The sequence below is a fragment of the Dermacoccus sp. BD5 genome (genome assembly GCF_044878485.1).
Taxonomy (GTDB): Bacteria; Actinomycetota; Actinomycetes; order Actinomycetales; family Dermatophilaceae; genus Dermacoccus; species Dermacoccus nishinomiyaensis.
The window spans coordinates 170,168-227,838 of the sequence record NZ_JANJER010000002.1 but is presented as its reverse complement, the minus strand read 5'-3'; the positions used below and the strand labels follow the sequence as shown (position 1 = coordinate 227,838).

Annotated in this window: 45 protein-coding genes and 2 pseudogenes (2 of these 47 running past the window's edge); 27 read left to right on the top strand and 20 right to left on the bottom strand. The window is 68.8% G+C overall.

From position 1 onward, the window contains the following. From NQ706_RS02665 to NQ706_RS02640, 6 genes and pseudogenes are all read right to left on the bottom strand, one after another. A protein-coding gene (locus NQ706_RS02665) for a glycosyltransferase (RefSeq protein ID WP_167539853.1) crosses the window boundary here: on the bottom strand, positions 1 to 135 show its 5' portion. Its footprint begins 561 nt before the window's first position; only the first 135 of its 696 coding nucleotides appear in the window; the start codon lies at positions 133 to 135; its stop codon lies off the left edge, out of view. A gap of 33 nt (positions 136 to 168) precedes the next feature. Beyond that, a pseudogene (locus NQ706_RS02660) lies at positions 169 to 480 on the bottom strand (glycosyltransferase); the annotation flags it as partial. Further along, positions 468 to 1,937, bottom strand: a complete 1,470-nt coding sequence (locus tag NQ706_RS02655; protein WP_404360384.1) for a glycosyltransferase — start codon at positions 1,935 to 1,937, stop codon at positions 468 to 470. The gene NQ706_RS02655 and the pseudogene NQ706_RS02660, both read right to left, overlap by 13 nt. A gap of 45 nt (positions 1,938 to 1,982) precedes the next feature. Next, positions 1,983 to 2,438, bottom strand: a pseudogene (locus NQ706_RS02650) (glycosyltransferase family 4 protein); the annotation flags it as partial. A 53-nt stretch (positions 2,439 to 2,491) separates the two neighbouring features. After that, entirely contained in the window at positions 2,492 to 4,774 is a 2,283-nt protein-coding gene (locus NQ706_RS02645) for an N-acetylneuraminate synthase family protein (protein WP_038569045.1), read from the bottom strand. 178 nt (positions 4,775 to 4,952) lie between these two features. Further along, entirely contained in the window at positions 4,953 to 5,645 is a 693-nt protein-coding gene (locus tag NQ706_RS02640) for a cytidylyltransferase domain-containing protein (RefSeq protein WP_038569044.1), read from the bottom strand. A 112-nt stretch (positions 5,646 to 5,757) separates the two neighbouring features. Between NQ706_RS02640 and NQ706_RS02635 the strand changes: the two genes are divergently transcribed. Then, positions 5,758 to 6,708 (top strand): glycosyltransferase family 2 protein, encoded by a 951-nt coding sequence (locus tag NQ706_RS02635; RefSeq protein WP_051806053.1) that lies wholly within the window; start codon positions 5,758 to 5,760, stop codon positions 6,706 to 6,708. On the opposite strand, the gene NQ706_RS02630 is transcribed toward NQ706_RS02635, so the two are convergent. Then, positions 6,663 to 7,709 carry a hypothetical protein gene (locus tag NQ706_RS02630; protein WP_051806051.1) on the bottom strand — a complete coding sequence of 349 codons (1,047 nt, stop codon included), beginning with the start codon at positions 7,707 to 7,709 and terminating at the stop codon, positions 6,663 to 6,665. The two genes, NQ706_RS02635 and NQ706_RS02630, sit on opposite strands and share 46 nt — an antisense overlap. A 90-nt stretch (positions 7,710 to 7,799) precedes the next feature. Between NQ706_RS02630 and NQ706_RS02625 the strand changes: the two genes are divergently transcribed. Together NQ706_RS02625 and NQ706_RS02620 are read left to right on the top strand one after the other, a co-directional pair. Further along, positions 7,800 to 8,840, top strand: a complete 1,041-nt coding sequence (locus tag NQ706_RS02625; protein WP_038569042.1) for a hypothetical protein — start codon at positions 7,800 to 7,802, stop codon at positions 8,838 to 8,840. A 2-nt stretch (positions 8,841 to 8,842) separates the two neighbouring features. Further along, complete coding sequence (locus tag NQ706_RS02620; RefSeq protein ID WP_081873709.1) at positions 8,843 to 10,030, top strand: glycosyltransferase; 1,188 nt, start codon at positions 8,843 to 8,845, stop codon at positions 10,028 to 10,030. 6 nt (positions 10,031 to 10,036) lie between these two features. Here NQ706_RS02620 and NQ706_RS02615 read toward each other — a convergent pair whose 3' ends face one another. Both NQ706_RS02615 and NQ706_RS02610 read right to left on the bottom strand, forming a co-directional pair. Continuing rightward, positions 10,037 to 11,713, bottom strand: a complete 1,677-nt coding sequence (locus NQ706_RS02615; protein WP_051806049.1) for a polysaccharide biosynthesis tyrosine autokinase — start codon at positions 11,711 to 11,713, stop codon at positions 10,037 to 10,039. Between the two features lie 146 nt (positions 11,714 to 11,859). Then, positions 11,860 to 12,663 carry a DeoR/GlpR family DNA-binding transcription regulator gene (locus NQ706_RS02610; protein WP_038569040.1) on the bottom strand — a complete coding sequence of 268 codons (804 nt, stop codon included), beginning with the start codon at positions 12,661 to 12,663 and terminating at the stop codon, positions 11,860 to 11,862. A gap of 245 nt (positions 12,664 to 12,908) precedes the next feature. On the opposite strand from NQ706_RS02610, the gene trpS reads away from it, so the two are divergent. The 7 genes from trpS to NQ706_RS02575 all read left to right on the top strand — a co-directional run bounded on the left by trpS (position 12,909) and on the right by NQ706_RS02575 (position 21,124). Further along, positions 12,909 to 13,952 carry a tryptophan--tRNA ligase gene (gene trpS / locus NQ706_RS02605; protein WP_038571344.1) on the top strand — a complete coding sequence of 348 codons (1,044 nt, stop codon included), beginning with the start codon at positions 12,909 to 12,911 and terminating at the stop codon, positions 13,950 to 13,952. Positions 13,953 to 13,964: 12 nt separating this feature from the next. Beyond that, positions 13,965 to 14,477 carry a 2'-5' RNA ligase family protein gene (locus NQ706_RS02600; RefSeq protein WP_006944501.1) on the top strand — a complete coding sequence of 171 codons (513 nt, stop codon included), beginning with the start codon at positions 13,965 to 13,967 and terminating at the stop codon, positions 14,475 to 14,477. A gap of 107 nt (positions 14,478 to 14,584) precedes the next feature. Next, positions 14,585 to 15,316 (top strand): succinate dehydrogenase cytochrome b subunit, encoded by a 732-nt coding sequence (locus tag NQ706_RS02595; RefSeq protein WP_338032953.1) that lies wholly within the window; start codon positions 14,585 to 14,587, stop codon positions 15,314 to 15,316. Positions 15,317 to 15,486: 170 nt separating this feature from the next. Beyond that, the gene (locus NQ706_RS02590) at positions 15,487 to 17,421 is read left to right on the top strand and encodes a fumarate reductase/succinate dehydrogenase flavoprotein subunit (protein WP_235182049.1); all 1,935 of its coding nucleotides are present in this window, start codon (positions 15,487 to 15,489) and stop codon (positions 17,419 to 17,421) included. Then, a complete protein-coding gene (locus NQ706_RS02585; RefSeq protein WP_038569034.1) occupies positions 17,418 to 18,158 on the top strand; it encodes a succinate dehydrogenase/fumarate reductase iron-sulfur subunit in 741 nt (246 codons plus the stop codon). The genes NQ706_RS02590 and NQ706_RS02585 overlap by 4 nt, the downstream gene beginning before the upstream one ends. A gap of 475 nt (positions 18,159 to 18,633) precedes the next feature. Further along, the gene (locus NQ706_RS02580; protein WP_167539852.1) at positions 18,634 to 20,490 is read left to right on the top strand and encodes a glycosyltransferase; all 1,857 of its coding nucleotides are present in this window, start codon (positions 18,634 to 18,636) and stop codon (positions 20,488 to 20,490) included. Between the two features lie 259 nt (positions 20,491 to 20,749). Then, positions 20,750 to 21,124, top strand: a complete 375-nt coding sequence (locus NQ706_RS02575; RefSeq protein WP_167539851.1) for a CatB-related O-acetyltransferase — start codon at positions 20,750 to 20,752, stop codon at positions 21,122 to 21,124. A gap of 37 nt (positions 21,125 to 21,161) precedes the next feature. Here NQ706_RS02575 and NQ706_RS02570 read toward each other — a convergent pair whose 3' ends face one another. Continuing rightward, positions 21,162 to 22,304, bottom strand: a complete 1,143-nt coding sequence (locus NQ706_RS02570; RefSeq protein ID WP_038569030.1) for a glycosyltransferase family 1 protein — start codon at positions 22,302 to 22,304, stop codon at positions 21,162 to 21,164. A gap of 141 nt (positions 22,305 to 22,445) precedes the next feature. On the opposite strand from NQ706_RS02570, the gene NQ706_RS02565 reads away from it, so the two are divergent. The 12 genes from NQ706_RS02565 (at position 22,446) to NQ706_RS02510 (ending at position 36,306) form a co-directional block, all read left to right on the top strand. Continuing rightward, entirely contained in the window at positions 22,446 to 23,552 is a 1,107-nt protein-coding gene (locus NQ706_RS02565; RefSeq protein ID WP_038569028.1) for a mannose-1-phosphate guanylyltransferase, read from the top strand. 100 nt (positions 23,553 to 23,652) lie between these two features. After that, a complete protein-coding gene (locus NQ706_RS02560; RefSeq protein ID WP_051806046.1) occupies positions 23,653 to 24,765 on the top strand; it encodes a quinone-dependent dihydroorotate dehydrogenase in 1,113 nt (370 codons plus the stop codon). Positions 24,766 to 24,848: 83 nt separating this feature from the next. Beyond that, positions 24,849 to 26,447, top strand: a complete 1,599-nt coding sequence (locus NQ706_RS02555; protein ID WP_038569026.1) for a methylmalonyl-CoA mutase — start codon at positions 24,849 to 24,851, stop codon at positions 26,445 to 26,447. Positions 26,448 to 26,567: 120 nt separating this feature from the next. Further along, entirely contained in the window at positions 26,568 to 27,122 is a 555-nt protein-coding gene (locus NQ706_RS02550; RefSeq protein ID WP_235181937.1) for a ribonuclease domain-containing protein, read from the top strand. Further along, positions 27,119 to 27,535, top strand: coding sequence for a barstar family protein (locus tag NQ706_RS02545; protein WP_051806042.1), 417 nt, complete (start codon positions 27,119 to 27,121; stop codon positions 27,533 to 27,535). The genes NQ706_RS02550 and NQ706_RS02545 overlap by 4 nt, the downstream gene beginning before the upstream one ends. Positions 27,536 to 27,822: 287 nt before the next feature. Further along, the gene (locus tag NQ706_RS02540; protein WP_038569024.1) at positions 27,823 to 28,866 is read left to right on the top strand and encodes a BMP family protein; all 1,044 of its coding nucleotides are present in this window, start codon (positions 27,823 to 27,825) and stop codon (positions 28,864 to 28,866) included. A gap of 67 nt (positions 28,867 to 28,933) precedes the next feature. Then, positions 28,934 to 30,604 carry an ABC transporter ATP-binding protein gene (locus NQ706_RS02535; protein ID WP_051806040.1) on the top strand — a complete coding sequence of 557 codons (1,671 nt, stop codon included), beginning with the start codon at positions 28,934 to 28,936 and terminating at the stop codon, positions 30,602 to 30,604. Further along, positions 30,601 to 31,695, top strand: a complete 1,095-nt coding sequence (locus tag NQ706_RS02530) for an ABC transporter permease (protein WP_038569022.1) — start codon at positions 30,601 to 30,603, stop codon at positions 31,693 to 31,695. The genes NQ706_RS02535 and NQ706_RS02530 overlap by 4 nt, the downstream gene beginning before the upstream one ends. Next, the gene (locus tag NQ706_RS02525; RefSeq protein ID WP_006947380.1) at positions 31,692 to 32,936 is read left to right on the top strand and encodes an ABC transporter permease; all 1,245 of its coding nucleotides are present in this window, start codon (positions 31,692 to 31,694) and stop codon (positions 32,934 to 32,936) included. Before NQ706_RS02530 ends, NQ706_RS02525 begins: the two co-directional genes overlap by 4 nt. Then, positions 32,933 to 33,541: a cytidine deaminase gene (locus tag NQ706_RS02520; RefSeq protein WP_062257018.1), complete on the top strand. Its 609-nt coding sequence runs from the start codon at positions 32,933 to 32,935 to the stop codon at positions 33,539 to 33,541. The genes NQ706_RS02525 and NQ706_RS02520 overlap by 4 nt, the downstream gene beginning before the upstream one ends. Further along, positions 33,538 to 34,851 (top strand): thymidine phosphorylase, encoded by a 1,314-nt coding sequence (locus NQ706_RS02515; RefSeq protein ID WP_038569020.1) that lies wholly within the window; start codon positions 33,538 to 33,540, stop codon positions 34,849 to 34,851. The genes NQ706_RS02520 and NQ706_RS02515 overlap by 4 nt, the downstream gene beginning before the upstream one ends. Positions 34,852 to 35,112: 261 nt before the next feature. Next, complete coding sequence (locus NQ706_RS02510) at positions 35,113 to 36,306, top strand: adenosine deaminase (protein ID WP_050786631.1); 1,194 nt, start codon at positions 35,113 to 35,115, stop codon at positions 36,304 to 36,306. Positions 36,307 to 36,388: 82 nt separating this feature from the next. Here NQ706_RS02510 and NQ706_RS02505 read toward each other — a convergent pair whose 3' ends face one another. Genes NQ706_RS02505 through NQ706_RS02495 form a run of 3 tightly spaced genes read right to left on the bottom strand, consistent with a single transcriptional unit; the run spans position 36,389 to position 39,733 of the window. Further along, the gene (locus tag NQ706_RS02505; protein WP_235181936.1) at positions 36,389 to 37,120 is read right to left on the bottom strand and encodes a uridine kinase; all 732 of its coding nucleotides are present in this window, start codon (positions 37,118 to 37,120) and stop codon (positions 36,389 to 36,391) included. Beyond that, positions 37,117 to 38,850, bottom strand: a complete 1,734-nt coding sequence (locus NQ706_RS02500) for a phospho-sugar mutase (protein WP_038569018.1) — start codon at positions 38,848 to 38,850, stop codon at positions 37,117 to 37,119. The genes NQ706_RS02505 and NQ706_RS02500 overlap by 4 nt, the downstream gene beginning before the upstream one ends. 46 nt (positions 38,851 to 38,896) lie before the next feature. After that, a complete protein-coding gene (locus tag NQ706_RS02495; protein ID WP_038569015.1) occupies positions 38,897 to 39,733 on the bottom strand; it encodes a purine-nucleoside phosphorylase in 837 nt (278 codons plus the stop codon). A gap of 175 nt (positions 39,734 to 39,908) precedes the next feature. Here NQ706_RS02495 and NQ706_RS02490 point away from each other — a divergent pair, with 175 nt between their 5' ends. Continuing rightward, the gene (locus NQ706_RS02490) at positions 39,909 to 41,315 is read left to right on the top strand and encodes an NAD(P)H-quinone dehydrogenase (RefSeq protein WP_006947339.1); all 1,407 of its coding nucleotides are present in this window, start codon (positions 39,909 to 39,911) and stop codon (positions 41,313 to 41,315) included. A gap of 16 nt (positions 41,316 to 41,331) precedes the next feature. Then, positions 41,332 to 41,973: a TetR/AcrR family transcriptional regulator gene (locus tag NQ706_RS02485; RefSeq protein WP_051806038.1), complete on the top strand. Its 642-nt coding sequence runs from the start codon at positions 41,332 to 41,334 to the stop codon at positions 41,971 to 41,973. A 114-nt stretch (positions 41,974 to 42,087) separates the two neighbouring features. Here NQ706_RS02485 and NQ706_RS02480 read toward each other — a convergent pair whose 3' ends face one another. Continuing rightward, positions 42,088 to 43,878: a biotin carboxylase N-terminal domain-containing protein gene (locus NQ706_RS02480; protein ID WP_038569013.1), complete on the bottom strand. Its 1,791-nt coding sequence runs from the start codon at positions 43,876 to 43,878 to the stop codon at positions 42,088 to 42,090. Positions 43,879 to 44,009: 131 nt separating this feature from the next. Between NQ706_RS02480 and NQ706_RS02475 the strand changes: the two genes are divergently transcribed. Together NQ706_RS02475 and NQ706_RS02470 are read left to right on the top strand one after the other, a co-directional pair. Beyond that, complete coding sequence (locus NQ706_RS02475) at positions 44,010 to 44,867, top strand: aldo/keto reductase (RefSeq protein ID WP_038569011.1); 858 nt, start codon at positions 44,010 to 44,012, stop codon at positions 44,865 to 44,867. Positions 44,868 to 45,058: 191 nt separating this feature from the next. Beyond that, the gene (locus NQ706_RS02470) at positions 45,059 to 46,234 is read left to right on the top strand and encodes a serine/threonine-protein kinase (protein ID WP_051806035.1); all 1,176 of its coding nucleotides are present in this window, start codon (positions 45,059 to 45,061) and stop codon (positions 46,232 to 46,234) included. Positions 46,235 to 46,321: 87 nt separating this feature from the next. Here NQ706_RS02470 and NQ706_RS02465 read toward each other — a convergent pair whose 3' ends face one another. The 6 genes from NQ706_RS02465 to NQ706_RS02440 form a co-directional block, all read right to left on the bottom strand. Further along, a complete protein-coding gene (locus NQ706_RS02465) occupies positions 46,322 to 47,623 on the bottom strand; it encodes a hypothetical protein (RefSeq protein WP_038569009.1) in 1,302 nt (433 codons plus the stop codon). 196 nt (positions 47,624 to 47,819) lie between these two features. After that, a complete protein-coding gene (locus tag NQ706_RS02460) occupies positions 47,820 to 48,503 on the bottom strand; it encodes a nucleoside triphosphate pyrophosphatase (RefSeq protein ID WP_038569007.1) in 684 nt (227 codons plus the stop codon). A 42-nt stretch (positions 48,504 to 48,545) separates the two neighbouring features. Next, the gene (locus tag NQ706_RS02455; RefSeq protein WP_038569005.1) at positions 48,546 to 50,426 is read right to left on the bottom strand and encodes a Na+/H+ antiporter; all 1,881 of its coding nucleotides are present in this window, start codon (positions 50,424 to 50,426) and stop codon (positions 48,546 to 48,548) included. A gap of 77 nt (positions 50,427 to 50,503) precedes the next feature. Continuing rightward, positions 50,504 to 52,168 carry an L-lactate permease gene (locus NQ706_RS02450; protein WP_038569003.1) on the bottom strand — a complete coding sequence of 555 codons (1,665 nt, stop codon included), beginning with the start codon at positions 52,166 to 52,168 and terminating at the stop codon, positions 50,504 to 50,506. Between the two features lie 231 nt (positions 52,169 to 52,399). Continuing rightward, positions 52,400 to 54,811: a GNAT family N-acetyltransferase gene (locus tag NQ706_RS02445; protein WP_051806034.1), complete on the bottom strand. Its 2,412-nt coding sequence runs from the start codon at positions 54,809 to 54,811 to the stop codon at positions 52,400 to 52,402. Positions 54,812 to 55,063: 252 nt separating this feature from the next. After that, positions 55,064 to 56,752, bottom strand: a complete 1,689-nt coding sequence (locus tag NQ706_RS02440) for a DUF885 domain-containing protein (protein WP_038569001.1) — start codon at positions 56,750 to 56,752, stop codon at positions 55,064 to 55,066. A 50-nt stretch (positions 56,753 to 56,802) separates the two neighbouring features. On the opposite strand from NQ706_RS02440, the gene NQ706_RS02435 reads away from it, so the two are divergent. After that, on the top strand, positions 56,803 to 57,671 hold the 5' portion of the coding sequence (locus tag NQ706_RS02435; RefSeq protein WP_235181935.1) for an MOSC domain-containing protein. 34 nt of this gene lie beyond the right edge of the window; 869 of the gene's 903 nt are visible here — the first part of the coding sequence; its start codon is at positions 56,803 to 56,805; the stop codon falls past the right edge of the window.

The window sequence follows — 57,671 nt, the reverse complement described above, 5'->3', positions numbered from 1 at the left end:
TCGGCGGACCGAACTGTCCCTGGTGCTGGGCGGCTCATCCACCCAGTTCTCCAACACCCGGGTGCGGGGAATTCTGCGGCCCATGAACTCGGAGGGGACCAGGGTCACCATGGAGCCGACTCGTGCGATCGTCATCAGGACACGTTGGACTCCGTGGGGCTCCTGGTGAAGATGAACGATGCGGCGTCTGTGACCGGCCGTGGCCACGGCGGGCCGCAGCCCGTTGCACCACAGGATGCCCGTGCGCTCACGGGCATCCCACCGTCGGAGACCGCGCATGTACCCGGCTGTCGAGTCCCCGGGGAGGGCGACGGTGCTGAACCCCAGAGCAGCGGCTTCACGGGCGACCTCACAAGGCTGCTCCGGCGCGATGATTGTGACCTCATGACCCAGGCTCCGGGCCGCCTGCGCGATCGCCAAGAGCATGACCTCCCCGCCGCCGACCGCACCTTGGTTGGCGCAGAGATTCAGATGGAGCACGGTTCCTCCGGCGGCCGATACCAGGGAGCGCGCACGGCGATCTGCCCGGCCAGATTGCCGGTGATCCAGCCTGTTCGGCCTGCGAGGGCAAAACGCTCTTCCGCGCTGAGCCCAGGCGCCCTGGCCCAGGCCAGGGGCAGCTTCGCCGTCTCCGTGACCGCCCACAGGAACGACATACCGCGCACCGGGCGGCCCAGCAGCTGACTGCGGCGCCACAGACCCACTTGGGCGCGGCTGTAGCGATACCCCTGCGTCATCGCGTCGGAGGTGCCGGCGCGGAGCCGGTAATGAACCGTGGCGTAGGGGTCCACGACGATCGTGCGGCCCGATTCCAACAACCGCCAGGAGAAGTCGACGTCTTCACTGCCGCCCAGCATGGCTTCGTTCATGCCGCCAAGCTCGAGGTACGTGCTCCGGCGGATCCCGATGTTGGAGCCGAAGACGAACACCTCGTAGCCCAGATAGGAGAACGGGCCCTGCTCGTACGGATGCGGCACCTGGTCGAGCCCATCAGCGACCGCCTTGGCACGGCACACGAACTCCGAATTGATGACGTCGAGACGCATCATGCCGGTGGCGAGGACGTCGGTCTGAGACACCACCCGATGCAGCGTCGCCACCCACCGCTCGCCCACGACGTCGTCCGCATCGGACATCGCGATGACGTCACCGCGCGCGGCCTTCACCCCCACGTTGCGAGCGTGGCACTGGCCCTGAACGTCATTGGCCGACACCACGCGGATGTCGAGCGCGCCGCGGTAGCGTTCCACGATCCGCGCCAGCCTCGCAGAGCCTTCGTTGTCGGCGACGACGACCTCGAAGGGCGGCGCGTCCACCTGCGCGACGAGGGCGTCGAGCTGCTCGCCGAGCGTGGCGTGATTCTTGTAGTACGCGGTGACGACGCTCACCGCCGGCTTGGCAGCGCGCACCGGCGTGGCCAGCTCACGGCCGAGATCAGCGGAGGCGAGTCCTAGTTCTGCATACACGTCGAGGACGGCGTCGACCATCTCGCTCACGGTCGGGATGTCATCGGGTAGGTGCGGGCGCTTCGACACGTCGAGACCCTGCTCGATCACAGCATCCGCCATGGCCGACTCGTCGCTCAAGGGTGCGAGGCATCGAGGTGGCAGGATCTCTGGGTTGCCCCCGATGTCGCTGGCCACCACACCGAGACCGGAGTTCACCGCGTCAAGCAGCGTGTACGAGAGATTGTCGGCCCTCGACGGCTGGACGAGAACGTCGTGCGACGCGAGCGCTTCGCGAGCATCGACGAACCCAGCGAAATTGGTTGCGTCGTCGACTCCGAGCTCACGCGCCACAGCGCGTAGTCGATCGGCCTCAGGACCCATGCCCGCGATCGTCAGTGTGGCCCCCGGCTGCTGGGCGCGAACCTGACGGAAGATGCGCAGCGTTGCATCGATGTTCTTCTCGGCATCGAGTCGGGCCAGGGAGAGCAACCGCAACCCGGGGGAGCGAGGAGGCGCCGTCGTCCGATCCACACCGTTCTTGATGACGGTGATCGGCGCGCTCGGACGCCAGTACCTCTCCATGTCGCGCTTCGTGGATTCACTGACGGCGATGAGCCGCGCGGCGCGACGCGTCCGGGCGTGGTGCGCGGACTGCCGTGACCACGCCTTCGCCTTGCTCGAGTGGAAGACTCTCGGGTCTTCGGGGATGTGATGTTCGGTGGAGACGAGGGTGACAGGAAGACCGACAGCCGCCATCGTGGCGAGGAAGTCCGCTTTCGCGAGGTGCGAGTGCACGATGTGCGGGTCCATCCGCCTGATGATTCCGCGCAGATCCGCCACAGCCCTGTGGGCGGGTTGGTCGACATCGAGGGTGAGAATGGGGACGTCGAGGCCACGGAGCTCATCCAGCAGGGGGCCTTCGGGCGCCGCGACGACGAGTCGCCATCCGGGCAGACCGTGGCGCGCGACATCCAGGATGTGTCGCGCCACGCCTGCAAGATTGGAGACGGGGGAGACCCACAGGGCGACAGGGGCAGGGGTGTTCACAGCCAGGCCTCCAACCGATCCAGGGCGGTCCAGAAGCCCTCGCCATTGTTGACATGGCCCTGCCAGATCTCCGGGATGAACGGAACGCCGGGGGCGAGACGGTCCAACTGCGCTGCCGTGGCGGGCCAGTCGATCTCGCCGTCGCCGATCTGCGGGCCCTCGCCGTCGACACCCTCGGCGTCGACGACGTGCAGGTGATCACTGAGCGGCGCGAGCTTCTCGACGTACTCGCTGAACGGCTTCTTCGTGAAGTTCGCCGCGAGCTTCGAGTGCGACAGGTCGAACGTCAGGCGGCGGCCGAACTGCTCGCAGAACCACACCGTGTCGTCGACGTCCATGAACAGGTTGTGGTGCTGCTGGCCGCCCATGAGCCACGGGTACGGCGGAAGGGTCTGCGCGGTCAGGCGCGCGTCGGTGTCGTCGATGAGTTCGAGAGCCTTCGCGATGCGCTCGTACTTGACGGTGCGCTGTGCGGGCGTGTCGAAGGCGTCCATCGTGAAGCCGCCCATCGTGCAGATGACGATCGGGGGTTCGCCGTTGCCGTCGAACCAGCGACCGAGGTCGCGCGTGATCTCGACGACCTTCTGCACCTCATGGATCGAACGCTCCCACGTCGCCTCGTCGTCGCTCGCGAGGTTGATGATGAAGTCACCGGCGTACAGGTCGGGGCAGTGGACGGTGTGGAACATGCCGTCGAACTTCTTGCTGCCGAACGCTGCGTCGATCTGCTCCATCGACATCTCCACGTCCTTGTAGGACAGGTGGAACTCGAGGAAGTCGGGGTTGGTCAGCGTCTCGCCGGCGCCGAGCAGCTTGCGCGCGTCGTGGTAGCGCACCGGCAGCCCCCAGGGGCGCTTGAACTCGTAGGCGCGGCCGTGCGCGACGGCGTCCGTCAGGTCGGTTGCGTAGAAGAAATCACCCGACTCGATCGGACGACGCATCGTGCGTCCGACGAGCGCCTCGAGCCGGTTCGGCTGCAACCCGCGGCCGGGCGACTTGATCGTCACGTCGGCGCGCGTCAGCTTCGCGCCGGCGGCGATGTCACGCGTCGCGACGAGGGACTTCGCCAGGTTGGCGCGGTTCATCAACTCGCCGGTGGAGACGGCGCGCGTCTCGCCGTTGCCGAGCGCCGACTCGACCTCGCGGATCTTCGTCACCATCTCGGCGAACTCCTCGGGCAGCAGCGAGACCTGGTGGTCGTTGCCCTCGAGCGTCTTGTCGATGGTGAAGTGCTTCTCGACGACGTGCGCGCCGCGCGCCACCGCGGCGATCGGCACGTGATAGCCACGCTCGTGGCCCGAGTAGCCGACCGGGCACTCGCCGAGCTCGGCGAGTCGATCCATGTACTTGAGGTTGATGTCCTTGAACGGCGCCGGGTACGTCGACTGCACCTGCAGCAGGACGAACTCACCGCCCGCCTGACGCATGACGTCGACGCTCGCGACGATCTCGTCCTCCGTCGACATGCCCGTCGAGACGAGCATCGGCAGGTGCTCGGCCGCGCAGGCGCGCAGGAGGTCGTGGTTCGTCATGTCGGCGCTCGCGATCTTGAGCGCGGGCACCCCGTAGTCGGCGAGGACCCTGAGCGACGCTTCGTCCCACGGCGTGCAGAACGCGTCGATGTCGACGCTCTTGCAGTAGTCGAGGATCTCGATCATCTGCTCGTTCGTGAAGGAGTACTTGGCGAGCAGGTTCATCGTGTACTGCGCGCCGAGATCCTCGCCGGCGCTGGAGGCGAAGTCGCCCTGACGGTACAGGCCCGTCAGATCGCGCAGCTGGAACTTGACGGCGTCCGCACCGGACTTCTTGGCGAGGTCGACGAGCTGCTTCGCGAGCTCCATGTCCCCCTGGTGGTTGTTGCCGATCTCGGCGATGACGAGGCAGCGGTTGCCCTCACCGATCGCGTGGCGCCCAATGCGGATCTCGCTGCCGAGCGCGTTGCGCGCAACCGCACGCACGTGCCCGCGCTCGTCGACGAGCGGGATGACGCGCACGCCGTCACGGAACGCCTGGGAGATCGTCGACGTCTCGGTGCCGTACGCCAGCTTGACCGGGGACGTGTGCGCCGCCGCCATGACGGACGTGCTCAGGTCGGCGCTCGGGTGCGCCGTCACCCAGCGGCGGAAGTCGCCGTCGGACAGGGCGCCCTGCAGGATGCCGTGCGAGTCGACGCAGAAGACGATGCCCGCCTTGTTGTCACTGATCTTGTTGAGCGCCGCGAGGATCGTGTCATCGCTGAACACGACGTAGGGAGCGATCTCCCTGGCGATGGTGGTCATGAATCTCCTGAACTCGTTCGGCGCATGCGCCGCGGTGTCGCGGCCGTCGTGCTGCGGTCTGCGCACCCCCGTGCGGACCGGGACAGGCCATGGCAACCAACCCGATGCGCCTCATCATAACCGTCTCGACGCCGCCTCGCCGGGGTCCGGACCGCCGATCATTACCGCGCGGTATCGCTCACGCGTCGCGTTCGCCCATCCGGCGCCACAGGCTCTCGGCGAGGGTGAAGTCGTGCTCGGCGTCGATGTCGATGCCCTCGAGCGGATCCATGACGAACAACTCGATCGAGCCGCCGAGACGATTGTGGTGGCGCTCGTAGATCTCGGTGCGGGTGAGGTACAGCGACCCCGTCTCGCGATAGCGCAGCTGCTCGGGAAGCAGATCCTGACGGCGGGGGCGCGCCTCGTACGGGTAGAGGGCCTCGACGTGCGGCACGCGTCGCCACATGAAGATCTCGGCCGGCACGACGCCCACCATCGAGTCGGCGCCCGTGACGGCGAACTCGTCGAGGCAGCGCGCGAGGGTGCCGGGCAGCCGCAGGGGAGAGGTGGCCTGCAGGAACATCACCTGATCCGGCCGGCCGACCTCGGCGGTGATGACCTCGATGGCGTGCTCGATGACGGGCTCCGACGCCGTCGTGTCACCCGCCAACTCGTCGGGACGCTCGATGACCTGCGCGCCGGCACCGCGGGCCACATCGGCGATCTCTTCGTCCTCGGTCGAGACGTACGGCGTAAGCCCCCGGGTCGCGAGCACCTGTTCGATCGACCACACGATGAGAGGTTTTCCCTCGAGCAGCTTCAGGTTCTTGCGGGGGATGCCCTTCGACCCGCCGCGTGCGGGGATGATGGCCGGAGTGGGGTTCGCCATGACCCCCAGCCTAGGCGAGAGCACAGCCCGCGCGTCGTGCCTGGCTATCCTGGACCGTCGGCCGACGCCGCAGGGCGTCCGAGGCGGGGCGTACTGAGCGGGGTGGGGTCTGATGACGGCGCAGGTCAGTGTGGTGATCGCGTGCTACGACGCGAACGACACGCTGGGGCTTCAGCTCGAGGCCCTCGCCCATCAAGAAGGAGCGCCGGCCTTCGAGGTGCTCGTCGTGGACAACAATTCGCCCGAAGCTCCCGATGCGGTGGTGAACGGCTGGTCGGACGTGCTCGACATCCGTGTGGTGCGCGCGAGCGAACACCAGGGTGTGGCCTACGCCCGCAACGTCGGAGTGAGTCGCTCGGCCGCCGACCGCATCATCTTCTGTGATGCGGACGACTGCGCGGGGCCCCGATTCGTCCAGGCCGCCGCGAGTGCGCTGGAGGCGGCGCCCTTCGTCACCGGGGGAGTGCACACCGTGAATGGGAGATCCTTTATCTCGGGCCGCCCAGCCGTATGGAAAGAGCTGTCGCGCCTCAGCGCGACGCCCGGACCGCGGGACGTCGTCCGTGACGCCTACCCGGTCTTCATGGGAGGAGCCTCCGCCGTCGAACGCGCGGCGTTCATGGAGGTCGGCGGCTTCGACCAGGGGTATGTGCCGGGCGCGGAGGACAACGATCTCGGGCTGCGTGTTCTGGCCCAGGGTTTCACGCTCCTGCGGGTGCCGGACATGACCTTGGCGGAGCGGCCCCGCGCCAACGCCACCGGGGCCTTCCGACGCTCCTTCGACGGGGGGCGGATGCACATGCGGCTGTGCGCAGGACACGACCTGTGGTCGGTCTCTCCTCACCTGCACGACCCCGAGTGGTGGAGAGATCTCCTGCGGTTGCCCGGAGCACTCGTCACGACCGCGATCCGCGACCGCTCCGCGTCCGGACGCCGGGGGCTCGCGAGCCGCGCCGGGCTTCGTCTCGGCCAGTTCGTCGGTTTCGTCGAGTACCGAATCGTCGGCCGTCCCGTCGGTCAGGACCGAGGACTCGGGCTGTCGGACGCGCCGACGAGCCAGTAGATCTCCTCGGTCGGAAGCTCGTTCGGGTCCAGCAGGCGACCGTCTGTGTCGAGGACGGGGAGCTGAGAGACATAGCACGCCAGGCGCTCGTGCTTGCGGAACACGTCGACGGGCATCACCACCCGGTCCGCCTCGAAGCCGCGGCCGTGTCGCAGCCGCGCCATCTCGTCATCACCACGGGCATGCCAGAGATAGGGGAAGTCCTCGTAGAACGCGATGCGTACCCCGGGATGGCGGACTGCGACGTCGAGCGCGAGATCACGCAGGACGACATGGTCGGGGTTGGCGGCCAGCCCGCCATCCATCGCCTTCGCCCGCCGGTGGAGATACTCCGCGTGCAGGACGCGTTGCACACCGCTGCGCAGGATCCGCCTCCCGCCGGCGCCCAGGCGGGCGACCGCATGGGAGGCGCCCGCGACGGCGGCGGGTTGCGCGTCGCGGGGCGGGGGATTGACGCCGGTCGAGTCGCCCAGGTCCTCGTGGACGCCCTCATGCGACGCTGTGGCAAGGGGCCTCTTTCCCTTGAGCCCGTTCAGCAGGCGGCGACCACGTTCGAGCGTGCTCGTCCATGGGGCGGGCGGCATGTGGCGGCCGGCGCACACCGGCGCGACGACGAGGCCGTGCGGATGCTGATCCATCCACGCCTGCAGGGCCCCCTCGATGTCGACGAGCTCCAGGCGACGCTGTTCGCGGGAGGCGTAGGCGCCTTCGAGGTACCCGAGCCGCCGGTTGCTCGCAGTGACGCCGGCGAATGCGGCGTCATCCTCGATCCGGCGCGCACGCACAGTCGCGTCCGAGTCCGAGAACCCACAACTCAGGTCCCACGACGTCGTCTGTGGCGGGCGCGGCGCACCCGTGAAGACCGTCCACACCTCGCACGGGTGATCGAGCACCACCGACGAGGCGCTGAGCATGGCATCGTCCATGTGCGGCGACAGGACCAGCACGTCGCGTTCCGCGATCAGGGCGGCCAGGGAGTCAGGTGCGGACGAATCGTTCACGTGGCCATCCTCTCGCATCGCCCACGCACGCCATGGGGGTGAGGTACGCCAGAATGGCCCTGATCCGTTCGGACGACGAGGGGGAGCAGGATGACGAAGACCGTGCCGGGTCTGATGCCCGACCTGGCCGCATGGCAGCAGTGGGCTGATCGCCGGCGGCGGGGTGTCGAGGCGGTCCGTCGCGCCAAGGGCCGGTTCCGGCCGGTGGCGGAGCCTCGTGCCTGGCTGTGGCTGCCGCGCAACGCCGCCACCACCCTCGTCGTCATCGACAAGGGGACGCCGAGCTGCCGGGTGGCGATCGTCGAGCCGCTGCGCCACCTGGATCTCGCTCGAACGGCGGTGCTCGCCCCACGCGACCTCGACATCGATCCGCTCGAGGGTCTCGGCGGCGCGTGGGAAGCGCGGCCCTATGACGGACCGGCCGACCTGCCGGCCACGATCGGCTCCGTGCTCACACTTGGGGCCTACCTCCACTGGAGCGAGGGTGCCGTGCGCTGGGCGCAAGCACGCGACGTCACCGTGCATCTCGTCCAGCACGGTCTGCTCACCCCTTGGTCGCCGCCCGCCCCGGCCGGAGCGCATGTGCTCGCCTGGTGCGACAGTGACGCCGAATACTGGACGCGCGGACGACCCGACGTCACGGCCCAGGTCGTCGGATCTCAGATGTTGTGGGCAGCATCCCACGAAGGCCGGCCACGGATCACGACAGATCGACCCGTCATGCTCGGGCAGCTGCACGGAACGGAGCTGACGCGGCGTGAGACGCTGACGACCTATCTCCATGCGTGCGCCCAGGGCGAGATGCTCTATCGACCGCACCCGAACGAGAAGGACGCCGTCTCGCGAACCCTTCACGCAGTCATGCGGCGGCGAGGCGTCGAGTTCGCGTCGACCAGCACCGCCTTGACCGAGCTCACGCAGCCCGTCGTCTCCATCTTCTCGACAGGCACACTCGAAGCCGCGATGCGGGGCTTGCCCGCCTGGGTCACGGCCACCGATCCACCCCCATGGGTGCGCGACTTCTGGCGCCGCTACGGCCTCGCCGAGTGGGGCGGCGAACCGACCCCGCCTTGGCGCACGCCCGACGAAGAACCCGCCGCCACGCTTGCGCGCGCGATCCGAGGAGCCTGACGATGACCGACGCGCCACCGAACGATGTCGTGCCGCAGGAGTCCGCGGCAGGCCCGGGTCCCGCCCAGCTGTATCAGTTGGCGACCGAGGCGAGCCGCCCCCGCGTCGCCATCGCACATGACTACCTCACGCAACGAGGAGGGGCCGAACGCGTGGTCCTGGCCATTAGCCGCGCGTTCCCCGACGCGCCGATCCACACGACGCTCTACAACCCGTCGACCACGTTCCCGGAGTTCGCCGACAAGAACATCGTCGTCTCCCCCCTCAACCGAATCGGGGTGCTGCGCCGATACCACCGGCTCGCCCTGCCCCTGCTCCCATGGGCCTCGAACCGCATGACGATCGACGCCGACGTGGTCCTGGCATCGTCGAGCGGGTGGGCTCACGGATTTCCCACGACGGGCCACAAGATCGTCTACTGTCACTCGCCCGCCCGATGGCTCTACGCCGCAGACGAGTATCTCGGCGCGGGCGGCCGCCGCAGCGTCAAGGGCGCGGCTCTCGAGGTGCTCAAGCGACCGTTGCTGGCGTGGGACGTGAAGGCTGCCGCCACGGCGGACGCCTACGTCGCCAACGCCAACGTCATCGCCACACGGATCAAGCGAGCGTACGGCTACGACGTCGCCGTCCTCCCGCCGCCGTTCGGCGTGGACGAGACAGGTCGTCGAGCCCCCATCGCCGCCGTTGCGCACTGGGGTCAGACACCGTACTTCCTCGTGGTGTCACGCCTCATGCCGTACAAGAACGTCGACGCCGTCATCGAAGCGATGCGTGGGCGCTCCGAGCGCTTGCTCGTGGTAGGCGCAGGGCCGATGGCTGAGCCTCTGCGGGCGAGCCGCCCCGACAACGTCGAGATCGTCTCCGACATCAGCGACGACGAGCTGCGCTGGGCCTACGCCCATGCTGCAGCCCTCGTCGCGGCGTCCTACGAGGACTTCGGCCTCACACCTCTCGAGGGCAATGCCTTCGGCAAACCCGTCGTCGCGTTGCGCGCCGGGGGGTACCTCGACACCGTCGTAGAGGGAGTCAACGGCGTGTTCATCGAACGGCCCGCTCCCGCCGACATCAACCGAGGAATGGACGCCGTGCGCTCCCAGCCGTGGGACCCGGACGCCATTCGTGCCCATGCCGAAGCGTTCGGCGAGCACAACTTCATCCGGAGGTTGACGGAGCTGGTCGAAGAGCGCTGAGCCGGCTCAGGCGTCGTCGTTCGCGCGGAACCGACGAGCACGGCGGCTCGGAGGCGCACCGTCGGAGCCTGACGTCGCAGGTGTGGCCTGGCGGGGGGCGCGCTCAACGTTCGCAGAGGCGCTCGGCGCCTGCGACGACTCTCCCCGCATCGGGTCGTGCCTCGTCGTGTCGAGAGGGACCCCGGCGTTGCCTCGGTCCACCTGGGGGCCCGCTGCGGGCGTCGATTCGGGTGCGTGAAGAGTGATGTCGGCGAGCTCGTGCGCCGGGGTCAGTGCGGACGCCTCGTCCGACTCGTCCGTGTGTCCGTATCCGTACCCGTAGCCGTATCCATAACCGGCTGTGGCGTAGTTGCCGGCGCCGTAGCCGTAGACCGTGGAACCCATGGATCGCGGCGGGGTCATGTTCAGGATCGAGCCGAAGTAGTGGGCTCCCACCTGATCCAGGATCTTGGTGCACAGAGCGATCTGCTCCTTGTGCGTGGTGCCGTGGTGGTAGACGACGGCCGCACCGCTGGCCGCCACCGACAGCAGACCGGCGTCCGTGACCGGGAGCAGTGGTGGCGCGTCGAGCACCACGAAGTACTCCTCCTCCAGGGCATCAATGACGGCACTCATCCGGCGCGAGCCCAGAAGTTCTGAGGGGTTCGGCGGGATGCGTCCGGACGTGATGATCGACAAGTTCTTGTGGTCGCCGGGCTGGATCGCCTGACGTAGCGAGGCCTGGCCCGTCAACACCTCCGTGAGACCCACGGCGTTGTCCACGTCGAATGTCTCGTGGATCACGGGGCGGCGGAGGTCGGTGTCCACGAGGACGACGTGCTGGCCGGCGGCAGCCAGCACGCGCGCCAGGTTGGACGCGACCGTGGACTTTCCCTCGCTCTGGACGGCCGAGGTGATCACGAGGGATCGGGGTGGCTGCTCAGCCGAGACATACCGCAGATTCGTCCGCAGCATTCGGAAGGCCTCAGACGTGCTGCCGAGCGCCCCCAGGCCTCCCCGACTCTTGGTCTGCAGGTTCTTGGCCTTCGGAATGACTCCCAGGGTGCCCACGCCGGTGACCTTCTCCAGGTCGCTGGTGTGACGAATGCGCGAGTCGAGCTGCTTGCGCAGCACGACCAGGACCGTCCCCGCGACCAGGCCCAGAAAGGCGCCGATGAGAAGGTTGACGGGCCACTTGGGTGACGTCTGCGACGCCGGCAGGCCCGCTCGTGAGAGGGGATAAGCGTCGTACACCGTCGACTTGGCGCCATTGAGGGTCTCGATGTGCTTGATCTCCTGCGAGAGAGCCGCGGGTGCCAGGTTGGCTGCTTGCTGCGCCTTGGCGGCTGAACTCGAGGATGCGGTCAGCGACAGATTCGAGGTGCCCTCAGATCCAGCGCCTGCGAGCACGAAGTCACCAGGCGAGAGGGCCCCCTTGGACAGGGCGACGACGCGGTCGGCGACACCCGATCCTGAGGCCAGCTGGGCGTACGCACCGGAACGCTGGTTGGCCAGTTGCTGGTTGACCATGGCGGCACTCGCATCATTGGAGGCGCCGGCCATGATCTGGGCCGTCGAGGTGGCCTGATACTCGACTGGCCTGGTCAGGGTGTAGCCAGCGGCTACGACGATGCCGAGCAACATGCTGAGCAGCAGCAGTTTGAGGTTCGTCCGAATGATACGAACCAGGTCCAGAATGGTCACGGGTGCTCCTGTCGTCGCCCACGTTGTGCCCCCGTGGCGACGTATCACTGGTGAGAAGGGTCGGGGTCAGTCTAGGACGGCCGTCTGAATGCGGGTGCTTCAAGGCCCGGTTGCGTGTCTCACGTTTGCGCTCGAGGGGGTGGGGGTCACCCGTCGGCCTGATCGCCTGGGGTGTCATCACGCTTGGCCACGATGAGCTGGCCGACCTTGTCGCTCACGAGGCGTCGTGCCTCGACGTCGAGCTGAGCGTCGGTGACGAGCACGTCGACGCGTTCGAGGGGAGCGATGGTCGACAGCCCGACGACGCCCCACTTCGTGTGGTCGGCGACGACGATGACCTTGCGAGCGGCAGCGATGAGAAGACGGTTCGTCTCGGCCTCGAGCAGGTTCGGCGTCGTGAGGCCCGCGTCGAGGTCGATGCCGTGGATCCCGAGGATGAGCGTGTCGACGTGGACGTCGGCCAGCATGCGGTTCGCGACCGGTCCGGCGAGGGCATCGGACGGCGTGCGGACGCCGCCGGTCAGCACGATGTTCTGATCCTCACGCACCGGGTCGTAGAGCAGTTCTGCGACGCGGGGGGAGTTGGTCACGACGGTGAGTCGCTTGACCGGCCGCAACTCTACGGCGACCGCGTACGCGGTCGTGCCGGCGCTCACGGCGATGGTCTGGCCGTGGCCGATGAGGCTCGCGGCAGTACGGGCGATCTCCGACTTCTGCACGGGGTTCATCGCCGACTTCACCCAGAAGCCAGGCTCGTCGATGGGGTGATCCCCGACGGCCGTCGCGCCGCCGTGCACCTTGAGTACGAGACCCTTGCCGGCGAGGAACTCGATGTCACGACGGATCGTCATGTCGGAGACACCGAGCCGTTCGACGAGGTCGCTGACGCGCACCCCACCGTCGTCCTCGATGCCGCGCAGGATCGCTTCCTGACGCTGTCGTGCGAGCATCCACCCTCCCGATGGTCCGGGGCGCAGCGCGCCCCGCTCGTGCTCGACCGCGGCTCGGAGCGTTCGGTCGATTCAACAGAAACCAACATAGACGCAAGTGCGAACCTGTGCGTCGATGCCCGCCCCTCAGGCGGGCGTGAGCCCGCGCCGCAGCCGGCCGGCGTCACCCCTCGAGCCGCCGCGGTGGAGGGTACGTCGACGATCCGAACGCGCGCGGACGCGCCGGCGGTGTCAGAATGGGGCACATGTCCGACAACACCTCACCCCTCGTGGCGGGCCAGACCCGCCCGCACATCCTGTCCGGAATGCAGCCGACGTCCGACTCGCTGCATCTCGGCAACTACCTCGGTGCGCAGATCAACTGGGTGAGGATGCAGGAGGGGTTCACGCCGTACTTCTGCGTCGTCGACCTGCACGCTCTCACCGTCAGCCCCGACCCGGCGCTGCTGCGTGAACGCTCCTACGCGACGGCTGCGCAATACCTCGCGGGCGGCGTCGACCCGGCGCGCTCGGCCGTCTTCGTCCAGAGCCACGTGCGTGAGCACGCCGAACTGGCGTGGGTGCTCAACTGCATCACCGGTTTCGGCGAGGCCGGGCGCATGACGCAGTTCAAGGACAAGGCCGGCAAGCGCGGCAACGACAACACGAGCGTCGGGCTGTTCACCTACCCGATCCTCATGGCCGCGGACATCCTGCTCTACGACGCGCAGTACGTGCCGGTGGGGGAGGACCAGCGTCAGCACCTCGAGCTGACCCGCAACCTCGCGCAGCGCTTCAACTCCCGTTTCGGCGAGACGTTCGTCGTGCCCGAGCCGTACATCCCGGAGGGCACGGCGAGGGTGATGTCGCTGCAGGATCCGACGAAGAAGATGAGCAAGTCGGACGAGAACGCGAACGCCTCGATCAACATGCTCGACGAGACGAAGAAGAACACGAAGAAGATCAAGTCGGCCGTCACCGACCTCGACAACCTCGTCGCCTTCGACGTCGAGAACAAGCCGGGCATCGCGAACCTGCTGCGCATCCACTCGGCCATCTCGGGCGAGTCGATCGAAACCCTCGTCGAACGTTTCGCCGGGGAGAACCGGTACGGCGCGCTCAAGACCGAGGTGGCCGAGGTGGTCGCCTCCGTCCAGGGCCCCTTCCGTGAGCGCTACCTCGAATTCATGGCTGACCGCGGCGAGCTCGACCGCATCCTCGCCGACGGTGCGGCCCGCGCGCGCGAGATCGCCGCGCCGACGCTCGCCCGCGCCTACGACGCCGTCGGCCTGGTGCCGGCGACGCGCTGAGCGGGACGGATCGTGCGCACCGTCGGCGTCAGCATCGCCGTCCCCGAGCCGTACTTCTCGCAGCTGCGCGAGATGCGTCGCGCCGCGGGCGACCCCCAGGCTGACGCGGTGCCGCCGCACGTCACGCTCATGCCGCCGACGGAGGTGGCGGACGGGCTGATCCCCGCGTTCACCACTCACCTGCACGACGTGGCGCGCGACTTCGCGCCCTTCGACATGATCCTGCGCGGCACCGGCACGTTCCGGCCCACCTCTCCGGTCGTCTTCGTCCAGCTCGCGCAGGGCGTCGACTCGTGTGAGCAGCTGGAATCGGCGGTGCGCAGCGGACCCATCGGCCGCGACCTCGAGTTCCGCTACCACCCTCACGTGACGATCGCCCACCACGTCGACGACGGCGCCTTGACGCATGCCTTCGAGGTGAACAAGCACTACGAGGCGGCGTTCACGGTGAGCGAGTTCCACCTCTACTTCCAGGAGGATGACGGCGTGTGGTCTCCCGTCGAGGCGTTCCCGCTCCAGGGCTGAGACGCCTGCCACCACCCACTACCCTCCCAGCGTCCACTTAGGTAGCCCTAAGGCTTGTGTGTTATGTCACGATTTGCTTGCGGGGGGAACACCTGGCCGCGGGAGCCGTGCTCCGACGGCGTAAAGTGCCTTCCGTGGCAACGAATACTCTCCCCGCGAAGCGGACTGGCAAGGCTGGGAGCACCCTCTTCCTGAAGACGCTGATGGCGGGCTCAGGACTCTTCTTTGTGCTCTTCGTTCTTGGGCATATGTACGGCAACCTGAAGCTCCTGTGGGGCGAGGAGTCGTTCAACACCTATGCCCATCACCTGCGCACGATCGGCGAGCCCATGCTCCCGCATCGTGGGCTCCTGTACATCATCGAGGTCCTCCTCGTCCTCGCGCTCATCGCGCACGTCTACTCGGCGCTCAAGCTGTGGCAGCGCGCAGGCGCGGCTCGTTCGCAGCGGTACGCCGTGAAGAAGACCCAGGTGGGTCTCGGTGGTCACGCCACCAAGGCGATGCGTTGGGGCGGGCTGTTCCTCCTGCTGTTCGTCATCTTCCACCTGATCCAGTTCACGCTGCCGAAGGTGAACTTCAACGGTGACCAGACGGACAACCCGTACTGGCTCGTGCACGACAGCTTCCGTCTGTGGTGGGTCGCGCTCATCTACATCCTCGCGATGATCGCCCTCGGCATGCACCTCATGCACGGCATCTGGAGCGCGGCTCAGACGCTCGGGTGCACCGGGTCCCCGTCGGCCCGCAGGAAGGCCAAGCTCGTCGCGTACGTGACGGCAGTCGTCGTCGTCGTCGGCTTCCTGATCCCGCCGCTCGCGGTCCTCTTCCACATCATCTGACAGGAGACAACGACACCATGAGTACTCCCATGGGTGACACGGCGCAGGGCGGCTCCGGCGACCAGCCGACCGCGACCCAGCAGACGGGCCGGCGCAACGACGCGCACGCCTTCTTCGCCGAGGGCGCGCCGATCAAGGACACCAAGGCGCCCGACGTCGACATCGCGCAGATGTGGACGCAGCACAAGTTCGACGACAAGCTCGTCAACCCCTCGAACCGTCGCAAGCTCGAGGTCATCATCGTCGGCACCGGTCTCGCCGGTGCGTCGGCTGCCGCGACGATGGGTGAGGCCGGGTACAACGTCAAGACGTTCTTCTACCAGGACTCTGCGCGGCGCGCGCACTCGATCGCAGCGCAGGGTGGCATCAACGCCGCGAAGAACTACAACGACGACGGTGACTCCACGTACCGCCTGTTCTACGACACGGTCAAGGGTGGGGACTACCGCAGCCGAGAGACCAATGTCTACCGTCTCGCCGAGGTCAGCACGAACATCATCGACCAGTGCGTCGCCCAGGGTGTTCCGTTCGCGCGTGAGTACGGCGGTTACCTCGACAACCGTTCGTTCGGTGGTGTGCAGGTCGCGCGTACGTTCTACGCCGCAGGCCAGACGGGGCAGCAGCTTCTGATCGGCGCCTACCAGGCCATGGAGCGTCAGGTCGCGAAGGGCACCGTCAAGGAGTTCAAGCGCCACGAGATGCTCGAGGTGATCATCAAGGACGGCCGTGCGCGCGGCATCATCACGCGTGACATGGTCACGGGTGCGATCGACACGCACCTGGCCGACGTCGTCGTCCTCGCCACGGGTGGCTACGGCAACGTGTTTTTCCTGTCGACGAACGCGATGGGCTGCAACGTCACCGCGACGTGGCGTGCACACAAGAAGGGCGCCTACTTCGGCAACCCGTGCTACACGCAGATCCACCCGACCTGCATCCCCGTCTCCGGTGATCACCAGTCGAAGCTGACGCTGATGTCGGAGTCGCTGCGCAACGACGGTCGCATCTGGGTGCCGAAGAACGCAGCCGACTGCGACAAGGACCCGCGCGACATCCCGGAGGAGGCGCGCGACTACTACCTCGAGCGCATCTACCCGGCGTTCGGAAACCTCGTGCCGCGTGACATCGCGTCACGTCAGGCGAAGAACATGTGCGACGAGGGCCGTGGCGTCGGTCCGCTCGTCGACGAGGTCGACGAGAACGGCGAGAAGCGCCAGATGCGCCGCGGTGTCTACCTCGACTTCACCGCTGCGATGGAGCGCATGGGTGAGGCGGCCGTCAAGGAGAAGTACGGCAACCTCTTCGACATGTACGCCCGCATCACCGGTGAGGACCCGTACAAGACGCCGATGCGCATCTATCCGGCCGTGCACTACACGATGGGTGGCCTCTGGGTCGACTACGACCTCGAGACCTCGATCACGGGCCTGTACTGCACGGGTGAGGCGAACTTCTCCGACCACGGTGCCAACCGTCTCGGCGCCAGCTCGCTGATGCAGTGCCTCGCGGACGGCTATTTCGTCCTGCCGAACACGATTCGCAACTACCTCGCCGAGGGGCCGTTCGAGAAGGTCGACGAGAACGACCCGGCCGTCGTCGAGGCGCGCCGCTCGGTCGAGGAGCGCATCGAGAAGTTCTTGTCCATCAACGGAACTCGCACCGTCGACAGCTTCCACAAGGAGCTGGGACGCATCATGTGGGAGTACTGCGGCATGGAGCGTTCGGAGGCCGGCCTCACGAAGGCGATCGGTCTCATCCGCGAGCTCAAGAAGGAGTTCTGGAGCAACGTCCGGGTGCTCGGCGCGGCCGACACTCTCAACCAGTCGCTCGAGAAGGCCGGTCGTGTGGCCGACTTCATCGAGCTGGGCGAGCTCATGTGCATCGACGCGCTGCACCGCCGCGAATCCTGTGGTGGTCACTTCCGCGCGGAGAGCCAGACCGAGGACGGTGAGGCGCTGCGTCACGACGACGAGTTCGCGTACGTCGCTGCCTGGGAGTACGGCGAGGACGGGCTCGCGTCCGAGGATGCCGCCAACACGCCGGTCCTGCACAAGGAGGACCTCGTCTACAAGTTCATCGAACTGAAGCAGCGGAGTTACAAGTGAATCTCACACTCAAGATCTGGCGTCAGGACAACGCGGCCGCCGCTGGGCGTTTCGAGACCTACCCGGTCAAGGACATCAGTGAGGACATGTCGTTCCTCGAGATGCTCGACGTGCTCAACGAGCAGCTCCAGGCTGACGGTATCGAGCCGATCGCGTTCGACTCCGACTGCCGCGAGGGCATCTGTGGCATGTGCGGGCTCATGATCTCGGGCATGGCACATGGCCCCGAGGTCACGACGACGTGCCAGTTGCACATGCGCTCGTTCACGGACGGGGACGAGATCACCGTCGAGCCGTGGCGCGCCGACGCGTTCCCGGTCGTGCGTGACCTCGTCGTCGACCGCAGCGCGTTCGACCGCATCATCCAGTCCGGCGGTTACATCTCCGTCAACACGGGTGCTGCACCGGAGGCTCACAGCCAGCTCGTGCCGAAGCCTCAGGCAGACCGCGCGTTCGAGACGGCGAAGTGCATCGGCTGCGGCGCGTGCGTGGCCGCGTGCCCGAACGCCTCCGGCATGCTCTTCCTGGGCGCGAAGATCACGCACCTCGGTGAGCTGCCGCAGGGCCAGCCGGAGCGCGACGCCCGCGTCGTGTCCATGGTCAACACGCATGACCACGAAGGTTTCGGCGGTTGCACCAACATCGGTGAATGCGCCGCGGCCTGCCCGAAGGAGATCCCGCTCGACGTCATCAGCCAGCTGAACGCCGACTTCCGGACAGCCAGGTCGCGTCACTGACGATCGCCATCTAGATGCCCGAGGAGGGCCCCACTTCGTGCTGGGCGCGGAGCGGGGCCCTCCTGCGTGAAACGAGTGCCTCAGCCTGAGGAATCTGCCGCAATCGCCTGAGGCGTCCACGGGATTCGTGCACCAGTCCATGTGCGCCTGGGGGCATCATGGGCATCGGCTGAGTCAACGTGACGATCATGCCCGGCGAGATCGAGCTCGTCCCTCCTCAATCTGGACCAGAACCACAATCGACCCCACGCCAATCCCCGGCGCCCGCCTCCCGGCGTCGATCGGCTTACTGCAGCCCGTCGGCGGACCCGTATTGCGTGAGGCAATCTCCGATTTCTCCAGCCCCTCGGGGAAGGTGCAGACTTTCGTGGGGCTGGCTTCCCGGCGGCTGGCGAGCGTCATGGGACACACGCCGACCGAGCCGAGCTTCACCCGTTGCCGAACGGCCCGTGAGCTGCACGGTTATGCTCTGCGGGTGACGTCTTCTCCAGCGGCGCGACCCTCCATCAGTGTTCTCACCATCACTTACAACGGAGCCCGCTACCTGCCCACGCTGATGGCCTCCCTCGCGCGACAGGATGCCGATTTCCCTTGGGAGTACGTGGTGGTGGACAACGGTTCGACTGATGGCACCTGGGACGTCGTGAGCGAGCTGGCGCGAACCCTCCCTGCGCCGGTGCGCATGATCGACGGTGGTGCGAAGCCAGGCAACATTCCGTACGTGCGCAACCTTGCGGCTGCATCGGCGCGAGCTGACTACCTCGTGTACTGCGATCAGGACGACATCGTCGAACCGGGCTGGTTGGCGGCGGCGGAGGACGGCTTGCGTCAGCACGAAGCTCTCATGGGCCTCATCCACGACATGACGCCTGTTGATGCTCCCCCCCGCGTCATGAATCCGAGCGTGTACACGGACATGCCCATCGTCGAGTCCTGCAACTTCGCTGTGCGCCGCGCGACGCTCGAGGCTGCAGGCGGATTCGACGAAGATCTAGCAGGGTACGGAATGGATGACTCCGAACTCGCGCTGCGTCTCAGAAAAAAAGGTCATGCAATTGTCGGGTGGCCGTCGATGAGAATTCAAGCCAGACAGACTGTCGGCACGATGAACCGTATACGCAAGGTGTTCAGTTCGGCCCGGACTGAGATGGTCGTCTGGCAGAAGCACGCGGACGTCTACGGTGATCGCAGGAACCGACGCTATCTTTGCAAAGAGACGCGCACGAATCTTCGTACCGGGTGGTTAGCTGTTCGCGGTGGTAGTGGTGTCTCCAAGGACCGGGGTGCTCGGGCGGTCGTCACTTCGGCAGGTCATTTGTATGAGCGCGTTCGGCCCCGAGCGGCTCGCTCGTCCGTCGTCGAGCCTCCCTGCCAGCCCAAAACCAGCGAAAGTTTCGACCACATCGTCATCACGCAATTCTCCGCGGTGTTCGCCCCTGACGCCGAACCCGCATCACAGGAGTGGTGCTGGTACCGGTTGGCGATCTTCCGCAAGCTCCTGTGCCCCAGCATGCGCAGCCAAAGCGGGGCCGCGCCCTTCACGTGGCTCGTGTATTTCGATGACCGGTGTTCATCGGGGTTCCGTGCCGCCGTGGATGAACTTGCCGCTGGGCTCTTCGTTCCCATCTGGACACATGACGTCTACTGGGACCGCGTCGTGCGCGATGTGGAGAAGCTGAGTACTCGTGAATACCTCATCACGACGCGGGTGGATAGTGACGACGCACTCTCTCGCGGCTTCATCCGAAGCGTGCAGGAAGAGTTTGCCCGCCAGGACCTGCTGTTCGTCACCTTCCCGCGCGGTTTACAACTCGATGACAAGGGCCGGGTGTACTCCTACGACGAACCGTCGGGCCCATTCATGAGCCTCATCGAACGGCGCGGGTCCGAACCGCCGCGCGTCGTGCTCAGCCACGCACACTTCAATCATGGCCTGGTGCGCCGGCATGGCCCGATACGGGAAGTCATCACCGGTGGCCGCCCGATGTGGCTCCAATACATCCACGGGACGAACGTTGCAAATGCCGTCCGGGGGGTAAGGGTGCCAGCCGCGACGCTGTCTCGTTGGTTCGACGTGGAGATGCATGCGAGACCGGACGCCTCATGGCTCATCTTCGCAACGGATCTCGTACGGTCGCACGCGGCGCGCGTGCGGTTCTGGGGCGGGACGCCGTACTACGCTGTGGAGTACGTCGACGCGTTGTTCGATCGTATCCGCGGGACCCATGTCAAGAAGCCTGCGGGGGCGTCCGTCCACGGTCCGCCGTTGCTGAGCGCGCTCGTCAGAAGCCGTAAAGGCGTGAGCATGCTTGTACGACGAGGGGGTAGCTGAAGATGGTCTCGTCCATCAGGCGTCTTGCTCTGCAGACAGGTCCCGGAACCAAACTGCGCCAGCGTTATCGCAGTCTGCGTGCTGTGCAGGTCTTGGGGAATACCGCCCGGGAGCATCCTGAGTACGCGATAGGGCCCATGCCTACGGCAAGATTCGGGTTTTCCATGACGCGGAGCAGCACACGCTCACGATCGGCGACTAATGTTCGCTGGGAGAAGGTTCTGTCTATTGGGTAGGTGGTGGTCACCGCCCGGACTGGGTGATCACATACCCGTTCAACACCCTTGACGCGAGATTCTCAGGAATCCATGGCCATCCGTTGCGCCGTGGGAACGTCGAGGTCGGCAGTGATGTCTGGGTGGGTTTCGAGGCGTTGATCATGTCGGGTGTGACCATCGGCCACGGTGCGGTCGTTGGTGCTCGATCCGTCGTGACGAGGGACATCGAGCCCTATACCATCGTGGCTGGTTCGCGAGCGCGGGTGGTACGTAAGCGCTTCGACGATCGGACGTTAGCGCGTCTACGCGACATCGCTTGGTGGGAGTGGGATGAGGCGGAGGTGTTCGCCGCAGCACCTTTCCTGCAGAATGCTGACATATCGGCCCGTATCGAAGGTGTCGATTCGGGCTCGTAGGGTCCTTCTTCTGCAAGACGGCTGTCTGGCTCGGCTGTTACGCCGCGCGGGAGACCGAGCGGGCCCGGGACCCGGCGATGACGCTCGCGTAGTAGTCGAGCAGACGCTGCGTCATGCCGTTCCAGGAGCGGCCGGCCATCTTGCGCGCGCCCGAGGCGCCCATGCGCTCGCGCATCGCCTCGTCGCTCACGAGCGTCCCGATGCTCTGCCGCAGCGAGCCGGACGCGTCCGGGTTGAACAGCAGACCGGTGACGCCCGGCTTGACGATGTCGAGCGGGCCCCCGGCTGCGGGCGCGACGACGGGCAACCGCGACGCCATCGCCTCTTGCAGCGTCTGTCCGAAGGTCTCCTTCGTGCCCGTGTGGCAGAAGATGTCGAAGCTCGCGTAGCTGTGGGCGAGTGTCGCGCCCTCCTGACGGCCGAGGAAGTGCGCGCGCGGCAGCAGTGCGGCGATCTCATCCCGAGAAGGGCCCTCACCGACCAGCGCGATGCTGATGCCCGGCAGGTCGGCGATCTCGGCGAGGCGGTGCAATTCCTTCTCCGGCGCGAGACGCCCGACGTACCCGACAATCACCTCGCCGTTCGGCGCGAGGCGTGAGCGCAGCTGCGCGACCTGCGGCGAGCGGCGCAGCTCGGGCGAGTAGGTGGCGGTGTCGACGCCGCGCCCCCACAGCGCGACACGCGGCACGCCGTGCGCGGCGAGCTCGGTGATCGCCGCGCTGCTCGGAGCGAGCGTCAGGTCGGCGAGGGAGTGAAGGTGACGCACCCAGGTCCACGACGCGCGATGTGCAAGGGGGCCGACGGGCCCACCGTGCTGCGCGACGTAACTGGGCATGTCGGTCTGGTAGATGGCAACCGTCGGGATACCGAGGTTGCGCGCGGCAGCCAACCCTCGCGCGCCGAGGCCGAAGGGTGAGGCGGCATGAACGACGTCCGGAGCGAAACCGCGCAGGATCCGTTCCATGCCCCGAGTCGGCAGGCCGACGCGGAACGCGCGAAGCGTGACGGTCGGAACCGTCACCACCGTGAAACCGAGATACCTGCTCGGGGCGGGGGAGGGGCAGATGACGAGAACGTCGTGCCCTCCAGCAGCCGCGAGACAGTCGAGCACCCGGCAGACACTCGTCGTGACGCCGTTGAGCGTCGGCAGGAACGACTCGGTGACGATCGCAATTCGCACAGCAACAGCACACCGCGCGACGGTGACACGCGTGCACCTGCCCGATGGCGCGACGCTGAGCGCCAGATGAACAGCACGTGGTCCCACCCGAATGCGTGGTCCGCCCCGCTGCGCCCCGGGGCGTGAACTACGGTAAGGGCCATGTCAGACGTGCAGACCGGGCCGATCGAAGGTTTCTGGGGAGTCATCCCGGCGGGCGGCTCCGGAACACGGCTGTGGCCACTCTCGCGCGCCAACTCGCCCAAGTTCCTCCACGACCTCACCGGGTCAGGACGATCGCTGCTGCAGGGCACCGTCGACCGCCTGACACCACTGTGCGCCACCAACCTGCTCATCGTGACCGGGGCTGCCCACGCCGCCGCCGTGCGTGAACAGCTCCCCGAGCTCGGCCCGAACGACCTGCTCGTCGAACCCAGTCCGCGTGAGTCGATGCCCGCCATCGGCCTCGCCGCGGCCATCCTCGAACGGCGTGACCCGGACGCCGTGCTCGGCTCGTTCGCCGCCGACCAGGTCGTCGGGGACACGTCCGTGTTCGAGGACACCGTGCGTCAGGCCGTCGAAGTCGCGCGCGAGGGCTACCTGGTCACCGTCGCCATCCGCCCGACGTACCCATCAACCGGCTTCGGCTACATCCGCGCCGGCAACAACCTCGGCATCGACGGTGCGCCGGACGCGACGATCGTCAAGGCCTTCGTCGAGAAGCCCGACGGCCCGACGGCGCAGGCCTACGTCGCGACCGGCGAATACGCTTGGAACGCCGGCATGTTCGTCGTGCGCGCCGCGACGCTCATGGAGATGATCGAGCACTACCAGCCGCGCCTGGCCGAGTACCTGCGCATCATCGCTGACAACCCGTTCCGCCTCTCGGAGCTGTGGCCGCGCCTGACGAAGATCGCCATCGACAACGCCATCGCCGAACCGGCGGCGGTCGACGGGCGGGTCGCGACGGTGCCCGGCTCGTTCACCTGGGACGACGTCGGTGACTTCGCCTCGCTCGCGTCGCTGCTCGTCGAATCGGCCGACGCGCCGGGCGTCAAGGTGCTCGGGGAGAGCGAACTCGTCGTCATGCAGGACGCGACGGGCGTCGTCGCGCCGCGCTCGGGGCGCACCGTCGTCGCCATGGGTATCGAGGACGTCGTCGTCGTCGACACCGTCGACGCGGTGCTCGTCACGACGCGTGAGCGTGCCCAGGACGTCAAGAAGATCGTCGAGCAGCTCAAACTGAGCGGTCGCGAAGACCTCACCTGAGGATCTCGGACAGAAGGCTGTCGCGTGCGTGCGCCTCGGTTGGGTTCGCGCATCCGAACCCCCGCGTGGTGGGCGGGCTCGCATCGGCGACAATGACCGCATGAACTTCGATCTCGACGCCGTCCGGCGCGCCGCGCTCACCCACGGGTACGAGAAGGCGCTGCGCCCCGCGCTGTTCCGCATCGGCGGGGGAGACGCCGAAGCGGCGCACCACGCGACGATCACGGCGATGGCGCAGCTCGGCGCCCTGCCCGGCAACGGCCTCGCCGTCGACGCCCTCGGCGCGGCCCTGGGCGGACCGTCGAGCCCGGTGACGCTGGCGGGAATACGGTTTCCCGGCCGCGTCGGCCTCGCCGCGGGCGTCGACAAGGACGGCGTCGCCGTCACGTCCTGGCAGGCGCTCGGCTTCGGGCACGTCGAGGTCGGCACCGTCACCGCGCACCCCCAGCCAGGCAACCCGACGCCGCGGCTGTTCCGCCTCAAGGCGAGCGAGGGCATCATCAACCGGATGGGGTTCAACAACGCCGGTTCCGAGGCGCTCGCCGACACCCTGAGCGCCGCGCGCGCGACCGGCACGCTCAAGATCCCCGTCGGCGTCAGCCTCGGCAAGACGAAGACGACGGCCGTCGAGGAGGCAGTCGGCGACTACCTCACGTCGCTCGGACGCCTCTCCGGTCTCGCCGACTACTTCGCCGTCAACGTCTCCAGCCCCAACACGCCCGGGCTGCGTTCGCTGCAGGACAAGGCCCCGCTCCTCGAACTGCTGCAGGCCATCACGACGCGCGAGGCGCACCTGGCGCAACAGCGCGGCGCGCGCCCGACGCCGGTGTTCGTCAAGATCGCGCCCGATCTCACCGAGGACGCGCTCGAGGACGTCCTCGACGTCGCCCACGGTGCCGGGGTGGCCGGTCTCATCGCGACGAACACCACGCTGACGCGCGACGGCATCGCGCGCGCGGATCAGCCGCTGGCCGCCGAGGCAGGCGGGCTCTCGGGTGCCCCGTTGACCCGCCGGGCGCGCGCCGTCGTCGCGTTCCTGTCGGCGCGCACCCAGCTGCCGATCATCGGCGTCGGCGGCGTCATGACCGCCGACGACGGCCTCGCACTCGTCGATGCGGGTGCCGACCTCGTCCAGGTGTACTCCGGTTTCATCTACCGCGGCCCGGCGCTCGTGCGCGATCTCAACGCGGCGCTGCGAGCGCGTCACGCCTGAGAGCGTCCTGCGCCGGCGAACGGGGCACGTGACCTGGGTGACCCGCCCGCCCTTTCGGACGTGACGCGGGTTACAGTGCCCTCATGAGTGGCGCAGACGACCGCAAGCAGACGACCGAGTCGGGCCTCGGGCTCAAGCCGGTGTACTCGGCCAACGACCTGGCGGGCTTCGATCCCGCGACGCGGCTGGGGGAGCCCGGTTCGTACCCGTTCACGCGCGGCGTGTACCCGTCGATGTACACGGGGCGCCCGTGGACGATGCGCCAGTACGCCGGGTTCGGCACGGCGCGTGAGAGCAACCAGCGCTACCACGAGCTCGTCGCCAACGGCACGGGCGGGTTGTCCGTCGCGTTCGACCTGCCGACGCAGATGGGCTACGACTCGGACGCACCGCTCGCGCACGGCGAGGTCGGCAAGGTGGGCGTCGCCATCGACTCGCTCGACGACATGCTCGTCCTGTTCGACGGGTTGCCGCTCGACGAGGTCTCGACGTCGATGACGATCAACGCGCCCGCCTCGAGCCTGCTGCTCATGTATCAGCTCGCTGCCGAGCGGCAGGGCATCCCGGGCACGAAGCTCACGGGCACGATCCAGAACGACGTGCTCAAGGAGTACATCGCGCGCGGCACGTACATCTATCCGCCTGCCGAGTCGCTGCGGCTCATCTCGAACATCTTCGAGTACTGCCACACCGAGATCCCGCGCTGGAACACGATCTCGATCTCCGGGTACCACATGGCCGAGGCAGGCGCGACGCCCGCGCAGGAGATCGCGTTCACCCTCGCCAACGCCAAGGAGTACGTGCGGGCGGCGCTCGCCGCGGGCCTCGACGTCGACGACTTCGCGCCGCGACTGTCGTTCTTCTTCGTCGCGCGCACGACGCTGCTCGAGGAGGTGGCGAAGTTCCGTGCCGCTCGCCGTCTGTGGGCGCGCATCATGCGGGACGAGTTCGGCGCGAAGAACCCGAAGTCGCAGATGCTGCGCTTCCACACCCAGACCGCCGGCGTACAGCTGACGGCCCAGCAGCCCGAGGTCAACCTCGTGCGCGTCGCGCTTCAGGGCCTCGGCGCCGTCCTCGGTGGCACGCAGAGCCTGCACACGAACAGCTACGACGAGGCCATCGCGCTGCCGACGGCCAAGGCCGCCCGCCTCGCGCTGCGCACCCAGCAGATCCTCGCGTTCGAGACGGACGTGACGAAGACCGTCGACCCGTTCGCGGGTTCCTACGTCGTCGAGTCGATGACGGATGACCTCGAAGAGGAGGCGATGACGCTCATCCAGGCCGTCGAGGACAAGGGCGGGGCGGTGCGCGCCATCGAAGAGGGCTTCCAGAAGAACGAGATCGAGAAGAGCGCCTACGACGTCGCGCTGCAGATCGACTCGGGGGAGCGGGTCGTCGTCGGCGTCAACAAGTACACCCTCGACGAGGAGGAGCCGTACGAGCCGCTGCGCGTCGACCCGGCGATCGAGGCCGAGCAGTGCGAGCGTCTCGCCACGCTGCGGGCGAACCGCGACCAGGGTGCCGTCGACGCGGCGCTGGAGAAGCTGCAGACCGCGGCCTCCGGCACCGACAACGTCTTGTGGCCGATGCGTGAGGCCCACGCCGTCGGCGCCACCGGCGGCGAGGTGAGCGACGCCCTGCGCGCGGTGTGGGGCAAGTACACGCCGCGCGACGCGTTCTGAGGCATCGCTCGGGCCGGCCGAGGTGAACGAGCGGCGGCGGTGCGCGGCCGCGCGACAATGAGCACGCTCGAGAAATCGTCGATACCTCCGGCCCGGGCTCGGGCCCCGAACGAGAAGGACGTGGTGGCCCTGAGCTCCCGCAAGTCACCCCTGGCCGGAATGGGCCTCGGCCAGAAGATCGCGACGATCGCGCTCGCCGCCCTCGCCGTCATCGCTCTACTCGCTGTCCTCACCGGGCGCGGGGGAGGAGGCGGCGGGAGCAGCTCTCCTTCGTCGAAGTTCTCGCCCGCGACCTACTCGGACGGCCCGTCGTCGTCCGGTGAGAAGTCGGGCGGTGAGAAGTCGGGCGGGGCGGGCCGGGCATCGTCGAGTGCCCCCGCATCGGGTGACGGCGATGCCGCCGACGTGGTGCCCGTCGCGCAGCTGCCCGCGCAGGCGCGGGCGACGCTGAAGCTCATCGACGCAGGGGGGCCGTTCCCGTACTCGCGTGACGGCATCGTCTTCGCCAACCGTGAGGGCCGCCTGCCCAAGCATCCGCGCGGCTGGTACCACGAGTACACCGTCGAGACGCCGGGGGAATCCGACCGCGGCGCTCGCAGGTTGATCCAAGGCAAGGACGGCACCATCTATTACACGGGCGACCACTACGAGAGCTTCCGGAGGGTGCAGAGATGACGGCTGCGACGGTGCGTGGGCTGATCGAGGCGGGCCAGGGCGGCTGGGTGCCGCGGGGGCTGACAGGCCCGACGTCCGACGAGTTGCGCTCGCTGTGCAAGGACGCGGGGTGGTGCTTCGTCGAGGTGCGCCTCGCCGGGGTGGCGGACAAGCCCGACCTCATGCGCACTCTCGCGCGCCAGCTCGAGCTGCCCGCTTACTTCGGCGGCAACTGGGACGCCCTCGAGGAATGCCTCGGCGACGTCGTCGCGCGCGAGGACGGCATGGTCCTGCGGCTCAAAGGCCTCGGCGCGCTACCCGCGGGCCTGAGCGACCCGCTCGTCGACATCGTCGAAGACCTCGTCGAAGATCATGACGGCGCGGGCCGCACGAGCCCGCTCGTCGTCGTCGCCGACCCGCCGTTGCCGCGCTGAACACCACTGCTCAGGCCCTGCGGTGACGCGACCGTCGCGAGTGAGACGTGTGCTGTACCACATCGAGTCGCGGCGGCGTCCAATAACGGTTCGGTCACCTCGGATCGTTGTCGCTTCAACCCGGCGCGCGGCCCCGGTAGGCTGAACCGGTCCGGTGGCGTGACGTGCGCCACCTCTGCCAAGACGAAGCCTGTCGTGAGCACGCATCGCGTGCCTGGACGTCGCTCGCCCGCCCCGGGTGCTGACGCACGATGCGGCCTTCGTTCCGATAGACCCAAGGAGTCCCCGTGAAGCGGGTTGTTTCCATCGCTGCCGCCGTCGCCATGACGGCCGGTCTCGCCGCCTGTGGTTCGAACGACAAGTCCTCCGGTTCGTCCTCCGGGGGCACCGACCAGTTCAAGGCCGCCATCGCCTTCGACGTGGGTGGCCGTGGTGACCACTCCTTCAACGACGCCTCCTACCAGGGCCTCGAGGACGCGAAGAAGAAGATCTCGAACTTGTCGATCACGACGGCCGAGGCCTCCGAGTCGGACAACGACCAGGCGCGTGTCAACCGCCTCACGCAGCTCGCCTCGTCGGGCAACAAGGCGATCGTCGCCGTCGGCTTCGTCTACGCGAACGCCGTCGGCCAGGTCGCCAAGAAGTTCCCGAATGTCAAGTTCGCGATCATCGACGACGCGACGCCCGCGTCGGCCGGCTCTAACGTCGAGCAGATCACCTTCAAGGAGAACGAGTCCTCCTACCTCGCCGGTGCCGCGGCCGCCAAGACGAGCAAGACGGGCCACATCGGCTTCGTCGGCGCGCTCAAGGTGCCGCTCATCCAGAAGTTCGAGGCCGGCTACATCGCGGGCGCGAAGAAGGTCAACCCGAACATCAAGGTCGACTCGAAGTACCTCGCCTCCGACGGCAAGGGCTTCAACGACACCCCCGGCGGCAAGGCCGCTGCCGACGCCATGTTCCAGTCCGGCGCCGACATCGTCTTCGCCGCGGCCGGCAAGTCGGGCGACGGCGTCATCTCCTCGGCGCACTCCAAGGGCAAGTGGGCCATCGGCGTCGACTCCGACCAGGCCCTGACGGCTGACAAGTCCGTCGCCGGCTCCGTCCTGACGTCCGCGACGAAGCGCTGCGCGGGCACGGTCGAGGACTTCGTCAACTCGGTCAAGGACGACTCGTTCAAGGGCGGCAACAAGGTCTACGGCCTCAAGGAGGACGGCGTCTCGCTCTCCACGACGGGCAACCACCTGTCCGCCGACACGCTCAAGACCGTCGATGACCTGAAGAAGCAGGTCGTCGACGGCAAGATCACGGTTCCCACGACTCCGTCCAACTGAGTCGCCACCCGGTGAAGGTCCGGCAAGCGGGTGTTCTGCTTGCCGGGCCTTCACGGTTCGAGCAGGAGTGTGCGTCATCGACACCACCGATCCCACGACGACGTCGGCCGCGGCGCCCGACGTCAGCGCGCCCCCGCAGGGGCCCCTCGCCGTCGACCTGCAAGGCATCACGAAGCGATTCCCCGGCGTCGTCGCGAACTCCGACCTGTACCTGCAGGTCGAGCGCGGCACGATCCACGCCATCGTGGGGGAGAACGGTGCCGGCAAGTCGACGCTCATGAAGATCCTCTACGGCGTGCAGAAGCCCGACGAGGGCACGATCCGCATCAACGGTGACGAGGTCTCGTTCTCGTCGCCGAAGGACGCGATCAAGGCCGGCGTCGGCATGGTGTTCCAGCACTTCATGCTCGCGGACAACCTCACCGTCCTCGAGAACGTCGTCCTCGGCGCCGAGAAGCTGCACGGCATCGGGGCGAAGGCGCGCGCGGAGATCACGCGCATCTCGCAGGCCTACGGGCTCGGCGTCCACCCCGACGTGCTCGTCGCCGACCTCGGCGTCGGCGCCCGCCAGCGCGTCGAGATCCTCAAGGTGCTCTACCGCGGGGCGAAGATCCTCATCCTCGACGAGCCGACGGCCGTGCTCGTGCCGCAGGAGGTCGACGAACTGTTCGCGAACCTCGCCGAGATGAAGGCCGAAGGCCTCACGGTGCTGTTCATCTCGCACAAGCTCGACGAGGTGCGCGGCGTCGCCGACGACATCACCGTCATCCGCCGCGGCACGACGATCGACCGCGTCAAGAGCGCGTCGGTGACGAGCAAGCAGCTCGCCGAACTCATGGTCGGCTCGCAGCTGCCCACCCCCGAGACGCAGGAATCGACCGTCACCGACCGCGTCGTCATGCGCCTCGACGGGCTGACGCTCGCCGACCGCGCCGGCGGCCCGGCGCTGCTGTCGAACATCGACCTCGTCATCCGCGCCGGCGAGGTCGTCGGCATCGCCGGTGTCGAGGGCAACGGCCAGGCCGAACTCGTCGAGACGATCCTCGGCATGCGCCGCGCCGACAGCGGCCACGTCGTCATCGGCGACGACGACGTCACGACCTGGCCGACGAAGCAGATCCGCGACAGCGGGGTCGGCTACATCCCCGAGGACCGTCACCGTCACGCGCTGCTGCTCGGTTCGCCGCTGTGGGAGAACCGCATGCTCGGCCACCAGCGACAGGCCCCCGCGAGCAAGGGCTGGCGCCTCACGCCCGGCGCGGCGAAGGAGGACACGCAGCGCATCGTCAGCGAGTACGACGTGCGCACGCCGAGCATCGACGTGACCGCCGGGTCGCTGTCGGGCGGCAACCAGCAGAAGCTCATCTTCGGGCGCGAGATGTCGCACGCACCGCGCGTCCTCGTCGCCGCGCACCCGACGCGCGGTGTCGACGTCGGCGCGCAGGCCGCGATCTGGGATCACATCAAGGACGCACGCCGCGAAGGTCTTGCCGTGCTGCTCATCTCCGCCGACCTCGACGAACTGATCGGCCTGTCCGACACGATCCGAGTCATCCTGCGAGGGCGGCTGTCGGGCGAGTTCGACCCCCATCACGTGACCGCCGAACAGCTCGGCGCCGCGATGACGGGTGCCGGTTCGGACGCGAGCGACTCGAGCGCACCCATTCCCACGACCTCGAAGACCGAGAACACGACCGGCGCCACCGCCGCCGGCACGAGCGAGGACACCGTCCGATGAACTCCACCCTCCGCCGCGTCGGCGTCGCGCTCGCCGCGCCGCTGCTCGCCATCGCCATCGCCGTGGTGCTGACGTCGATCGTCCTGCTCGCGCTCGGAAACTCCGTCGGGCCGGTGTGGCAGGTGTTCCTGTCCTCGCCGATGCCGGGCGTCACCGAGGCGATCATCAACGACACCGCCGTGCTGTACCTGTCGGGCGTCGCCGTCGCCATCGGCTTCCGGATGAACCTGTTCAACATCGGCGTCGACGGCCAGTACCGTGTCGCCGCGTTCGCCGCCGCGCTCTTCGCGGCGCAGGGCTGGCTCCCGGGCTTCCTCAACGTCATCTTCGCGCTGCTGCTCGCGATGCTCGTCGGCGCGGTCTGGGCCGGGATCATCGCCGTGCTCAAGGTGACGCGCGGCGTGTCCGAGGTCATCAGCTCGATCATGCTCAACTCGATCGCGACGGGTGTTGTCGCGTGGCTGCTCAACAAGGTCGCCGATCGCACGCCCGGATCGAATGCCACGGTGACGAAGAGTATCCCCGACAGCTCGCACGTGCCGGCGCTCGCGAACCTGTCCGGTGGGCCGATCTACGGCCTCGGCATCCTCGCCGTCATCGTCGGCCTGGTCTACTGGTTCGTCATCAACCGCACGCGCTTCGGCTTCGACCTGCGCGCGACCGGCACGTCGGAATCCGCGGCCGTCGCGAGCGGTGTCAACGTCAAGCGCATGACGATCTCCGCGATGCTGATGTCCGGCGCCGTCGCCGGTCTCGTCGGCATGCCGCAGCTGTTCGGCCAGGACTACAACTATGGCTCCAACAGCCAGAGCGGTCTCGGCTTCGCGGGCATCGCCGTCGCACTCATCGGACGCAACAACCCGATCGGCATCGCGTTCGGCGCGCTGCTGTGGGCCTACCTCAACGGCCAGTCCGACGCGTTGCAGATCAACGCCGGCGTCAACGCCTCCCTCGTCAACATCATCCAGGGCGTCATGGTGCTCGCCGTCGTCATCGCGTACGAACTCGTGCGCCGCTGGGACAAGAGCATCGAACAGCGCCACGTCGCCGCGGAACTGGCCGCCGGAAACACCGCAGGAGCGAGCGCATGAGCACCGTCGCAACCCGACCCGCGGCAGGGATCACCCACCGTCTCGGTCGCAAGGCCCTGCTGCCGCTCGGCCTGCTCGGCATCCTCGTCGCGCTGTCCGTACTGCGTGTCGCGACGGGCGTCAACGACATCGACTCGGCCAACGCGATCTCCGCGGCCGTCGTCGCCGCCGTCCCGCTCGCGCTGGCGGGCCTCGGTGGTCTGTGGTCAGAGCGCGCGGGCGTCGTCAACATCGGGCTCGAGGGCATGATGATCATGGGCTCCTGGTCGGCGGCATACGCGGCCTACCACTGGGGCGCGTGGGCGGGCGTCATCGCAGCGATCGCCGGCGGCATGCTGTTCGGCGTGCTGCACGCCATCGCGACGGTGTTCTTCGGCGTCGACCAGATCGTCTCCGGTGTCGCGATCAACCTGCTCGGCGCGGGCCTGACGAAGTTCCTCGCCGAACGCTTCTTCTCGAGCCTGCCCGGCGGCGGTGCGACGCAAAGCCCCAGCCTGCCGGACATCGGCACGTTCACCGTGCCCGGTTCGTCAGCGCTGTCGGATCTCGAGGGCAAGCACTGGTTCCTCGTCTCCGACCTCGCCGGCATCCTCGGCGGCCTGTTGACGAACGTGTCGTGGCTGACGCTCATCACCGTCCTGCTCATCGCGGCGACAGCGTACGTGCTGTGGCGCACGCCGTTCGGTCTGCGTCTGCGCAGCTGCGGTGAGGCGCCGCAGGCCGCCGAGACGCTCGGCGTCAACGTCTACCTCTACAAGACGATCGCGGTGCTTGTCTCCGGCGCCCTCGCCGGCCTCGGCGGCGGCTTCCTCGCGATGGTCGCCTCCGACGGCTTCCAGCAGGGCCAGACCGGCGGGCGCGGGTACATCGGTCTCGCCGCGATGATCTTCGGCAACTGGATGCCGCTCGGCACCGCCCTCGGCGCGCTGCTGTTCGGCTACACGCAGGCGCTGCAGCTGCGCGGCGGCGACCAGGTGCATGCGCTGCTGCTGCTCGTCGGCGCGGGCGTCATCGTCGGCGCGATCTGGATGGCGGTGCGTCGTCGCGTGCTGCCGGCGGTGATCCTGGCGGTGACGGCGGTGCTCGTGCTGAGCTGGTACTTCGGTTCGAACACGATCGACCCGAACCTCACGAGCACGGCGCCATACGTCGTGACCCTGCTCGTCATGGCGTTCGCCAGCCAGCACCTTCGCATGCCGGCGGCCGACGGTGACGTCTACCGCAAGGGTGAAGCCGGGTGAGCGAGCACTCACGCGTGACGGCCTCGGCTGCGCAGACACCCGACTGGGCGCACCTGCGCTCCGAGGCCATCGCCGCGTCGCGGCGCGCCTACGTGCCCTACAGCCGGTTCCCGGTCGGCGTCGCCGCGCTCACGACCTCGGGTCGCGTGCTCACCGGCTGCAACGTCGAGAACGCCGCCTATGGCGTCGCGCTGTGCGCCGAGTGCGGGCTTGTGTCGTCACTGTTGAACACGTCTGACCGAGACGGTCTCGGCGGGGGTGTGAACGCTGGTGTGGCTGACAACGCGATGGCCGGCGCAGACTGTTCCGACGCCGGCCTGTCTGACGGCGGGGCGGGCCCGGTCGTCGATGCGACTGCGGCGCGCGAGCGGCTCGTCGCGCTGTCGTGCGTCGACGGCAACGGCACCCCGATCACGCCGTGTGGACGCTGCCGTCAGTTGCTGGCCGAGCACGCCGTGGCGCCGTCCGTCGATTCACCTGGCCTGCTCATCGACATGGACGGGCGCGACCCGCTGCCGTTCGTCGAGCTCCTTCCGCACGCGTTCGGCGTCACCAACCTCGACGCCGTCGCCACCTCCGCCGCCCAGCTGAAAGGCGAATCATGACCTCCGCTGCCTCCACCCACGAGGCGTTCGACGCCGTTGACCTCATCCGCACGAAGCGCGACCGCGGCACGTTGAGCCGCGACGAGATCGACTGGATCATCGACGCCTACACACGCGGCGCCGTCGCGGACGAGCAGATGTCGGCGATGGCGATGGCGATCCTGCTCAACGGCATGACGCGGGACGAGATCGCACGCTGGACCGCAGCGATGATCGCGAGCGGTGAGCGGATGGACTTCTCGTCCCTGCGCGTGCCCACGGCCGACAAGCACTCGACCGGGGGAGTGGGCGACAAGATCACGCTGCCGCTCGCGCCGCTCGTCGCGGTGTTCGACGTCGCCGTGCCGCAGCTGTCGGGCCGCGGGCTCGGTCACACCGGCGGCACGCTCGACAAGATGGAGGCCATCGCCGGGTGGCGTGCAGGGCTGACGAACGCCGAGATGATGCGTCAGCTCGACGAGGTCGGCGCCGTCATCTGCGCCGCCGGTGACGGGCTGGCACCCGCCGACAAGAAGCTGTACGCGCTGCGTGACGTGACGGGCACCGTCGAGGCCATCCCGCTCATCGCCAGCTCGATCATGAGCAAGAAGATCGCCGAGGGCACGGGCGCGCTCGTGCTCGACGTCAAGGTCGGCTCGGGTGCGTTCATGAAGACGCAGGACGACGCCCGCGAACTGGCGCGCACGATGGTCGACCTCGGCAACGACGCCGGCGTCAACACGGTCGCGCTGCTGACCGACATGTCGACGCCGCTCGGGCTGACGGCCGGCAACGCTCTCGAGGTGCGCGAATCGGTCGAGGTGCTCGCCGGGGGCGGCCCGAAGGACGTCGTCGACCTCACGGTGGCACTCGCCGTCGAGATGCTCGCCGGCGCCGGTCGGCCCCAGGACGAATCGGCCGTACGCGCAGCGCTGAGCGACGGGCGTGCGATGGACGCGTGGCGCCGCATGGTCGCCGCGCAGGGCGGCGACCCCGACGCCGAACTGCCCGTGGCGAAGGAGTCGCACGTCATCACCGCGCCGAGCGACGGCGTGCTGACGCGCCTCGACGCACTCGCCGTCGGCGTCTCGGCGTGGCGACTCGGCGCGGGCCGTGCGCGCAAGGAGGACCCGGTGCAGGCCGGCGCGGGCATCGAACTGCACGCCAAGCCCGGCGAGACCGTCAGCGCCGGCACGCCGCTCATGACGCTGCACACCGACACGCCGGAGCGTTTCGAGCGCGCCGCGGCCGCCCTCGACGGCAGCTACGACGTCAGCGCCGACGCCGGGTCATCCACGCCGCGTGACATCGTCATCGACCGCATCGCCTGACCCTGCCCCACCTGCGATTTTCGTCCACATTCGCGATTCCCGTCCCCTTCGGCGATTCCTGCCCACCCTTGCGAATCTCGTCCCCATCTCCGATTTTCAGTCACTCTTGCGAGAGTGACCGAAAACCGAAGATGGGGACGAGATGTGCGAATGGGGACGGAAATCGCGAAGGTGGACGCCGTTCGCAGAGGTGGACGAAAATCGCGAATGTGGACAAGAATCGCAGATGGGGACGGGGCAGGTGAGCCCTACACTTGGGCCATGACTGACACCTCTGCGACGACACACAGCTTGGACGAAACGGCGGCGCGGGCACTCACACAGGACGTCGTCGCGGCGCTGCCGAAGGTCGTGCTGCACGATCACCTCGACGGTGGGGTTCGTCCGGCGACCGTCCTCGAACTCGCGCGCAAGACCGGCTACGACGCGCTGCCGGCCGACGACGCCGAGACACTCGCGCGCTGGTTCCGTGACAGCGCCGACTCGGGTTCGCTCGTGCGTTACCTCGAGACGTTCGAGCACACCGTCGGCGTCATGCAGACCCGCGACGCCATCGTCCGCGTCGCCGCCGAGTGCGCCGAGGATCACGCGGCGGACGGCGTCGTCTACGCCGAGGTCCGCTTCGCGCCGGAGCTGCACATCGAGAAGGGTCTGGCCCTCACCGAGGTCGTCGACGCTGTGCTCGAAGGCTTCCGACGCGGTGCCGAACGCGCCGCCGAGCAGGGCAGGCCCATCGTCATGCGCGCCCTGCTGACGGCGATGCGCCACGCCGCGAAGAGCGTCGAGATCGCCGAACTCGCTGTCGCCTACCGCGACCAGGGCGTCGCCGGTTTCGACATCGCCGGCGCCGAGGCCGGTTTCCCTCCCACACGCCACCTCGACGCGTTCGAGTACCTGCGCCGCGAGAACGCGCACTTCACGATCCACGCCGGTGAAGCATTCGGGCTGCCGAGCATCTGGGAGGCCATCCAGTACTGCGGCGCCGAACGGCTCGGGCACGGCGTGCGCATCACCGACGACATCACGATCGACGGCGTCGCCTACCCCGAACTCGACGAGCCGGCTCGCGCCGCGCTGCCTGAGCGTGTTCGGGCGGGGGAGGCCGACGTCCGCCTCGGGCGCCTCGCCGCCTTCGTCCGCGATCGGCGCATCGCGCTCGAGGTGTGCCCGATCTCGAACCTGCAGACGGGTGCGGCGTTGTCGCTGCGCAGCCACCCCATCTCGTTCCTGCTGGCACTCGGTTTCCGCGTCGCGCTCAGCACCGACAACCGCCTCATGAGCGACACGTCGATGACGAAGGAGATGACCGGGCTCGTCAGCGAGGCAGGCTGGGGTCTCGACGACCTCGAGAAGGTCACCGTCAACGCGATGAAGTCGGCGTTCATCCCGTTCGACGAGCGCCTCGCGATCATCATGGACGTCATCAAACCCGGGTTCGCCGCGGCCCGCGCCTGACGTGCCTGACCTGGTCGGTGACCCACGCTGCTGCGTTCGGTGGCCGAGCACGTGCACCCTGAGCGCCGCCCAGGTGCGCCCGTCAGATCGCTGACGACTGCAGCGCCGCAGCGCGGCGCACGGCCTCGGAGAACGTGACGGGTTGGGCGCCGCGCGCCAGGTGCGCTCTGACGAGTTCGGGTTCGTCCCGCCACAGCCGCGCCCCACGCCGCACGAGGACGAGCGGGGGCTTGCGGCGCTCGGCCACGTCGCGGATGAACCGCCGGGCCGCAGTCACCGTCCGGTTGCGACGCAGGCACCACGCCTCGCCGAGCACACCGCGCTCGGCGAGCGGGGCGATGACGTCGGGCGCGAAGATGCCCTCGGCGACGACGAACCGGGCTCCGTCGAGCGTGACGGAGTGCGTGCCCGTCGCACGACTCTGCGAGATCGAGTACTGCGGCACGTCGGTGGCACCGGTGCGGCACAACCGCTCCAGCGACTGCGCAGCGGCCTCGACGTTCCACGTGCCGGCGTTGTCCCAGTCGATCTCGCCCGAGGCGAACCGCGGCAGATCGGGCGCGTCGTGATCGCGGTAGAAGTCGTCGAGATTGACGAACGGCCACCCGTGGCTCGCGCACAACTGGCGAGCCAGCCGCGACTTGCCGCTGCCCGACGGCCCCGACACGACGATGACGCGGGCGAGCGCTCCCCGCGCGCCCACGACAGGCCCGTCTGCGTCAGCCGGAGCCGGCGGGTGAGTCGTCGAAACCTTCTCGGGGGCAACGTCGCTCGTCGGAAGGGCCCCTTCGGCGGCGCTCTCGTGAGACGTCACAGTGCGGTGAGCTCCTCCATCGCACGCCGCGTCGCGGCGAGACGGCGGGCCGCCTCCGCACGCGCCGCGGCCAGGGCGTCGTCCACGCCGGGCGCCAGGTCGTCCACGGGCACGATCGCCTCGAGGTAGACCTTGACCTTCGGCTCGGTTCCGCTCGGGCGCACGATGACGCGGGTGCCGTCGGCGAGCAGGTAGCGCAGGCCGTCGGTCGGCGGCAGGCCGCCGTCACCGAGGGCGAGGTCGTGGAACTGCGCGACGACGACGTCTCCGATCTGCGTCGCAGGTCGTTCGCGCAGGGCCGCCATGATGGCGGGGATCTGCGCCAGCTCGGCGACGCGGATGCTGAACGAGTCGCTCGCGTACACGCCGTGGCGGCGGGCGAGGTCGTCGAGCAGGTCGACGAGGGTGCGGCCCTCGGCCTTCAACCCGGCCGCCAGTTCCGCGACGGCGAGGCCCGCGGAGATGCCGTCCTTGTCGCGCGCGACGGACGGCGCGGTGCAGTACCCGAGCGCCTCCTCGTAGCCGTAGGCAATGTCGGGCACCCGGGCGATCCACTTGAACCCGGTCAGCGTCTCGACGTGCGCGACGCCCGCATCGGCCGCCATCGCGCCGAGCTGGCGCGAGCTGACGATGCTGTTGGCGAGCACGGGCGCGCCCCCGTCGACGCCGTGCAGCGCGCCGGTCGCAGCGAGGTCGAGTGCACGCTGCCCGAGCAGCACCCCCACCTCGTCTCCGCGCAGCATGCGCCACCCCTGGGGGTCCTCAGCCGACGCGCACCTCGGGTCGGGCGCGGCGACGGCGCAGCGGTCGGCGTCCGGGTCGGAGGCGATGACGATGTCGGGCCGCACCTCGCGCGCGAGGTCGAGCGCCGCGTCGATCGCGCCGGGCTCTTCTGGATTCGGGAAGCTGACGGTGGGGAAGCGCGGGTCGGGCTGTTCCTGCGACGCGACGGGCGTCGGGCGCGCGAAACCGGCCTGCTCGAACGCCGCGAGCAGCGTCGTCGACCCGACGCCATGCAGCGCCGTGTGGACGACGGCGACGTCGCGCGGTCCGCCCGGGGTGATCGAGGCGACACAGGCGTCGCGGTAATCGGCCTCGAGGTCGTCGCCGAGGGTCTCCCAGCCGTCCTCGGCGCGCTCGATCGACGCCGCGGACGGGAACGTGTCGATCGCCGCGGCTATTTCGGCGTCGGCGGGCGGGACGATCTGGCTGCCGTCGCCGAGGTAGACCTTGTAGCCGTTGTCCTGCGGCGGGTTGTGGCTCGCCGTCACCATGACGCCCGCATCAGCCCCGACGTACCGGATCGCGAACGCGAGCACCGGCGTCGCCAGCGGACGCGGCAGGACGAGCGCCCGCCCACCCGCAGCGGTGACGACGGCCGCGGTGTCGGCGGCGAACACGTCACTGTTCGTGCGCGCATCGTACCCGATGACGACCGTGACGTCCCGCTTGCCGAGCAAGGTCTGCAGGTAGCGCGTGAGCCCCGCCGCAGCACGAAGGACGACGACGCGGTTCATGCGGTTGGGCCCGGCTCCGAGCTCGCCGCGCAGACCCGCGGTACCGAAGGCGAGCAGTCCGCGGAATCGATCGGCCAGATCATCGAGCGCCGCAGCGTCGCCGGATTCGGCGGCCGCCACGACGGATTCGAGTTCTGCGCGTGTCACCTCGTCGGGGTCGTCGGCGATCCAGGCACGTGCCTGGTCGAGCAGGTGGGCCGTGTCGGTCGTCATCGTGGTTCCTCGCTCGCGTCGGTGATCGATTCGGTGGTCGGCGCCGTCACAGCGCCCGGACGATGCCCGACAGCAACTGCCCACACCGCTCGGCCGCTGCCCGCCCGGCTTCGATGACCTCGGCGTGGTCGAGCGGAGTGGGGCTGATACCCGCCGCAGGGTTCGTGACGAGGGAGATGCCGAGCACCTCGAGGACCGCGTGACGCGCCGCGATGGCCTCGAGGGCCGTCGACATGCCGACGAGGTCGGCGCCGAGCGTCTTCGCCATGCGCACCTCGGCGGGCGTCTCGTAGTGCGGCCCGGTGAACTGCGCGTAGACGCCCTCGTCGAGCGAGGAGTCGATCGAACGCGCCACGTCGCGCAGGCGCGGTGAGTACAGGTCGGTGAGGTCGACGAACGTCGCGCCCTCGAGCGGCGATGTGGCCGTCAGGTTGATGTGGTCGCTCATGAGCACGGGCGTGCCCGGGCCCCACTCGGGGCGCAGGCCGCCGCACCCGTTCGTCAGCACGACGGTGTCGCACCCGGCCGCCGCGGCGGTACGCACGCCGTGGACGACGGCGCGCACCCCCTTGCCCTCGTAGAAGTGCGTGCGCGTGCCGTAGACGAGGGCGCGCTTGCCACTGCCCTCGATCTCGATCGAGCGCATCTGCCCGCTGTGACCCGCGACGGCCGCCGCGCCGAACCCGGGCACGTCGGTGTTGTCGATCGTCGCCTTGACCTCGCCGATGAGGTCGGCGGTCTGGCCCCAGCCGGAGCCGAGGACGAGCGCCACGTCGTGCTTCTCGACGCCCGTGCGTTCGGCGATGACGCGCGCGGCGTCACGCGCGATCTCGAAGGGATCGACGGTCGGATCGGACAGGGGCGAAGTGGTCTGCTGAGTCACCCCTTCAGGGTACGTGGCGAGGCCGACAACCGGTGCGGACCGCGCGAACGTCCCTGTTGCCGATGCGCCCGCCGACGCACCTGCAGGCGCACCTACCGCCGTGCCCTGCTCGCGCCACATGCATCGACGTGCCCGCGATTCGAAGTCTCTTGACGTCAAGTGATTGGATAGGGGGGTGAGCTCACGGAAGAAGTCTGTCGTCGTCATCGGTGGTGGCCCGGGCGGTTATGAATCCGCGCTCGTCGCCGCCCAGCTCGGTGCGCAGGTCACGGTCATTGACCGTGACGGCCTCGGTGGTGCCGCGGTGCTCACCGACTGCGTCCCCTCCAAGACCCTGATCGCCACCTCCGACTTCCTCTCGCGCTTCGAGGCGGCCGGCCGCCTCGGCGTCGGCTTCGAGGGCAACGAAGAGAACCAGCACGCGCACGCCAACCTTGGCCAGGTCAACGAGCGCATCCTGCGCCTGGCGAAGGCGCAGTCCGTCGACATCCAGGCTCAGCTCGAGAGTGTCGGCGTGCGCATCCGGCGCGGCACCGGACGCGTCAAGGGCCACGGGTGGGTCGAGGCCGAGCTCACGAACGGTGAGACCGAGGACATCCGCGCCGACGTCATCCTCCTCGCGATGGGCACGACCCCGCGCGTCATGGACACCGCGAAGCCCGACGGCGAGCGCATCCTGACGTGGAAGGACATCTACAACCTCACCGAGGTCCCCGAGAAGCTCATCGTCGTCGGTTCTGGTGTCACCGGTGCCGAACTCGCGCACGCCTACCTCGGCCTCGGCGCCGACGTCACGCTCGTCAGCTCGCGTGACCGCGTGCTGCCCGGCCAGGACGCCGACGCGGCCACCGTCATCGAGAACGTCTTCCGCCGCCGCGGCATGACGGTCCTCAATCGCAGCCGCGCCATGGCCGCAACGCGTGAAGGCGACACCGTCGTCGTGACGCTCGAGGACGGACGCAAGGTCGAAGGGACGCACGCGATCCTCGCCGTGGGTTCGATCCCGCAGACGAAGGGCATCGGCCTCGAGGCCGCGGGCGTCGACCTCACCGACTCGGGCCACATCGTCACCGACCGCGTCTCGCGCACGAGCGCGCAGGGCATCTACGCCGCCGGCGACTGCACGGGCGTCTACCCGCTCGCGTCCGTCGCAGCGATGCAGGGGCGCGTCGCCATGCACCACGCCCTCGGCGACGCGGTGCAGCCGCTCAACCTGCGCGGCGTCACGGCCAACATCTTCACCGACCCCGAGATCGCGACGGTCGGCTACAGCCAGGCCGACGTCGAGGAGGGCAAGATCGAGGCGCGCGTCGTCACGCTGCCGCTTTCGACGAACCCGCGCGCCAAGATGCGCAACATCACCGACGGCTTCGTCAAGCTGTTCGCCCGCCCGGGGTCGAACACGATCATCGGCGGCGTCGTCGTCGCGCCGCAGGCCTCGGAGCTGATCTACCCGATCGGCATGGCCGTCGCGAACCGCCTGACGGTCGACCAGGTCGCCAACACGTTCTCGGTGTACCCGTCGATGACGGGTTCGATCGCCGAGGCCGCACGTCGTCTGCACAGCAGCGACGTCTTCTGATCCCTCGCCGCACGCGATGACGAGGACGAGCGCGCCCAGCGATGGCGCCTGCGAGAACCCTCGCCGGACGGCGCTGCTCGACGCAGCGACGAGCGTCCTCGCGACGAGTGGGCTGCGTGGGCTGACGCACCGGGCGGTCGATCGTCAGGCGGGTTTTCCCGAGGGCACGTGCTCGGTCAGCTTCCGCACGCGCGCCGCGCTGCTCGCCGGCCTGACGACGCACGTCGGCTCCCGCGTGGCCGTGCAGGTCCGCGCGCTGGGCGAGCAAATCCCGTCTGGCACCGACGACCCGCTCGCCACCGCACCGTTCGCGACGGCCCTGCTCGAACGCTGGGTGACGCAGGACGACGGCGCGTTGATGGTCGCGATCCTCGAACTGTCCCTCGAGTCGCTGCGCACGCCCGAGCTCGCGCCGGCCGTGGGGGAGTGGCGCAGCGAGCTCGTCAGCATCGTCGAGACGATCGTGTGCCGCACCTCGGAGACCGGCGCGCGCTCCGATTCGCGTCTGCGCGCCGAGACGGCCGTCGCGAGCATCGAGGGCATCGTCCTGTCGGCGCTCGCGCAGCCTGCGGAGCGTCGCGGCCCGTACATCGACAAGACGCTGCGCATGGTGCTGCTCGGCACCGCGTCGCCAGAGGACGCGCGCCCCACGCACTGAGCTACGGGGCATCGAGCCAACCAGCGTTTCGCGTCCATCGTGAGACGTAGGAACCCGTGAGACGCAGGCGCCCCGGCACGCTCGGCGTGCCGGGGCGTTCGAACGTCGGAGCCGTCAGGCGTCGACGTCCTTGATCTGCGCGAGGACCGTGCCGGCCGTCACCGTCTCGCCGACGGTCGCGGCGAGGCCGCTGACGACGCCCGCCTTGTGCGCGGTGATCGGCTGCTCCATCTTCATCGCCTCGATGACGACGATCGTGTCGCCGGCTTCGACCGTGGTGCCGTCTTCGACGGCCACCTTGACGACGGTGCCCTGCATCGGCGCGGTGAGCGAGTCACCGCTCGCCGCGGCGCCGCCACCGCCCTTGCGTGCGGCGCGACGCGGGCCGGCCGAGGGGCCCTTGCCCGCTCCGGAACTCACGGCGAGGTCGCCCGGCAGCGACACCGCGAGGCGCTTGCCGCCGACCTCGACGACGACGCTCTGACGGGCGGCCTGCTCGGCCGCGGTCTCGGGCGTGCCGTCGTACGGCGAGATCTGGTTGTCGAACTCCGTCTCGATCCAGCGCGTGTGCACGCTGAACGGCGCGTCGGGGGTGTCGGTGAACTCGGGCGCGAACGCCGGATCCTCGACGACGACGCGGTGGAACGGCAGCACCGTCGGCATGCCCTCGATGACGGTCTCGTCCAGCGCGCGGCGCGAGCGCTCTAGCGCTTCCTTGCGGGTGCGGCCCGTCACGATGATCTTCGCGAGCATCGAGTCGAACGCGCCACCGATGACGTCGCCGGAGACGACCCCCGAATCGACGCGCACACCCGGCCCGCTCGGCGCCTCGAACTTCTCGACGGTGCCCGGCGCCGGCAGGAAGTTCCGGCCTGCGTCCTCGCCGTTGAGGCGGAACTCGATCGAGTGTGCGTGCGGCGTCGGGTCGTCATAGCCGAGCTCCTCGCCGCGGGCGATGCGGAACTGCTCGCGCACGAGGTCGATACCCGTCACCTCCTCGGAGACGGGGTGCTCGACCTGCAGGCGCGTGTTGACCTCGAGGAAGCTGATGACGCCGTCGGTGCCGATGAGGTACTCGCAGGTGCCCGCACCCGAGTAACCCGCCTCGCGCAGGATCGCCTTCGACGCCCGCAGCAGCTCGGCGTGCTGCTCGTCACTGACGAACGGCGCCGGCGCCTCCTCCACGAGCTTCTGGTTGCGGCGCTGCAGCGAGCAGTCACGCGTCGAGACGACGACGACGTTGCCGTGGTTGTCGGCGAGGCACTGCGTCTCGACGTGGCGCGGGCTGTCGAGGAAGCGCTCGACGAAGCACTCGCCGCGCCCGAACGCCGTGACGGCCTCGCGCACAGCCGACTCGTACAGCGACGGGATCTCCTCGATCGTTCGCGCGACCTTGAGGCCGCGTCCGCCACCGCCGTAGGCGGCCTTGATGGCAACGGGCAGGCCGTGCTCCTTCGCGAACGCGACGACCTCGTCCGCGTCGTCGACCGGATCCTTCGTACCGGGCACGAGGGGAGCGCCGGCCTTCGTCGCGATGTGACGCGCCTTGACCTTGTCGCCGAGCGAGTCGATGGCGGCGGGCGACGGCCCGATCCACGTCAGGCCCGCATCGAGGACGGACTGCGCGAACTCGGCGTTCTCCGCGAGGAAACCGTACCCGGGGTGGACGGCGTCAGCGCCGGAACGCTTCGCGACGTCGAGGATCTTGTCGACGACGAGATAGGAATCGCCGGGCGTCGAGCCGCCGAGGGAGTAGGCCTCATCGGCGACGCGCACGTGCAGAGCGTCACGGTCGGGTTCAGCGTAGACGGCCACGGAGGCGATGCCGTCGTCCTTCGCCGCTCGCGCAATACGGACTGCGATCTCGCCACGGTTGGCGATCAGGACCTTGGTGACAGAACTCATGTCCGTGACCTTATCGCCGCGGGGGGTGACCGGCGAGAATACCCGGCGGTAGGTTCCTCAGGCGCCGGGACCGACGTCATCCGAGCGCTCAACGCCGGAATACGAGAGCGCGCGGCGTGGTTACCGCTGACATGGCTGAGAACACGAACGTCCCCACCGTGACCCTCCAGGCCGGCTCGGCGAGCATCGAGATGCCGCAGTTGGGCTTCGGTGTCTGGCAGGTCGAGAACGACGGCGCATCCGCCGCCGTGCAGGAAGCCCTGAAGGTCGGCTACCGCAGCATCGACACCGCCCGCATCTACGACAACGAAGAAGGCGTCGGGCAGGGCATCGCCGCCTCCGACGTGCCGCGCAGCGACATCTTCCTCACGACGAAGGTCTGGAACGACGACCAGGGGGCCGACTCGACGAAGAAGGCCTTCGACGCCTCCATCGAACGCCTCGGCGGCGAATCGATCCTGCCGCTCGACCTCTACCTCATCCACTGGCCCACGCCCGAGAAGGACACCTACGTCGACACCTTCAAGGCGATGCTCGAACTGCGCGACGCCGGCAAGATCCGCGCCGTCGGCGTCTGCAACTTCGAACCCGAGCACCTGCAGCGCCTCAAGGACGAGACCGGCGAGTTCCCCGCCATCAACCAGGTCGAACTGCACCCCAAGTTCCAGCAGAAGGCCGTCCGTGACTTCTGCGCCGACAACGGCATCGTCGTCGAAGCCTGGAGCCCCCTCGGCCAGGGCGGCGACATCCTCACCAACCCCGTGCTCGAAGGAATCGCCGAACGCGTCGGCAAGACCGTCGCGCAGGTCATCATCCGCTGGCACCTGCAGATCGGCAACGTCGTCATCCCCAAGTCCGTGACGCCCGCCCGCATCGCCGAGAACTTCGACGTCCTCGACTTCGAACTCACCGAAGACGACCTCCACGCCATCAGCGACCTCGACGACAAGGACGGCCGCATCGGCTCGCACCCGAACGACCTGAATTGATCGATGATGTGACGAAGCCCCGCGCGAGCAAGCTCGCGTGGGGCTTCGTCACATCATCGATCAAATGTTTTCTGCCGCATCTTCCGGCCAGGCCCTGGGGGCCTGTCTCGGTGCGACACGGGTTCGTTCCTGGTTGTGGTCACGTAAGCTGAGACCACATTCGAGCAGGCTGCGGGGAGGCAGACGAACCCATGGGTGAGATGTTCGCTGGACGCTACGAACTCATCGACCAGATCGGTGCGGGCGGCATGGGGTCCGTGTGGCGCGTCAACGACCACAAGTCGCGCCGCCTCGTCGCAGCGAAACTGTTGCGCCAGTCCGACGCCGGATCGCTGCTGCGCTTCATGCGCGAACAAGGCATGCGCATCGAGCACAACCACGTCGTCACCCCCCTCGGCTGGGCCGGCGAGGACGGCCGCGTCATCTTCACGATGCCCCTCATCGACGGTGGCTCGCTCAGCGAACTCGTCAAGGAGAACGGCGCCCTGCCCTACCCGTTGGTCGCCGAACTCATGCGCCAGATCCTCGACGGACTCGACGCCTGCCACAGCGCCGGCATCGTGCACCGCGACATCAAACCCGCCAACATCCTGCTCGAAGCGACCGGCATGGGCCGCCCCTCCGCGTGGATCACCGACTTCGGCATCGCCGTCAGCGTCGACGCGCCCCGCCTCACGAGCAACGAGATGGTTCTCGGCACACCGGGCTACATGTCGCCTGAGCAGGCCAAGGGCGACGATCCCGACCCCCGTCAGGATCTGTACTCCGCCGGAATGATGGGCCTGCACATGCTGACCGGCATCAAACCCGGAGCGAGCATCCGTGTCCGCAAGGACGACGTGCCCCCGCGCCCCGAGGGTATCCCCGACTCGCTGTGGAACCTGCTCGTCGCCCTCGCCGATCCCGTCGCCGACCGGCGGCCCGCCAACGCGCGCGACGCCCTCAGCTGGCTCATGCTCCCGGAGAACGCCTGGCAGGAATGGGCGGCCCGCCCGATCCCCGACCGCCTGCCCGAGATGACGACGTCAGGGGAGTTCGTCCGCCTCGAGGCAGGTGCGGCCGCCCGCGCCCTCGACGGGTTCACGGACTCCTCCGCGGCGCCCGCCACGGTCATCGACGGCGCAGCGGTGCGCCGTCGCCCCACCGTCAAGGCGTGGATCGCGGCTCCGGCCGCTCTGGCGGCGGCCATCGCGGCAGCGTTCGCGCTCTGGCAGCCGTGGGGCGCGGGCGACGGCGCGTACGACCCGCAGCTCGCCAACACCGGCGGCGTCTGCGCCTACGCCGACGCCGGCACGACCGCCCAGACGACGAGCGGCAAGACCCTCACCTGCACCGAGAAGGACGGCTCGTACTCCTGGCAGGGCTGACGACGGCCGGCAGGACGCGGGCAGCCAAGACGTCGGCCTGCAGCGACAGGCGACGGCTCGAGTGCGTCTGACGGCGTCCGACGAGCGTCAGTGCTTCTCGCGGCGTCGCAGCACGTACCCGAGCCCGACGACCGCGCCGATGCCGAGGACGAGAGCGCCGCCCCACAGCAGCGGGTTGGCCGACGACTTGCCGACGCCGCTGACGTTTCCCGGCTCGGGCTGCTGCACCGCCATCGACGGGCCCGCGTTCGGCGTCCCCGTGACGCGCACGGACAGGACACTGTCGAACTCCGAGGAATCCTGCAGCTTCGGCTTCGGCGTCGACGACGACGGCGTCACGTCGAGCACCACGTAGTACCAGCCCGGGTCGCTGTGCCACTGCAGTGCGTCCGAGCCGCTCGAGTCGACGTTCGCGTTGCCGTAGTCGATCGGCGCGGTGTAGACACCGAGATCCTTCGAGCCCGAATCCGACGACGACTCGAACAGGTAACCCGACGACGTCCCGGCGCCCGACAGCGTCGCGGAGACGAGGGAGGGGTTGAACATCTGCATCGACAGGTTGAGATCCTGCGACGGGTTGTACGTCGTGCCGTTCTTCGGCGCCTGCCAGCCGAACGACATGCGCTGACCCCACGACAGATGCACGCGGAAGAACATGCGCCGGCCGATGGGCGTCTTCACCGTGTACCCGCCGGGACGCAGGATCGTGGCGCTGGCGAAACCGTCACCGGCCGTCGCCGTCGTGGACGCCTCGAGCGCCTGCGTCGTCATGTCGGGCACCTCGCCCGCAGGCACCTTGACGGTGCCGTTGACGCGGGGCGTGCGCTTCACGGCGATCTGCACGGGCATGGGCGTGGCGTTGTCGCCGTCGATGGTGCGCTTGATCTCGAGCCGATACGACGTCGCGGCCAGGCAGGCGTCAGCGCCCGAACCGAGCGATGACGACGTGCGCGCCGTCTTGGCCTCGTCGACGTCGACGTGCGTCGCGAGCAACCCGGGCGTGCCGCTGCTCGTCAGCGAATCCGAGTCGGAACCGCATGTCGTGGCGCCGTCCGCCGTCGTCAGCGTGAGCTGCAGGCCCTGCGAGCCGGAGTCGACGGACCACGCGTTGCCCTTCCAGCTCGCCGAGCCGTTGATGCTGACGCTGAGGCGCTCGCCCTCGCCGCGCTTGACCTCGACGTACCGTGACGCCGCGTCGACGGGTAGCGTCGAGGAGTACAGCCCCGGCGCCAGCGGCGTGCCCTGGCCGGAGGCGAGGGACAACTCGACCGCGTGGCCGCCGGGAACGAATGTGTTCGTCGCGGCGTCCTCGCCGTACGCCGGTGCTGCCGCGAAGGCGGCCGCGCACGTCAGTGCCGTCAGCGATGCCGCGACGCGCGAGTTGCCCATCGTGTTCCTCCCCATGAGTTCGTGCGCTGACAGTGTCTCAGGTGATCAGGCGCACGGGGGCCGTAAGTGGCCTTTCGATGCGTCGCCCTGTGCCGGACGCGGTGCGGCCAGCTCTCGCCGTCAGGGGTTGACGACAGGGCGACGGATCAGAGTTTCCCCACGCGCCCGTGCGGTGGCCCCTGCTGACCGAGCCAGGTCAGGCTGCCATGTTCCACAGCTCGTGCCAGGCGACGCCGATCTCGGCGAGCATCTCGCGCAGCAGCGGCAGACCGAGGCCGACGACGGTGTGCGGGTCGCCCTCGATGCGTTCGACGTAGGCGCCCGCGAGGCCGTCGATCGTGAACGCGCCCGCCACCCACAGCGGTTCGCCGGTGGCGACGTAGGCGTCGATCTCCGCGTCGTCGAGGTCGGCGAAGTGGACGATCGTCGACGAGACGGCACCGAACGTCGCGCCGGTGCCCTCGACGCGGTCGTCGACGATCCAGTGACCGGTGTGCAGGGTGCCGCTGCGCCCCCGCATCGCGTGCCAGCGCGCGCGGGCGTCGGCGGCGTCCGCGGGCTTGCCGAGGATCGCACCGTCGAACTCGAGCACCGAGTCGCACCCCAGGATGATGCCGCCGTCCTCGATGAACGCGTCGGGCGTCTCGGCCGGAACCTCGTCCTGCGCGAGCACCGACGCGACGGCCTCGCACTTCGCGTTCGCGAGCAGCAGCGCCACGTCCTCGGCGGCGAGTTCGTCCGGCCCGTCGTGCTGCGCGCGGGCGGCGACCACGGCAGCGTCCTCGTCGACGTCGGAGACGAGGACGAACGGTTCGATGCCGGCGCTGCGCAGGGTCGCGAGGCGGGCGGGGGACTTCGAGGCGAGCACGAGGACGGTCATGGGCTCAAGAATATCGGCGCGGTGAGGCGGGCCGGACGCCCGTCAGCCCGGCAGGTTGTCGACGAAGCACCAGCGCCATTCCTCGCCCGCCTCGAACGAGCGCATGACGGGGTGACCGGTCGCGCGGAAATGCTTCGTCGCGTGTTGACCGGCGGAGGAGTCGCAGCAGCCGACGTACCCGCACTCGGTGCACATGCGCAGGTGCAGCCACGTCCGACCCTCCTCCAGGCAGCCCTGGCAGCCGTCGTGCGACTGGGGTGAGGCGTCGTCGCGCGCGGCCTTCTCCAGGTGTTCGCAGCCGCCCTGACGAACCTCCGGCGTGAGCAGCGGGCCTGCATCGCGCAGCCCGGCATCGCGCTCCTCGGCGGTGACGATCATCGACTCCTCGATGTCGAGCTGCATCATGATGCTGTCGATGACCTCGTGGTCGACGCGGCCCTCGTTACGCATCTCGAGCGCCTTCTCGCGTTCGGCGTCGATCATCTTCTGACGCAGGATGCGGTACTGCTGCGTCGGTCCCATCGTGTCGTTGTTGCCGAGCAGTTCCCACTGCAGGTTCGCGCGGCGCATGCCCTGCTTCTGCAGCGACTTGATGATTGCCTCGGGGGTGTCCGCCAGTTCCGGGTCGTCCGCGAGGGCCTTACGCATCGCCGCCTCACCGGCATCGACGGAGGCCTGCATGACCTGGGCGCGCGCGAGGGCGTCCTCACGCGGGTCGGGCGCGCGTAGCTTCATGAGGTTGGCGACGCGGCCGAGGGTGAAGCCCTGGATGACGAGCGTGCCGATCGTCACGACGAGCGCGATGAAGACGAGCGACTCGCGGTGCGGCGTCTCGGGCGGCAGCAGGAACGCGGCGGCGAGCGTCACCACTCCGCGCATGCCCGCCCAGCCGGCGACGGCGCCCTCGCGCAGGCTGAGGGGGCGCGAATCCCAGCGCGAGACCTTGCCGAGCCAGGTCGCAGCGATGATGAACATGGGCCGCACGAGCATGACGGTGACGAGGACGGCGACCGCGTACAGGCTGGTGCGTTCGAGGCCGAGGTCCGACGTCTGGACCTGGTCGATGATCATCGACACCTGCAGGCCGATGAGCAGGAACACCATGTTCTCGAGCAGGAACTGGATCGAATTCCAGTTCATCCGCGATGCGACCCGCGCCTGCGCCGTGTTGTAGTACGGCGCCTTGAAGCCGAGCAGCACGCCGGTGACGACGACGGCGATGACACCAGATGCCTTGATCGCCTCCGCCGGGAGGTAGGCGACCCACGGCGTGATGATGCTGATCGCGACGCTCGTCACGGCGTCGCGGATGTGCTTCTGCACGAACTCGATGACGTAGAACGCGATGACACCGATGACGATGCCGCCGAGCGCCGCGATGACGAAGGCGAGGCCGGCCCTGCTCGCCGAGAACGACCCCGTCAGCGCGCTTACGGCGGTGCCGACGGTGACGAGGGCCGTCGCGTCGTTGAAGAGCGACTCGCCCTCGAGGATGGCGACGAGACGTCGCGGCAACCCGATGCGGCGGGCGACGGCGGTCGCGGCCACGGCGTCCGGGGGAGCGACGACACCGCCGAGCGCCATCGCGGCGGCGAACCCGACGGGCATGAGCCACCACGAGACGAGCCCGACGGCGAACGCCGTCACGAGGACGAGCAGGATCGACAGCTGGACGATCTGGAACACGTCGCGCTTGAGATCGATGATCGAGGTGCGGATCGCCGTCGCGTACAGCAGTGGCGGCAGGAACCCGAGCAGGATCACTTCGGAGTCGACGTGGACCTCGGGGACCTGCGGCAGGTACGACGCCACCGCGCCGATGGCGACGAGCAGCAGCGGCGCGGACAGGCCGACGCGGCGCGCGAGGACGGAGACACTGATCGTCGTCGCGACGAGCAGAAAGATGGGGAGAGCGATGTGCACGTCGACATTGTCGCGGATGACGAGCGGACCGCCGAATGCGTCCGCCCGTCATGCGGGGCGTCAGAGGGTGAGCTGACTCAGGGCAGCATCCACGACAGGGCGTGCGCCTGCAGGTAGACGAGCGTGCACAGCACGAGCAGCATGCCGAGCGACCACAGCACGACGGCGCGGAAGATCTTCGACTCCTTGCCCTGCAGGCCGACGGCTGTCGCCGCGATGGCCAGCGACTGCGGCGAGATCATCTTGCCGACGACCCCACCGGAGGTGTTGGCCGCCGTCATGAGGTGCGGGTCGAGCCCGGCCTTCTCCGCGGCCGTCTGCTGCAGCGTCGAGAACAGGGCGTTCGCCGAGGTGTCCGAGCCGGTGACGGCGGTGCCGACCCAGCCGAGCACGGGCGACAGGAACGCGAACCACGCGCCCAGCCCGGCGACGAACGTGCCGATCGCGATGGTCTGGCCGGAGAAGTTCATGACGTAGGCGAGCGCGAGCACCGACGCGATCGTCAGTGCCGAGAAGCGCATCGTGTAGAAGCAACGCCCGATCTCCTTGAACGCCTCACCCAGCGTGAGCGGGAAGCGGCCGCCGCCGTCACGCAGGGAGTAGACGATCGCGACGATGAGCCCGGTGAGGAACAGCAGCGTGCCCGGGCTCGACAGCCACTGCAGCGTGTAGACGGTCGAGGAGATCGACTTGCCCTTGGCGTTGACGAGCTCACCGTTGAGGCCCGGCCAGGGAATCTTGACGTCGGTGGCGCTGAGCTTCGCAGGGATGTCGACGCCCAGCTTCCACAGCTTCGCGATGCCGAACACGACGACGACGAGCAGATAGGGCAGCACGGCCATCCAGATGCGGGAGGCGCTGAGCGCCTCGGCGGGAACGGGCGCTTCGATGTCGAGGCTGCGACGCACGTCGTCGGCGCCCTTGGGCTTCCAGAAGCGCAGCAGGACGATGGCGGCCGCGAGCCCGACGAGCGAGGCGACGACGTCCGTCAACTCGTACGAGAAGTACGTCGAACACCACCACTGCGCGATCGCGAACGCGCCACCGGTGACGAGCGCAGCGGGCCACGCCTGGACGAGCCCGCGCTTGCCGTCGATGATCATCATGAGGAAGAAGGGAACGGCTATCGCGAAGAACGGTGCCTGGTGGCCGACGACGGCACCGATGTGCGCGGGGTCGAGGCCCGTCAGGTTGCCGGCGGTCGTGATCGGGATGGCGACGGCGCCGAACGCCACCGGCGCCGTGTTCGCGATGAGGCACACGACGGCCGTCTTGAGCGGCTTGAGCCCGAGGGCGAGCACCATCGTCGCCGTGATGGCGACCGGCGCGCCGAACCCGGCGAGGGCCTCGAGAAGGCCGCCGAAGCAGAACGCGATGAGCATGGCCTGGATGCGAATGTCGCCGCCGCCGATCGCGTCGAAGATCGAGCGCAGGTCGTTGAAGCGGCCCGAGATGACGGTGACCCGGTAGAACCACAGCGCCATGACGACGATCCACACGATCGGCACGAGACCGTAGACGGCGCCCTGTGTCGCCGACAGCAGGGCGAGGTGTGTCGGCATGCCGAACGCGACGACGGCGATGACGAGCGAGACGACGAGGCTCGCGAGGCCTGCGACGTAGGCGCTGGCCTTGGCGATCAACAGCATCGCGAAGAACGTGAGGAGGGGCAACGAGCCCACGAGAGCGGACAGCGCCAGGCTGTCGCCGACGGCGTCGGGGGTCGCGGTGTAGGTGATCACGCGGACTCCTTGCGGGGGTGGGGAGGCTGGCTCAGCTTTGGTCGGACCATTATTGGTCAGACCAAACTGTACATGATGCAGGTCACATCGACGTGATGCAGCTCTCGTTGCGTCTCGGACGGGGAGGGTTGTGGCGCGGCCGGCGCGAGCATGACGAAGCCCGGCATCAGTGAGGACCGATGCCGGGCTCGACCGGGCGGCGAGTAGGTGAGCGACAGACTGCGTGCGGCGTCAGCCCCCGATGATGCGCGGCGCGCCGCGGTAGGCGCGCACGTGGTTCCACGCCGCGATCTGCGCGTACGCCTTGTGCTTCGGGTTGCGCTCCCCGTCGTACTTGAGCGGGTCGGCCCAGCGTCCGCGCTTGACGAGCGCCGCAGCGCCGTCGCGCTCTGCGCCCTTCGGCAGCAGACGCGCGATGGTCTGCGGCGGCAGGACGGTGTAGACGAGGTCGTCGTACGGCGCCGGCGCGGTGACGGGGGAGTTCTCGACGAGGTCGCTGACGAGCTGCTCGGCGACGTTCGCCCCCGAACCGGTGGCGTAGTAGCAGTTGCGTCCGTAGCGCGGGTTGACCTCGAAGAACTTGACGGAACCGTCACGCGGGTCGCGGATGGCGTCGAGGTTGGCGAAGCCGTGATAGTCGGCCGTCTCGAGGATGCGGCGCGAGGCTTCGACGACGTCGGGCATGTCCTGCACGACCTGGACGTCGGGGATGCCGAGGTAGGCCGGGCGCGGATCCTGCAGGAGCACCCGCGACGTGCGCGCCAGCGTGATCTCGCCGTTCTTCGCGCGGTACATCGTGACCGACAGGATCTCGTCGCCGGGGATGAGATCCTGCGCGAGCATCTCGCCGGTGAAACCCGCGTCGACGAGGCGGGTGATGAGCGCGTCGAGCTCGTCGCGCGAGTCGACCTCGTACAGCTTCTTCTTGCCCGGCATCGACAAGGCGTTGTGCAGTGCCGAATCGGCGGGCTTGACGATGATCGGGTAAGGGAAGGTGACGTCGTCGGCGCTCGGGCGCCCGGTGGCGAAGTCGAGGATGACGGTGCCCGGCGTCGCGACGCCCGCCTCGGCGCAGACGGCGTTGAAGTGGTTCTTGTCGGAGATGCGCTCGAGCATCGCGGGGCTCTCGTGTGGCACGACGACGTTGGTGCCGAGCGTGTCGCGCTTCGCCGACAACGACTGCACGTAGCCGTCGTTGTTCGTCAGCGGAATGATCGTCAGATCGGGGTTCTCAGCGGCGATATGGCGGATCTCGGTGAGGACGAGGTCGTGGTCGTTGATCGCGGCGAACCCGAGTTCTCGCGTGTCGTGGAACAGCGTCGAGTCGGCCGTCGCGCCCGTCGTGAACGGGACGACGAGGACGCTCGTCAGGCCGTAACGCTCGTGGAACGCGCGCGCCAGGGCGTAGCCGGAGAGGGTGAAGTCGAGCACGACCGGCAGCACCGCGGGAGTGCCGCCCTGACCCGGTGTCGCACCGCGTGCGGGGCCGGCGACCTTGGCGGCGAGGGCGGTGGCGGCGGACGAGGCGGTGCGCATCGTCCGCGACGGCAGGCTGCGAACGGTGCTCGGACCCTTGCTGCGGGCGTCACGCACGAGGGCCTTGGCCTTCGTCGACGCACGGTACGCGGCGAGCACCTGCGGGCGCACGACGAGATCCCACGGGCCCGGGACGTCACGCGCGCCGTCCTTGCCGAACTTGAGCTTGAAACCGTCGAGCGAGCTGAGCGCGGGCGCGCGGTCGCTGCCGAGACCCATGAAGTCGAACGTCGACGCGCCGCGGCTCTTCGCCGCGAGCATGCACTCCCAGACCATGCGGTTGGCAGCGAAGCTCTTGCGGGCGGCCGCGCTCGTCGCGGCGTAGAAGTAGCGCGCCTCGCCGTCATAGATGGTGACGAGCGCCCACGCGACGACGGCGCCGCCCGCAGAGGTGTCTCGCACCGTGTAGAGGCGGCAGATGTCGGGGCCGAGCTGGGAGAGCATGTTGAAGTAGAACTGCGCGGGACGCAGGTCGAAGTGGCCGCGTTCGGCGGTCTCGGTGAAGACGGGGAAGACCTGCTCAGCGAAGTCCTGTTCGCTGATGCCCGTCTCGTCGGTGAAGACCAGGGCGTCGTTCTTGAGCCCGTACCGCAGGTCACGGCGGCCGTTCTTCGACATCGACGCCATCAGCTCGTCCTCGCTGAGCGAGAGGTCGAGCACGAGCGTACGGTCGTAGAAGACCTCGGTGAGCGGCTCGGTGAGGTCGGGCGCCGCGTGCGTGGCGTGCAGGCGGACGAGTGCCGCCCTGGGGTGCTCGGCCTTGACGTACGCTGCCAGGGCGTCGCGCAGGGCGCGCTCGTCAGCGGCGCTGGGCGCCGCGTGCGTCAGCCAGATCGGGGCGAACTTGCCCCACAGCTGCACGAGCGCGCGGCCGGCGAACTCCGTCAGGCTCAGTGCGGCGACGTGAGCGCCCGCGGCGTCGTGGACGAGCAGGTAGCGCCAGTGACGGCGGCCCGGCAGCGAATCGTCGTAGCGCGCCCACTCGGGCGACTGCTCGACGGGCACGCGCGCGCCCGCGTCGTGGATCGTCCGGACGAACTCGTCAGCGTCGACGGCGACGATCGAGTAGGGCGAGGTCGTGGCGAGGCTCGACTGGGTGGGCGACATGGTGGCGTAGCGCTCCGAACGTTGGGGACATCGGCTTGCCGCCAGCCTACCGGCGCCCCCGCTCCCACCCCGTCAGGCACGCATGGGGCCCGCCCCATCTGCGATTCCCGTCCTCATCTGCGTTTTTCGTCCACATTCGCTCAGAGGCGCGAAGGTGGACGCGGTTCGCCGATGGGGGCGGGAATCGCATAGGTGGACGCGGTTCGCCGATGGGGAAACGAATCGCGAATGTGGATAGGAATCGCAGGTGGGTCAGGGGGCGAGGATGGCGTCGCGCAGGACGTCGAGGCCGACGCCGCCGATGTCGAGGGCGCGACGGTGGAAGGCCTTGAGGTCGAAGGCTGCGCCCTCGCGACGACGCGTCTCCTCGCGCAGCGACAGCCACAGGCGCTCGCCGATCGAGTACGACGGCGCCTGCCCCGGCCAGCCGAGGTAGCGGTCGAGCTCGAAGCGCAGGAAGCCCTCGGCCATGTCGGCGTGCGCCGACAGGAATGCCCACGCCTTGTCGTACGTCCAGGCGCCCCCACCAACCTCGGCGGGAGCCTCGAAACCGCAGTGCACGCCGATGTCGACGACGACGCGCGCGGCGCGCAGCGACTGCCCGTCGAGCATGCCGAGGCGGGTGGCGTCGTCCGTGTGGAAGCCGAGCTCGTCCATGAGGCGCTCGGCGTACAGGGCCCAGCCCTCCGCGTGCCCGGATGTCCACGACCCCATGCGGCGCCACCGGTTGAGCAGGCCCGAGCGGTACATCGTCTGCCCGATCTGCAGGTGATGGCCGGGGACGCCCTCGTGGTAGACGGTCGTCAGTTCGCGCCACGTGCCGAACCGTTCGACGCCCTTCGGCACCGCCCACCACATGCGTCCGGGGCGGGAGAAATCCTCGCTCGGGCCGGTGTAGTAGATGCCGCCCGACGACGTGGGCGCGATCATGCACTCGATGCGACGCACCGGGTCGGGGATGTCGAAGTGCGTGTCCGCCAGAGCGCTGACGGCGGCGTCGGCGCTCGCCTGCATCCAGGCGCGCAGCGCGTCGGTGCCGTGCAGGGCGTACGCGTCGTCGGCGTCGAGGGCGGCCATCGCGCCCTTGACGCCGGCGCCGGGCGCGATGCGTTCGGCGAGGCGCGACATCTCGTCGGTGATGCGCGCGAGTTCGTCCTGACCCCAGCGGTAGGTCTCCTCGAGGTCGACTCGCGCGCCGAGGAACTCGCGGCTGTGCAGCGCGTACCGCTCACGCCCCACCCCGTCGTGCTCGGGCGCGCGCGGCAGCAGTTCGTCGCGCAGCCGCGCCCCTGCGTCGGCGTAGGCCCGCGCGGCGAGCGCGGCAGCCTCGCGCACCTCGTCCTGCACCGCGCTGGCATCGCCACCACTCTCGACGGCAGCGCGCTCGGCGAGCGAGAGGAAGTACCCGTCGCGTCCGCCGTGCTCGGCGCACTGCTCGCTGCAGCGTTCGATCTGGCGCTGCGCCGCGACGATGCCCTGCGACGCGGCGTGATGGAGCGACGCGAACCACCCGTCGAGCGCCTCGGGGACGGCGCGCAGCCGGTGCGCGATCGTCTCCCAGTCCTCGTCGCTGTCGGTCGGCATGAGGTCGAAGGTGTCGCGCATCATCTGCAGCGGCGACGCGATGACGTTGAGGTCGGCGAGGTCGTAGCCGGCGTCGTGGATCTCCTCGGCGAGCTCGAGGCGCTCCTGCAGCGCGGCGAGCGTCACGGCGTCCACGTCGTCCTGCGCCGACGCGGTGCGCAGCGCCGACAACGTCGAGCGACGCAGATCGGACGCGGCCGCGTAGCCGTCGGGGGCGAAGTCGTCGAGCAGATGATCCTGGCCCGGGATGCCGAGCGCCGTTGCCTCGATCGGCGACAGCGCGACGGACGCGTCGAGGTAGCCGTCCGCGATCTCGTCGAGACGGGTCGTGGCGCGGGGCTCGCTCGAGGTGCTCATGGACCGATCCAACGCGACGCACGTCAAAGCGCGCAAGTACATTGACGCCCATGACGACGCCGCCGATGAGTCCATCTCACCCCGATCCTGACGCCCGGCCCGCTGCGGCGGGTGTGGTGAAGGCGGCGGCAGCGGGGCAGAGGGCGTCGGCCGAGGGCTCGCAGGAGCACGCGAAATCCACCGCGACGACGGCCGCGTCACCGACATCCGGCTCGGCGGAGCCCGCGAGCTCCACCGCGGCGTCCACGGACTTGGCTTCCACCTCAGCGGCGCAGGCCGACGCCACGTCACCCACCGCAGGTGGAGAGCTCGTCGTCGTCGGTGTCCAGATCGGCCGACCAGAGGTGTGGGATGCGAAGAAGCACCTCACGGGGATGCGCAAGCGACCCGTTGCGAGCATCGGCGTCGTCGACCCCGGCCCGCGCGAGGCGGGTGGGCGCAGCGGCGTCAGCGGTGACCACGTCGGTGATCTCGAGCATCACGGGGGCCGCGAGCAGGCGGTGTACGTGGTCGCGCGTGAGGAGCTCGACCACTGGGGCGCCGAGCTGGGGCGTTCGATTCCCGACGGGGCCTTCGGCGAGAACGTCACGACGCGGGGCGTCCGCGTCGACGACGCCGTCATCGGCACCCGCTGGCGCATGGGCACGGCGCTGCTCGAGGTGACCGGCCCTCGCATTCCCTGCCGAACCTTCGCCTGGGCGATCGACGAGCCGCGCTGGGTCAAGCGCTTCACCGACCACGGACGGCCCGGCGCGTACACCCGCGTCGTCGAGCCCGGGACGATCACGGCGGGCGACATGGTCGACGTCGTCTACGTGCCCGAGCACGGCGTCACCGTCGTCGACGTGTTCCGCGCCTACACCGGCGGTGCCCGCGCGATCATGGAACGCGTCGTCGCGGCCGGCGTGCTGGCGCCGCG

Excerpts from the sequence above, each read along its gene's own strand:
- NQ706_RS02645 (WP_038569045.1), bottom strand. The coding sequence starts at position 4,774 with ATGACCACCATCGCCAGGGAGATCGCTCCCTACGTCGTGTTCAGCGAT.
- NQ706_RS02640 (WP_038569044.1), bottom strand. The coding sequence starts at position 5,645 with ATGGCGAACCCCACTCCGGCCATCATCCCCGCACGCGGCGGGTCGAAG.
- NQ706_RS02635 (WP_051806053.1), top strand. The coding sequence starts at position 5,758 with ATGACGGCGCAGGTCAGTGTGGTGATCGCGTGCTACGACGCGAACGAC.
- NQ706_RS02625 (WP_038569042.1), top strand. The coding sequence starts at position 7,800 with ATGACGAAGACCGTGCCGGGTCTGATGCCCGACCTGGCCGCATGGCAG.
- NQ706_RS02620 (WP_081873709.1), top strand. The coding sequence starts at position 8,843 with ATGACCGACGCGCCACCGAACGATGTCGTGCCGCAGGAGTCCGCGGCA.
- NQ706_RS02610 (WP_038569040.1), bottom strand. The coding sequence starts at position 12,663 with ATGCTCGCACGACAGCGTCAGGAAGCGATCCTGCGCGGCATCGAGGAC.
- trpS (WP_038571344.1), top strand. The coding sequence starts at position 12,909 with ATGTCCGACAACACCTCACCCCTCGTGGCGGGCCAGACCCGCCCGCAC.
- NQ706_RS02590 (WP_235182049.1), top strand. The coding sequence starts at position 15,487 with ATGTGGACGCAGCACAAGTTCGACGACAAGCTCGTCAACCCCTCGAAC.
- NQ706_RS02565 (WP_038569028.1), top strand. The coding sequence starts at position 22,446 with ATGTCAGACGTGCAGACCGGGCCGATCGAAGGTTTCTGGGGAGTCATC.
- NQ706_RS02560 (WP_051806046.1), top strand. The coding sequence starts at position 23,653 with ATGAACTTCGATCTCGACGCCGTCCGGCGCGCCGCGCTCACCCACGGG.
- NQ706_RS02555 (WP_038569026.1), top strand. The coding sequence starts at position 24,849 with ATGAGTGGCGCAGACGACCGCAAGCAGACGACCGAGTCGGGCCTCGGG.
- NQ706_RS02545 (WP_051806042.1), top strand. The coding sequence starts at position 27,119 with ATGACGGCTGCGACGGTGCGTGGGCTGATCGAGGCGGGCCAGGGCGGC.
- NQ706_RS02530 (WP_038569022.1), top strand. The coding sequence starts at position 30,601 with ATGAACTCCACCCTCCGCCGCGTCGGCGTCGCGCTCGCCGCGCCGCTG.
- NQ706_RS02525 (WP_006947380.1), top strand. The coding sequence starts at position 31,692 with ATGAGCACCGTCGCAACCCGACCCGCGGCAGGGATCACCCACCGTCTC.
- NQ706_RS02515 (WP_038569020.1), top strand. The coding sequence starts at position 33,538 with ATGACCTCCGCTGCCTCCACCCACGAGGCGTTCGACGCCGTTGACCTC.
- NQ706_RS02510 (WP_050786631.1), top strand. The coding sequence starts at position 35,113 with ATGACTGACACCTCTGCGACGACACACAGCTTGGACGAAACGGCGGCG.
- NQ706_RS02500 (WP_038569018.1), bottom strand. The coding sequence starts at position 38,850 with ATGACGACCGACACGGCCCACCTGCTCGACCAGGCACGTGCCTGGATC.
- NQ706_RS02485 (WP_051806038.1), top strand. The coding sequence starts at position 41,332 with ATGACGAGGACGAGCGCGCCCAGCGATGGCGCCTGCGAGAACCCTCGC.
- NQ706_RS02480 (WP_038569013.1), bottom strand. The coding sequence starts at position 43,878 with ATGAGTTCTGTCACCAAGGTCCTGATCGCCAACCGTGGCGAGATCGCA.
- NQ706_RS02475 (WP_038569011.1), top strand. The coding sequence starts at position 44,010 with ATGGCTGAGAACACGAACGTCCCCACCGTGACCCTCCAGGCCGGCTCG.
- NQ706_RS02470 (WP_051806035.1), top strand. The coding sequence starts at position 45,059 with ATGGGTGAGATGTTCGCTGGACGCTACGAACTCATCGACCAGATCGGT.
- NQ706_RS02465 (WP_038569009.1), bottom strand. The coding sequence starts at position 47,623 with ATGGGCAACTCGCGCGTCGCGGCATCGCTGACGGCACTGACGTGCGCG.
- NQ706_RS02460 (WP_038569007.1), bottom strand. The coding sequence starts at position 48,503 with ATGACCGTCCTCGTGCTCGCCTCGAAGTCCCCCGCCCGCCTCGCGACC.
- NQ706_RS02445 (WP_051806034.1), bottom strand. The coding sequence starts at position 54,811 with ATGTCGCCCACCCAGTCGAGCCTCGCCACGACCTCGCCCTACTCGATC.
- NQ706_RS02440 (WP_038569001.1), bottom strand. The coding sequence starts at position 56,752 with ATGAGCACCTCGAGCGAGCCCCGCGCCACGACCCGTCTCGACGAGATC.